The organism is Chelatococcus sp. XZ-Ab1 (assembly GCF_029309855.1).
In the GTDB taxonomy this organism is placed as follows: domain Bacteria; phylum Pseudomonadota; class Alphaproteobacteria; order Rhizobiales; family Beijerinckiaceae; genus Chelatococcus_A; species Chelatococcus_A sambhunathii.
On sequence record NZ_JARKII010000011.1, the window covers coordinates 1 to 55867 of the forward strand.

The following is a 55867-nucleotide window of genomic DNA, read 5'->3' on the forward strand; positions in this document are numbered from 1 at the left end:
CCATCGAGGACGCGCGGTTCCCGTCCCACCTGCAGGCGGCGAATGTCCAGGCCATCATCGCCGGGCTGGCGGGCAAGCTCGACGTCGCCGGCGGCGCGATCGCCGGCAATCTGGCGGTCGGGGGAGAGTTCACCTACGGCAAGGCCAAGGCGATCTCGGGCACCGACCTCGATGCTCTGACGACGCCCGGCTTCTACGACGGCAGCAATCTCGCAAATGGGCCAACCGGCGCAGGCAGCAGCACCTGGTACTACGTACAGGTTCAGCGGCACAGCAATTCGGGCCTCTACGTCGAGCAGATCGCGACCGCCCTCAACCACAGCAACGGAGCGAGCTGGAAGCGCCTTTGCGTCAACGGCGCCTGGCAGCCGTGGCGGCAGATGTGGGACGCCCAGACCTTCGACCCTGCGTCCAAGCTCAATATGTCCGGCGGCAATCTGACCGGGACGCTGCTCGCGATCGACCGGCTGACCGCCCGGGCGGCGGCCAACGGCAACGCGCATGTCTGGCTGCAGGATCCTGCCGGCAACAACCGTGCGCTGTTCTATTGGGACCGTAACACCGGCGATGCGCACCTACGGGTCTATGTCGACGATGGCAACGGGACCGCAGTCCCTGCGGGCACGATTTCGCTTCGCGCCAACGGCACGGTCGACTTCAACGGCAACACCATCTGGCACGCCGGCCACAAGGCGACCGCGGCCCAGTTCCGCGCGGGCACGGCGAACACGATCCTGACCTCGGATAACGTCTGGGCGGCGGCCGGCTACGTCGGCCTGTCCGGTGCCGCGGGCTCGACCCTCGCGGCGGGCACCTACGCGCCGAACTTCGGCGCAGGCCTCAACTTCCACAACGTGCTCGGCGGCAACGTTACGATCGGCAACCCGACGAATGCCAAGGCAGGCCAGACCGGCCTGATCGTCCTTCAGCAGGACGCGACAGGCGGCAGGACGGTGGCGTTCGGATCGGCATGGCGCTTCGCCAACGGGAATGCCCCAAGCATGAACACAGGCGCCAGCCGGACCAACGTCGTCGCCTATCAGGTGCTGCACAGCGGATTCGTGATCGGCTCCAGCATCGCGGGGCTGGTGTAATGATCCCCGGTCTCGCCAATGCCCTTCTCGTCGGCGGCAGCGTCGTGCCGGGCTCGGCGGCTTTCACGTCTCCGGGCACCTCTCAATGGGTGTGCCCGCCCTACAACATCCTGCGCATCCGCGTGTGGGGCGCCGGCGGATCCGGCAGCGCGACCTGGGCGGGCACCAGCTACGACGGCGCCAATGGTGGCCCGTCGTCGTGCGGCACCGTCTCCGCCGGCGGCGGCCAAGGTGGGCGGCGCTATGCCGGCGGCTACGGCGCGGGCGGCACTGGCGGTGCGGGCACGACCGCGAACGGCGGCGCTGGCAGCGCCGGCTATGCCTATACGGGCGGCCATGGCGGCCATGCTCCCAGCGGTGGTGCGGGCACGCCGGGCACCTCCGGCCAGGGCGTGTGGTCGGCCAATGGCGGCTATCCGGGCGGCGGATCAGGTGGCGTCGTGGGCTATGGTGCGCCGGCCGGTGGCGGCGGCGGTGCGGGCGGCTATTCGGATGTCACATTCACGGCCGGAGCGCCGGGGGCGCCGGTGCCCGGAGAAACCCTGACGGTTGTCGTCGGCACAGGCGGCGCACCGATCTCCGATGGCTGGGAACAATCCGGCCAGGGCGGACACGGCCGCGTGCTGACGGATTGGAGCTGATGCAATGGCGCTTGCGATCCAAATGAATGGACAATGGGAACGCTGGGACGGCTGGCTCGGCGAGGCCCGCCACAACACGCTCGACGTTGAGCGCTGCTGGTCGCCGGCCGAGCTGGAAGACGCAGGGCTCGCCGTCATCCAGCCGGCCTTGATACCGCCCGGCAAGGTGCCGGTCGGTCAATCGAGCTTGGTCGATGATGGCGGCGCGCCACGCGAGGTCTATGCGCTTGAGGATGAGCCGCTGCGCCCGTTGACGGCGCGGCAACTCCGTCTTGGCCTCATCACCAACGGCATCGCGCTCTCGGATGTCGAGGCCGCGATTGGCGGCGTCGAGGATGAGACCGAGCGGGCCGCTGCGCAGGTCGAGTGGGAGTATGCCTCTGAGTTCGTGCGCCATCATCCGCTGATCGACCAGATCGGGGCCGCGCTCGGCCTGACGCCGGCGCAAATCGACACGATGTGGCAGGGAGCGCAGTCGCTGTAACTTGGCCGCTCAATAAGCACCGACTGTCACCAAGGCTGCGGCCTCTACGATCACCGGGCGACCCACGGGCCGTCCTCGAATTTCTCTGATCGCGGCCCGCTTCGGCGGGCCGCTTTCGTTTGACGGCAGAACGGCGGGCGCTCCCCGCCCCTTAAAGGAGGCTCAAGATGAGCGACCCAACCTTCGGTATTTCGATCACTCAGATCGACAACGAGCCGAGGCCGGCTATCACGGCCGATATGTCGGTGATCGGGCTCGTCTTCACGGCGCCCGATGCCGACCCGAGCGTCTTCCCGCTCAACACGCCTGTTCCGTTCTATAGCGACGACACGGCCAAGGTCGCCGCGCTCGGATCGATGGGGACCGCGCCTTGGGCGATCGAGCTGATCAACCAGCAGCTCGGCGAATTTCAGGTCGCGGCGAGCATCGTCGGCGTCCGCGTCGAGGAAGGCGCCGATACCACGGCGACGATCGCGAACCTGCGCGGGAGCCTCAACAGCCGGACGGGCATGTATGCCCTTCTCGACGCCGGATCGCTGCTCGGCATCACGCCGCGCCTGATCGGCGTCCCCGGCTATACCGCGCAGCCGGCCGGGCTCATCAGCGCCGTCACGGTCGGATCGGGCGGCGCCGATTACGAAGTCGGCGATGCCGTCACGGGCACGGGCGGGGGCGGCAGCGGCTTTGCCGCGGAAGTCACCGCGGTTGATGGCTCGGGCGCCATCACGGCAGTCACGATCACCGACCCCGGCAACGGCTACACCTCGGCCCCGACCCTTAGCGTCACGTCGAGCGCTGGCACCGGCGCAGCCCTGACGGCGACGGTCGATCTCTACAGCAACGCGATCGTCGCCGGCCTGCCGACGCTCCTCGATCGCCTTCTCGCGGTCGCCGTCGTCGATGGGCCGTCGAGCGACCAGACCGCAGCGATCAACTGGCGCGATAGCATCAGCTCGAAGCGGATCGTTCCGGTCGAGACGGCGGTCAAGGTGCTCGATGCTGATGGCGATGTCATCACGGTCCCGGCCTCGCCGGCGGTCCTCGGCATCGCCGTCCGCCGCGATCACGAGTTCCAGGGCCGCCCCTTCCATAGCTGGGCCAACCAGCCCGTGCGCGGCATCGTCGGCCCCGCGCGGCCGATCGAGTTCTCGATCCTCGACGGGGCGACCGAGGGGCAGACGCTCCTTGCGAACAACCTCGGCATTATCGTCCGGGGCGAGAACACGGACGGGTCGGTTGCCGATGGCGGCTATATCTACGTCGGCACCGATACGTGCTCCGAGGATACGCTGTGGACCTTCTACAATCAGGTCCGCGGTCGCGATTACATCCACCTGATGTTCATCAAGACCCTGCGCTATTTCCTCGGGCGCCGAAATATCGATCGGGGCACGATCGAGGACGTCGTCAGCACCATGACGTTCGCGCTTCGCGACATTCAGGCGACGGGCGATCTCCTCGGCTTCCGCGTCAGCTTCTCGCGCGACGCCAACAGCCCTGAGCAGCTTCGCCTTGGCCGCTTTACCGTGTCCTTCCAGGCGGAAGAGCCTCCGGTGCTGCGCTACCTCGGCATCCAGTCGGCCCGCTATCGGCCGGCGCTCGACACGCTGCTCAACGACCTGCTCGCGCAGCTCGACGTCAACGCCTGATCGGCCGCCATCGGCCTTATCGCGCCGGGATAACCCGGCGCGCCTGTCCATCCCCTATCGGAGGCTCTTCAAATGGCGAGCACGATCTACATCATGGAGGCCGCAAACCTCTACTGCGGCGACCACGATCCGGCGAATTCGAAGCACCTCACGCTCGAAGAGCTGAAGCTGCCGGACCTTCAGGAAGTCCTCGTCGATCATCAGCCCGGCGGCGGCAAGGTCGGCGTCGAGTTCGCGGTCGGCGTCGAGAAGCTTGAGCCCACCTTCAACCTGAAAGGATGGGACCCGGTCCTTCTTCGGCAGTTCGGGCTGGGCTCGCGCGAGCGCCGCGTCTTCACGGCCTATGGCGTCGTCCGCGACAAGCGGTCGGGCCGGGCAATCGAGGCAAAGGCCGTGATGGAGGGGCGCCTGTCCCGCATCGCGCCGGCCGCCTTCCAGCGCGGCGAGGCCATGAGCCACGAATATTCGATCAACGAGGTGCTGCACTACGAGGTGCACTTCGACGGCGCCGAGGAGATGTATTGGGACTTCTTCACCAACACGTTTCGCCTCGGTGGTGTCGACCCCGACCCCGAATTCAATAACATCCTTCGCATCGGGAACGCGGGCTGATCCATGGCGAAGTATGACCTGAAGTATCCGATCGAGGTCGACGGCAAGACGATCTCTACGGTCACAATCCGCCGGCCGAAGGGCAAGGACATGGTCGTCATCGGCGACCATGTCGCCGCCTTGGCCCGCTTCTACACCTCCAATGCGAAGGCGATGAAGGGCTCGCTCGAGAAGGCCGTCGCCGCGGGGCTCAAGGCGGCTGAGGATGGCGCCTCGGCGCCGCCCGTTGATGATCTCGACGAGATCGATGCGGCCGAGCTGACGCCGCCGGATGCCGCGGTGTACCGCGCGATGGTCGCGATCGCCGATCGCATCGCCGACTTGGGCGAAGCGGCCGGCGAACTGGACCTTGTCGATCTTCAGGAGATCGCAACGAGGTCGCTAAATCCGGGGGAAGCATAGGGGCGTGGGGCAGCGCGCAATGGCGGCGAAGCATCGCATTCGCCGCCAAGCAGCTCAACACGCCCGTTTCCTTCTTTCTCGATCTGCCGGTCGGCGAGCTGATCGACTGGCTTGAGACCGCTGTGCGATCCCCGAGGTTGACCTGATGGCGAGCAAAACCAGCACCCTGACGGTGCGCCTGATCGATGCCGTCACCGGGCCGGCGCGGGCCGCCGCCCGCGCGATCCATGGCATCGGGTCGGCGGTCGACCAGACCAATTCGCGGCGCCTCCTGATCGGCGCCGCCGTAACCGATTTCAAGAAGAACGTCGGCCGCGCCGCGCGCGACATCAAGCGCAACGTCGACACGCTGACGTCGAGCATGTCGATCCCTATGACACTCGTCGGCGGCTTCGGCGCAAAGTCGGTCTACGAATTCGAAAAGATGTCGAACGCCGTCAAGGCGGTTACGAACATCACGGACGAGCAGAAGAGGTCCCTTCAGAGCTACGCGCAAGAGCTCAACAAGCTCTTCCCGTTCACGAACCGGGACATTATGTCGGCCGCCTTCGAGCTCGGCCGCGCCGGCTTCAAGTTCGACCAGGTCATGGGCTCGCTGCGCGGGACGCTCAACCTCGCACTTGCCGGCGACATCGAGTTGCAGCGAAGCGCTGACATCGCGACCAACATCCTAACCGCGATGCGCCTCCCGGCTCAGACGGCTGAGGAGGCGGCGTCCTCGCTTCAACGCGTCAACGACGTCATCGCCCACGTTGCAGCGTCGAGTAACACCGACGTGGGGTTGATGGGCGATACGCTCAAGTATGTCGCGCCGATCGCCGCAGTTGCAGGTGTCTCGCTTGAGGAGCTTGGCGCTGCGAGCATGGTGCTCGCCAAAGGTGGCATCCGCGGCGCTGAGGCCGGCGTCGCGATGCGCTCGGCCCTGACGCGCATGGTCAAGCCGTCGCTCGATGCGCGGCAGGCGATGGCCGAGCTGGGGCTTTCCTTCGAGGACTTCGCGACGTCGTTCCGCGCCTTCTCCATCGGCGAGCTTGCGGCCGGCATGAAGAACGTCGGCTTCGATATCAGTCCGGTCATGGGGCAGCTTCGCCAGCGCCTCGAAGGCAAGACGCTCGAAGAGAACCGCGGCGAGATCTACGAGATCATCCTTGAGACGCTGATCGGCGGGCTCAAGATCGACAAGCAGGTCGATCAGCGCAAGGTCGCTAAATCGGTGTCGCGCTTCATTTCCAGCCAGGCCAACGAGCTGGACATGATCGGCCTCTTCGAAGCGCTCGTCGAGAAGGGCGTAACGCCAGGACAAATGGCTCGCATCTTCGATCAGCGGCAGGGTGCGAGGCTGACAAATCTTCTGCGCGACCTATTCGGAACGCCTGAGTTGACTGCCGCGCTTGAGGAGATCGAAAAAAACGCATCGGGCTCGACGGATCGCATGGCGAAGACCCGGATGGAAGGGATCGTCGGCGTCGTCGCGGCGCATGTCGCCGCCTGGGAGAACCTTTTCATCGCCATCGCGAGGTCCGGGGTCCTCGAGGCTGTGACCAACGTCCTGACGACGCTCACTGGCGCGCTCGAGAAGATGGCGCAGTCGAACCCCGAGCTTCTGAAGTGGGGCACCTATGCCCTCATGGCAGTGGCCGCCCTCGGCCCGCTGACGCTTCTTCTCGGCGGTTTTGCCGCGATGCTCGGATTGATCGCCGGGTCGATGAAGATCATTGCAGCCAGTGCTGCCGGCACAGTTGCCGTTTTCCGGGCCGCTGCCGGCCTGGGGGCGGCTACGGGCGGCGCTGCTGGGGCGGCCGGCGCGGCGGGCACAGTAGCCGGCGCCGCAGGCAAGAGGGGCGTTCTCGGCCGTGCCTTGAAGTGGGGCGGAATTCTCGGGACGGCTTGGGGCCTCAACGAGCTGCTGGGCGCCATCGATCCCGAGGGCAACCTGTGGGGCGCGACGAGCGGGATCGACGCATGGTTCCTGCGCAACCTCGGCTTCAATCCCTCGAAGCTTGGCGGGGGCGTATCGACGATGCCGGGTGAATCTCAGGGCGAGGCGCGCGCCGAGCTACACTCGCGGCTCGAAGAGATCGATCGCAAGATCGGCGCGATCGAGGCGCGGACGCATCCTGCGATGCGCGATGCACCGAACCCCGAGCTTGACCGCCTGCGCATGGAACGGGCCGGCCTCGCCAACGAAGCGGCATCGATGGGAGCAGCCGGCCAGCAATCCGGCGCGGCTTTCCGGCAAGGGCTCAACGCCGAAATGCAAGCGGCCCTCAAGGAGGCCGAAGCGACGGCAGCGAGGATAAAGAGCGCGCTCGAGTTCACTGCGCAACCGACAATCCGGCCGCGTGTCGACGGCGCAACGCTGCGCGGCGTCCACGCCGACACGGGAGTTGACTGATGCTGATGATGCTCGGGCCGCTCCTGATGGAGGTATGGCCGTTCAACCCCACCGAGACCAGCCGGGAAAGTGGTGGGGACTTCGTCGAAAAGCCGGTGATGGGTCGGCGACCGCCGCTCGAATTCGTCGGTGAGGCATCGGAGACCTTCTCTATCACGGCCCGCCTTTTCCCAGCGAAGCTCGGCGGCCTCGGAAGCCTCAGCCAGATCAACGCGATGCGGCAGAGCGGTGTCCCGCAATACCTGATGCGAGGGGACGGGGTTCCTCTCGGCTGGATGGTCGTAGAGCGGGTGAACGAGCGCAACTCCTACCTCGACGCGAAAGGAGTGGGGCAGGTCATCGACGTCGACATCACTCTCAAGCGGGCCGATGCGCCGAACGCGGCCAACTTCTTTGCGGCCATCTCGGGAATTCTCCAATGACGACGGACAGCACCAAGATCGAGACAATCGTGGTCGAGACCGAGGACACGCCGCTTGACCTCCTGATCTGGCGGCGATTCCAAACGCGCACGCCCGGCCTAGTCGAGCGCGCGCTTGCGCTCAATGTCGACCTCGCTGACAAGGGCCTTCTCATCCCGGTCGGGACCGCCGTCATGATCCCGATCGACGCGCCCGACAAGGCGCCGGCGCAACGCCCCGTCGTCCGTCTTTGGGGATGAACCGTGGCGCGTCGGACCATCTGCATCGTCCGTATCAACGGGCAGGACGTCTCCTCGTCTGTTCTTCCGCTCCTGACGAGCCTGACGATCACAAACAAGGCCGGCACGGTCAGCGACGCGACGAGCCTCGAATTCGACGACGCGGACGGCGTCATCCTTTTGCCCGAGGATGGCGTCCCGATCGAAATCCAGCTCGGGGATGACCGGCGCGGCGTCGCGACGGTCTTCCGCGGCGTCGTCGACGAGGTTCGCTCATCTGGCTCTCGCAACAGCGGTCGGACGTTATCGATCTCAGGGAAGGGCGTCGACACCAAGGGCAAGGCAAAGCAGCCGCAGTCCCGGCATTGGGACAACAAGAGCCTGGGCGACGTCTTCCGCGACGCCGCCCAGGCGGCTGGGATCGGCAGCGTCCGCATCGATCCTTCCCTTGCCGGCCTTGTCCGCCCCTATTGGGCGATGCAGGGCGAGAGCTTCCTCCATTGGGCCGAGAGGATCGCGCGCGAGGTTGGCGGGACGTTCAAGATCTCGGATGACGTCGCGGTCCTCGCGCTACGCAACGGTGGGCAGGCACCAGGCGGCGGTGCCCTTCCATCAATCCGGGCTGTCTATGGCGACAACCTGCTCGCATGGGATATCGCGCCGATCCTCGGCCGTCCCCGCTACCGCAAGATGCGCGTGCGCCACTACGACCCAAAGACCGCCGAATGGAAGGTCGAAGACGTCGAGGTCGAGGACGAAAAGGCGCAGGCCGAATTCACCGGCCGCTATTCCGCGGCCGATCAGGGCGAGGCCAGGCGTACAGCGGAAAGCCGCAAGACGGACAGCGAGCGCGGCAAGGGCGGCGGATCGATCACTATTGACGGCGATGCGGATGCCGAGCCCGAGGGCACGGTCGTCCTTGTCGGCGCCCGCCCAGGAATCGACGGCACCTATCGCATCGACAGCGTCAATCACGATTTCTCCCGCGGCCCGGGCTGGACGACACGGATCGACGTCAAGCAGCCGCAGGGCGAGGCCGGCACGGACAACCGGGCCGCCGGGACGAATTGACCCCAAACGTGTGCACTTGAACCCGAGGAGTCCTTCCAATGGGTGTGGTCGTCCTAGTTATGATTGCCTGTGCTGGGCTCAATCGCGCGCGCGGCGATGACCGTTGGATGCCCATATGGCTCCCCGGTCGGGCGCTCTACTACGCGGCGCCGCTGATCGGCGCCATCGCCGCCATCTTGGGCGGCATCTCCTTCGGGGCGGCCTTGGGAGCCGCCTTTTTCGTTTGGGCGGTCGGTCCGTGGGGGCACCTCATCGGGCTCGGTCGCTTCGCGCCGGATCGCCCGGCGTCGAGCCTCGAGATGGTGCTCATCGAGATGGCGGCTGGGAATGTGCATGTCGCGCTCGGCCTGCGGCACCTCTTCGCTCTGCCGGGGCTGATGCTCGCGGCTACCATCGCCGGGGAGCTTCTGCTCGGCGTCGCAGCGGCGCTCGCCTTTTCGGCGCTCGCGGCCGGCGCCTATGAGATCGCATGGCGGCTGCGGCCGTCCAATCCGATCATCGTCGCCGAGCTGCTGACGGGCGCCCTGTGGGGCGGCCTCGCCGTCGCGCTGGCGTGATCGATGGCCCGGCTCATTCTCGCCGCCGTGCTCGCGGCGGCACTCGTCGCCTGCGCCCACCGTCCTATCCCCGGGGATGATCCGCTCGGCCCGGCGCACTTCGGGCGCGAGATGATGACCTTCTGAAGGAGACCTTATGCGCACCGTCACCGTCGCCGACCTGCGGGCCATCGCAGGCGGGCCGGCTCCGCTCGCCTCGAAGCTGGTCGGGCCCATCAACACGCATGCCGCATCGCAGGGCATCACGACGCCGCTGCGCATGGCGCACTTCCTGGCGCACATGGCCGAAGAGACCGACGGGTTCCGCGCCCTCGTCGAGAACCTCAACTACACATCGGCCGCGCGGATCCGCCAGGTGTGGCCGTCCCGGTTCAAAACGGACGCCGCCGCCAAGCCGTTCGTGCGCAAGCCGGAGGCGCTGGCCGAGAAAGTCTACGGTCGCCGGCTCGGCAATACGCAACCCGGCGATGCCTGGCGCTATCGCGGCGGCGGAGCGTACATGCTCACCGGCCGCGACAACTACCGGCGCTTCGGTGCCGCGGCCGGCATCGATCTCGAGGGCAACCCCGAGCTGGCGCGAGATCCGGAAACGGCCGTCGAGGTGGCGGCGCGGTACTTCGCCGCCCGGATGGCCGCCGCGGCGGACCGGGACGATATCGAGGGAACGACGCGGGCGCTCAACGGCGCCCTGACGAACCTTGCTGCGCGCCGCACCTATCTGGCGCGCGCCAAGTCGGCGTTCGGCGTGATGGCCGCCCCGGCGAAGGTGTCGGGGGGCAAGGATGCTTCCCGGGCGTCGAAGGCGGATCTCATGCGCCTGCAGGGGATGCTGCGCGATCTCGGCTATGCCGAGGTCGGCATGGTCGACGGCAAGTGGGGCAGCCGCACACGGGGCGCGCTGCTCGCCTTCAAGGCCGACAACGGGCTGCCGGTCTCGACCGATCTCGACGAGGCGACGTGGGCCGCGCTGGCACGTGCCGCGCCGCGGGAGGTCTCGACGGCGCGAGCTGAGGCCAAGACAGCGCCGAGCGCAGCCGCGAAGGCGGCGCAGGCCACGAAGGTGATCGGGGGCACGGCCGCGGTCGCCGGTGCGGCCGACGCCGCGCTTGAGCCGGCCGGCGGTATCTCTGGCGCCCTGGGATGGCTGTCCGGGGCCGGCGAGACGGCGCGGACGGTCTCCGATGCGCTCTCGCCGTTCCGCGATCTGTTCGCGTCGCTCGCCGGCAATTGGCCCCTGCTGCTCCTGATCGGAGGCGCCATCCTCTTCCTCGTCGGCCGTCACATCTTCCGGGACGAGGTCGAGAGCTACCGCGCCGGGGAATGGTCATGATCTCCGCGGTCGTGTCGGCGGCGACGTCCCGTGCCGGCCTGGCGGCGATCGGGCTCGTCGCCGGCTTTCTCTACGGTCACCACGTCGCCGGCCGCGGCGCCACTGTCCGCGATCTCCGGTCGGAGGTCGCCACGCTGCGGATCGACCTCGCCATTGCCAAGGGGGCGGCCGAGATCGTCGCGGCCGAGACGGCCGATCTCGACCGGCTGCATGCCGATCTCAAGGGGAAGAACGATGCCTATGCCGCCGATCTGGCGAAGAGGCCGGATGATCGCTGCCGCCTCACTGGCGCTGATGTCCGCCGCGTGCACGGCAACCGGTAATGCGCCGGCATCGCGAGATATACCGTCGACCGCGACCGCCGGCGCCCTATTCCAGCCGGTGCCGCATCCACCTGTCCGGGAAGGCGACGACGCCCGGCAGAAGCTCGCCGAAACCACAGCGGCGCTGACGATTGCCAACCGCCGGATCGTCGGCGCCCGGGCGTGGGTAGAGGACATCAGGGCGCGCCTGATGCAAGGGGCAAGGGGACAGTGATGTCGGAATTGCAACCGCCTTCGGGCAACATGGTTTTCCTCGGCGTCAACATCGTCCACCTCGCATCGGGCGTTGCCGGCGGCATCGTGCGGGGCCTGATCAATCCCTCCTACACCTGGACGGCCCGGATCTCGTCGGCGGTGGTCGGCGGCCTCACGGCCGGCTACGGCACGCCCGCGACGGCACACTTCGTCCGCCGCTGGCTCGAGCTCTGGGGGTACCCCTTCGGCGATGTCGAGGGCTCGGTGGGCTTCCTGCTCGGGCTGTGCGGCATGACGATCTGCGATGCCGTGATCCGCTGGGCGCGTCGCTGGCGCGACGGTCCGCCGTCCGCTCCCCTTCCGCCCCCACCGCAAAGAACATGTTGAGCTTCCCGCGGGCGACCGCGTGAAGGCGGCGCTTCGGCGCCGCTGCCCTCCGGGCGTTTCCTCCCTGACTTGGCCCCGCCCCGGTTCGCCGGTGGCGGGGCCTTTTTGCGTTTCCGGGCCTGCGCTCCCACAATCGGTCACATGAAGGTGCGCGGCGCCATTGCTCCTTGCCTGCCAACCCCGGCTAGCAGCCCGCCGGCGGGGCCGGGATGGCTGCACGAGATCAAGTTCGACGGCTACCGCATGATGGCTCAGCGGATGCCGGATCGCGTCCTCCTCATCACCAAGAACGGCTACGACTGGGCGGATCGCTACCCTGCGCTGGCGGAGGCAGTGCATCGGCTCCGCTGCACCTCCTGTATCATCGACGGCGAACTCGTCTCGTGCGATGAGCAGGGCGTCCCCGTCTTCGAGAGGCTGCGGAGCCGGCGCCACCCTGTGCAGCTCTACGCCTTCGATCTGCTCGAGCTCGATGGCGTCGATTGCCGCCCCGATCCTGTCGAGGCTCGGAAGCGGCGCCTGCGCAGGCTGCTGCCGCGGGACGATGCGCACCTACTCTACAGCTTCGGTCGACCATGCCGCGGCTGAGGTCGAGGATCGCCTCGCGGTTGCTCCGGACGTTGTAGAGGTTGCACATGGGCGGCTCCTCGTCGGCTCGCCGCCATTTCATCAATCAAGCGGCCAGTTCGGCAACCTCATTCGGCGCGCCGAACCCGCGCCACAATCCGAGGTCAATGATTTCAACGGCTTGCGTTCGGCTATAGCGGCCGAGACGGGCCTCCGCTACCACATCTGCGGTGTCCGTCCCGGGCACCAGGCTAACAGACAGACCATACCGAAGACATGGGCGACAACCTCGTGCCGAACGGGTTGTCGATGAAATATCCGAAGCCGTAGCCCACGAAGCTTGCGAGCCCAGTGCCTTCATAGGCTGCGGCTGTAGCGAATGGCCGCGCAGCATTCGCACTTGCGGGCGCTGAAACCCTCCGCCTGGGTCCTCGGCGCTTTCAACGGTCCGCACCCGCCGCCGTCCGCACGCGCTGACAAGTCGCGTTCAGTACGCTCTTGCGCGATCAAAAAATATCGCTACGAATCCGAACGTGAAAATTTCTGATCACGCGCCGGTTGCGCCGGCAAGGTGAAACGATCCCGGATGGCCACGGCTTTCGACGAACCCTCCATCGCGCAGCGCATTGCCCGCGCCGTTCTGTCGCCGTCGCATCGCCGGATCGCCGACTATGTCCTCGACCACCCGCTGCGGGTCGCGGCCATGCCCATCGATGAACTGGCGTCGATCGTTGGCGTGTCGGTGGCCACCGCCAACCGCTTCGCCCGCGCTCTCGGCTTCGACGGCTATGCGCAGTTCCGCACCGCGCTGGTGCTCGGCTTCGAGACGGCGCTGGCGCCTGTGGAGAAGCTGCGCGGAAAGCCGGAGAAGCCCGCGAGCGCCGCCGATATCCTGGCGGCAACGCTCTCGGAGACGGCCCATAATATCGACAGGACGCGGCAGGGCCTGGATACGGAGGCCTGCAACCGCGCGGTCGCTGCCATTCTTGGCGCCCGGCGCGTCTTCATCCTCGGCCTTGGCAGCAGCGTCTGGCTCGCCGGTCTTCTCCTGCGCAAGCTCGAACTCTTCTGCGATCAGGTACAACTGCTCGCCAGTATGGAGGGCTCTTCGCACGCGGCCCGCATCCTGCACCGGGTCAAGCCGGGTGACCTCGTCATTGCCATCGCCTTCCCGCGCTATCTGTCGGACACCTTGCTGCTGACCCGGCGCGCACGGGAGGCGGGCGCCGACGTGCTGGCCCTGACCGAGAGCCCCGGCTCGCCGCTCGCCTCGCTCGCCACGATCGCGCTTTTCGCCCACGGCGAGAGCCAGTTCTTCGCCAATTGCGAGGCGAGTTCGCTGGCTCTGATCGAGGCCCTGAGCAGCGCCGTCGCCCACGCCTCCGGCCGATCCGTGGAGGCGGCGGCCGAACTGGCGGAGGCCGTGCTGCCCTGGCTGCACGGCAACCATGCGGGGGCGCTGAGGCCATCGAGCGCGTGGGACAGGCAGGCGCCGTCGCCCTCTACGCCCCGGCGGGGCCCGAAACCACGCCAGGGCCGCTGACCGTGCGCGGCGGCCCCCTTGCCACCTTCGCCATTCCTCCGGCCCTTGCCGGCTAATCAACTTCGTGAGCGAACCCGCCCCGCCATGACGTCCCCCGCGATCCTGACCGCTCCCGCGCCGGACCCGACGCTTCACCTTTCGGAGAACCGGGTCCTTGCCGTCGATGGCCTGTCGGTGAGCTTCTCGACCTTCGAGCGGACGGTCTCGGCCGTGCGCGATGTCTCCTTCCACGTCGACCGCGGCGAGACGCTTGCCATCGTCGGCGAGTCCGGATCGGGCAAGTCGGTGACCTCGCTTGCCATGATGCGCCTCGTCGAGCATGGCGGCGGGCGCATCGATGCCGGGTGCATGCTCTTCCGCCGCCGCTCCGGCGCGGTGCTCGACCTCGCGACGGCGGGGCCGAGGACGATGCGCGCCATCCGCGGCGCCGATATCGCCATGATCTTCCAGGAGCCGATGACCTCGCTCAACCCGGTTTTCACCGCCGGGGAACAGATTGCCGAATCGATCCGCGTGCATCAGGGCAAGGGCATGGCGGAAGCCCGCGCCGAGGCGCTGCGCATGCTCGATCTCGTGCGCATACCGGAAGCGCGCAGCGTGCTCGACCGCTACCCGCACCAGCTCTCGGGCGGCATGCGGCAGCGCGTCATGATCGCCATGGCGCTGTCCTGCAAGCCTTCCCTCCTCATTGCCGATGAGCCGACGACGGCTCTCGACGTCACCATCCAAGCGCAGATCCTGCAGCTGATCCGTGCACTGCAGGACGAGATGCACATGGGCGTGGTGTTCATCACCCACGACATGGGCGTGGTCGCCGAGGTCGCCGACCGCGTGCTCGTCATGTGTCGCGGCGAGAAGGTGGAGGAGGGCGCCTCCGCCGGGTTGTTTGCGGCACCGCGGCACCGTTACACGCGCGCGCTCCTCTCCGCCGTGCCGAGGCTTGGCGCCATGGCCGGCACCGACCTGCCGCGCGAGTTCGCGCTTTTGCGCATGGACGACGAGGCGCCCGTCAAGGAGGCTGCCCCGCAGGCGACGGTGAAGCCGGACGCGGCGCCGATCCTGCGTGTCAGGGATCTCGTTACCCGGTTCGACATCCGCGGCGGCCTCTTCAACCGCGTCACGCGTCGTGTGCATGCGGTCGAGAAGGCGAGCTTCGATCTCTATCCCGGCGAAACCCTGTCGCTCGTCGGCGAGTCGGGCTGCGGCAAGTCCACCACCGGTCGCTCGCTGCTGCGCCTCGTCGAGAGCCAGAGCGGCGCCATCGAGTTCGACGGCCGCAACATCCGTGAATTGCCGCCGAGCGCCTTCCGCGACTTGCGGCGCAACATCCAGTTCATCTTCCAGGATCCGTTCGCCTCGCTCGATCCGCGGCTCACCGTTGGCTATTCCATCATGGAGCCGCTCTTGGTGCACGGTGTCGCGAAAGGGGAGGCGGCGCGCCAGCGCGTGCACTGGCTGCTCGAGCGGGTCGGCCTCACGCCGGCCCATGCCCAGCGCTATCCACACGAGTTCTCCGGCGGCCAGCGCCAGCGCATCGCCATCGCCCGCGCGCTCGCTCTCAACCCCAAGGTGGTCATCGCGGACGAGGCGGTCTCGGCCCTCGACGTGTCGATCCAGGCGCAGATCGTCAATCTCCTGCTCGAACTGCAGCGCGATCTCGGTATGGCCTATCTGTTCATCTCGCACGACATGGCCGTCGTCGAGCGCGTCAGCCACCGCGTGGCGGTGATGTATCTCGGCCAGATCGTCGAGATCGGCCCGCGCCGCGCCATCTTCGAGAACCCACAACATCCCTATACGCGCAAGCTGATGGCCGCGGTCCCCGTCGCCGATCCGGCGCGCCGGCACCTGCGCCGCGAGCTGGTGACGGACGAATTGCCGAGCCCGGTGCGCGCGTTGGGCGACGAGCCGACGGTCGAGCCCCTTGTCGAGGTCGGCCCCGGCCATTTCGTCGCCCGTCACCCGATCGGCGCCTTCGGCCGATGACTGCCCCTCTTGATCGCTTCACTGCAACGGGAGCCGTTCCAATGAAAAGTTCACTTCCACGAGGTTTGACAATCGCTTCCGGCCTTCTGGCCCTCGTGCTCGGCACCGCGCCAGCACTCGCCGCCAAGGATGTCGTGCTCGCCATCGGTGGCCAGCCGGAGACACTCGACCCCTACAACACCAACACGACTCTGACCACCGCCGTCACCAAGTCGTTCTACCAAGGCCTGTTCGAGTTCGATAAGGACCTCAAGGTGCGGCCGGTGCTGGCCGAGAGCTACACCGTCTCGGATGACGGCCTCGTCTACACCTTCAAGCTGCGTGAGGGCGTCAAGTTCCACGATGGCACGGATTTCAACGCCGAGGCCGTCAAGGTTTCGCTTGAGCGGGTGCTCAATCCCGAGAACAAGCTCGCCCGCTACAACCAGTTCAACCGCATCGACAAGGTCGAGGTCGTCTCGCCCTACGTCGTCAAGATCACGCTGAAGGACGCTTTCGGGCCGTTCATCAACTCGCTCGCCCACGCTTCGGCGGCCATCATCTCGCCGGCGGCCCTCGCGAAATACGGGAACAAGGATATCGCCTTCCACCCGGTCGGCACTGGCCCCTTCGTCTTCGAGGACTGGAAGCAGACCGATTACGTCAAGGTGAAGAAGTTCGACGGCTACTGGAAGAAGGATTTCCCCAAGGTCGATTCCATCACCTGGAAGCCGGTGCTGGAGAACAACACCCGTGCCGCCATGCTGCAGACGGGCGAGGCCGATTTTGCCTTCCCGCTGCCCTATGAGCAGACAGCCGCCCTGCAGGCGAACGACAAACTGGACGTGATCATCGGCCCGTCGATCATCGAGCGCTACGTCAGTTTCAACACGCTGCAGAAGCCCTTCGACGACATCCGCGTGCGTCAGGCGATCAATTACGCCATCAACAAGGAGGCCCTTGCCAAGGTTGCCTTCAACGGCTTCGCCTCGCCGGCCGAGGGCATCGTGCCGGAGGGCGTGCTCTATGCCCACAAGATGAAGCCCTGGCCCTATGACCCGGCCAAGGCCCGCGAGCTTCTGAAGGAGGCGGGCTATCCCAACGGCTTCGAGTCGATCCTCTGGAGCGCCTACACCACCACGACGGCGCAGAAGGCCATCCAGTTCCTGCAGCAGCAACTGGCCCAGGTCGGCATCAAGGTGCAGATCCAGGCGCTCGAGCCCGGCCAGCGCACCGAGTGGGTGCAGTCATGGCCCGATCCCAAGACGGCGAAGGTGCGCATGTACTACGCCGGCTGGTCGTCCTCGACGGGTGAGGCTGACTGGGCGCTGAGGCCGCTGCTGTCCACCGAGGCCTGGCCGCCGAAGCTCAACAACACCGCCTATTACAGCAACGAGGAAGTGGACGCCTATATCGCCAAGGCCCTGCGCTCGGTGAAGGACGAGGAGAAGGCGGAGCTCTACAGGAAGGCACAAGAGCAGATCTTCAAGGACGCGCCCTGGGCGCCGCTGGTGACGGAAAAAAACCTCTACGCCACCTCCAAGCGTCTCTCCGGCGTCTACGTCATGCCTGACGGCAATATCGAGGCAAGCGAGATCGCCGTTTCGGAGTAAGAGCGGGAACCCTTTTCCCGCACGCAAGTCGGGCATGCCCAACTTGCGCAAGAATATTGCGGATCTCGGGAAAACCCGAGATCCGATGCGGGGGAGAAGGACGCCGCCCGCTTGCAACGCGTCCCGTAGCTTGTCCAGCCAGGTCGATCCGGAGCCATGCTGCACTATTTCCTCAAACGGCTGCTGGGGCTCATCCCCACCCTCCTGATCGTCTCGGTGCTCGTGTTCTTCTTCGTGCACATGCTGCCGGGCGACCCGGCGCGGCTCGTCGCCGGGCAGGATGCGGACGAGCAGACGCTCGCCCTCGTGCGCAGCGAACTCGGCCTCGACAAGCCGCTGCCGCAGCAGTTCGTCAGCTATTTCACCCACCTCTTCGAGGGCGACTTCGGGCGCTCCATCCGCACGCGCCGGCCGGTCTCCACCGAGATCGCCGAGCGCTTCATGCCGACGCTGCTCCTGACGCTCACCAGCATGGTCTGGGCCGTTGTCTTCGGCATGGCGATCGGCATCGCCTCGGCCGTCTTTCGCAACCGCTGGCCGGACCGGCTCGGCATGACATTGGCGGTCTCCGGCATCTCCTTCCCCGCTTTCGCGCTCGGCATGCTGCTCATGCAAATCTTTTCCGTCGGGCTCGGCTGGCTGCCCACCGTCGGCGCCGACAGCTGGAAGCACTACATCCTGCCGTCGCTGACGCTCGGCGCAGCGGTCGCGGCCGTCATGGCGCGCTTCACGCGAGCCTCCTTCGTCGACGTGCTGCACGAGGATTTCGTCCGCACCGCGCGGGCCAAGGGTCTCAACGAGCGTATCGTCATCCTGAAGCACTGCCTGCGCAACGCGCTCATTCCGGTCGTGACCATGATGGGCCTCCAATTCGGCTTCCTGTTGGGCGGTTCCATCGTCGTCGAGGCCGTGTTCAACTGGCCGGGCGTCGGCCGTCTCCTCGTCGATGCCGTGGCGCAGCGCGACTATCCGGTCATTCAGGCGCTGGTGCTGATGTTCTCGCTCGAATTCATCCTCATCAATCTCGTCGTGGATCTGCTCTACGGCGTCATCAACCCCACCATCCGCTACAGCTGAGCCGGCCATGACCGATACCGCGACCGAGCTCGTCTCTCCCGCCTCCGGCACCACGGGCGAGGCCGTACGCACGCCCCTAAGGGAATTCTGGCGCCGTTTTCGCCGCCAACCGGTGGCGCTCGCAGCGCTCACCTTCGTGGTGCTGCTCACGCTACTGGCCGTGCTGGCGCCGTGGATCGTGCCGTTCGACCCGGAGAACTACTTCGATTACGACCAGCTCAATGCTGGCCCGTCGTGGTCGCACTGGCTCGGCGTCGACCCGCTCGGGCGCGACATCTTCAGCCGCATCGTGATGGGGGCCCGCATCTCGCTTGCCACCGGCCTTGCCTCTGTGGCGCTCGGCGGGCTCGTCGGCACGACGCTCGGCCTCCTCGCCGGCTATTACGAGGGCTGGTGGGATCGCATCGTCATGCGCATCTGCGACGTGCTCTTCGCCTTCCCCGGCATTCTTCTCGCCCTCGGCATCGTTGCCATTCTCGGCGGTTCGCTTTTCAACGTGGTCGTCGCCGTCTCCGTCTTCTCCGTGCCGGCCTTTGCCCGCCTCGTGCGCGGCAATACGCTGGTCCTGAAGCGCATGACCTACGTCGAGGCGGTTCGCAGCATCGGCGCTTCCGACTGGACCATCCTCGTGCGCCACATCCTGCCGGGCACCGTCTCCTCCATCGTGGTCTATTTCACGATGCGCCTCGGCACCTCGATCATCACGGCCGCGAGCCTCTCCTTCCTCGGTCTCGGCGCCCAGCCGCCGACGCCGGAATGGGGCGCGATGCTCAATGACGCGCGCGCCGACATGGTCAACGCGCCGCATGTGGCGCTCTTCCCGAGCCTTGCCATCTTCTTCACGGTGCTCGCCTTCAACCTGCTCGGCGACGGGCTGCGCGACGCGCTCGACCCGAAGATTGACCGCAAATGAGCATCATGTCCGTCCGGGATGCCACCCCGCTGCATGTCGGCACGCTCACAGCCGGCCCGCGCAACGCGATCACCGACGTTGCCGGCGTCAGCGTCGGCCATGCGACGCTCGCCGACGGTTCCGTGCAGACCGGCGTCACGGTGGTGCGTCCGCACGCGGGGGACCTCTACCGCGACCGGGTGCCGGCGGCGGCGAGCGTGATCAACGGCTTCGGCAAGAGCATCGGCCTCGTGCAGGTGGAGGAACTCGGCGTCATCGAGACGCCGATCGCGCTCACCAACACCTTCTCGGTCGCCGCCGTGGCCGAGGCGCAGATCCGCCAGACGATCGCGGCCAATCCGCAATGCGGGCGGCGCCTGCCGACGGTCAATCCGCTCGTCTTCGAGTGCAACGACGGCTACCTCAACGACATTCAGGCCATGGCCGTCGGAGATCTGCATTACCGCGGCGCCTGCGCCGCCGCCGGCCCGGATGTCGCGGAAGGGGCGGTCGGCGCCGGGCGCGGCATGGCGAGCTTCGGCGTCAAGGGCGGCATCGGCACGGCCTCGCGCCGCGCCGAGGTGGCGAACGGCCGCGTTTTCACCGTCGGCGCGCTGGTGTTGGCGAATTTCGGCCGGGCGGCGCAGCTCATACTCGCTGGCCGGGCCATCGGACCCGTGCTCGCGGAGCGGCTCGCCGCCGCGAGGGAAGACGCCGCCGGAGGGGAGGGCGAGGCACAGGAGAAAGGCTCGATCATCCTCCTCATCGCCACCGACGCGCCGCTCGACACACGCCAGCTGCGACGACTCTCGCTGCGCAGCGCCGCCGGCCTCGCGCGGACCGGCTCCATCTTCGGCCACGGCAGCGGCGACATCGCGCTCGCCTTCTCCACCGCCTATACGCTGCCGCAGGAGGCGGCTCGCCCCATGCCGGCCATCGCCATGCTGAATGACGCGCTCATCGATCCACTGTTCCAGGCTGTCGCCGACAGCACCGAGCAGGCCATCATCCATGCGCTTTGGCGAGCTGAGACGGTCACCGGCCGTGACGGCCACCGGCGGCAGGCGCTGCTCGAGGTGATGCCCGATCTCCCCTCCCTCCTTTCGGAGCGCACCCCATGAAGGTTCTCATCTCCGTCGACATCGAGGGCGTTGCCGGCGTCTACCACCCCGAGCAGACGCGCGCCGGCAACGGCGAATACGAGCGGGCCCGCCTGCTGATGGCGGAAGAGGCGAATGCGGCCGTGGCCGGGGCCTTCGAGGCCGGTGCGCGCGAGGTCATCGTCAACGATTCCCACGGCGGTTTTCGCAACATGCCGGCCGAGCGGCTCGACGCGCGCGCCCGGGTCGTGCAGGGCAAGCCGCGCTATCTCAGCATGGTTGCGGGCGTCGAGGAGGGGGTGAATGCCGTCTGCCTCATCGGCTATCACTCGCGGGCCCATGGTCGCGGCATCCTCGCCCACACCATCAACAGCTTCGCCTTCGCCCGCATCGCATTCAACGGGCTGGAACTCGGCGAGGCCGGCATCTACGGCGCGCTTGCCGGCGAATATGGCGCGCCCGTCGTCATGGCGAGCGGCGATGACGTCTTCATCGACGAGAACCGCGAGCTGTTCCCGCACACCGTCTTCGTCGAGACAAAGCGCGCCACCGGCTGCAACAGCGGCATCAGCCTCTCGCCGGAGCGGGCGCGTGCGGCGATCCGCGCCGGCGTGAAGGAGGCGCTCGTCTGCCCGCCGGCGCCGCCGTTCCGTTTGCCCGGTCCCATCACGGCGCACATCCGCACGCAGACGCCCGCGCTTGCCGATCTCTTCTGTCAGTGGCCGACGCTGAGCCGCCTGTCCGGCGACGAGATCGGCTTCGAGGCGCCAACCGTCGAGGCAGCGGTGCGTATCGTCAATTCGCTCTCGGCGATGTCGACCATGCTGCGCTGACGCGCCGCATTCCCCTTGCAAGGACGCAGATCTTCCCTTGCCGCTCCACGCCCGCCAACAGATCGGACATTCCAGCCATGGCAGAGACTTCCGCGCCGCGCATTGTCTACGTCAACGGGGCCTTCCTCCCCATCGAGACCGCTTCCATCCCGGTCATGGACCGCGGCTTCCTTTTCGGCGACGGCATCTATGAGGTGACGGCGGTCCTCGATGGGCACCTGATCGACAACGAGCCGCATCTGGCGCGGCTCGAGCGCTCGCTCGGCGAGATCGACATTCCCAATCCGCATTCGCGCGAGGCGTGGACGGAGATCCAGCAGGCGCTCGTCGCCCGCAACAATCTCTCGGAGGGCCTCATCTATCTCGAGGTCACGCGCGGCGTTGCCGAGCGTGACTTCCTCTCTCCCGCCGGCCTCACGCCGACGGTGGTGATGTTCACCCAGGCAAAGTCCGTGCGCACCAGTGCAGCGCTGGCGAAGGGTGCCGCCGTCATCACCGTGCCCGACCTGCGCTGGGCCCGGCGCGACATCAAGTCGACCTCTCTCCTTGCCCAGGTGCTCGCCAAGCGCGCGGCGGCTGCCGCGGGCGTCAACGAGGCCTGGATGGTCGAGGACGGGACGGTCACGGAGGGGGCCTCCTCCACCGCCTTCATCGTCACCAAGGCCGGTGAGATCGTCTCGCGCCCCCTGTCCCACGCCGTGCTACCGGGCGTGACCCGCCGTGCCGTGCTGCGTCTCGTCGCAGAAAAGGGCCTGACCTTCGTCGAACGTCCCTTCACCGTGGAGGAGGCGCTCGCGGCTGAGGAGGCGTTCTTCACCAGCGCTTCCAGCCTCGTCATGCCGGTCACGTCCATCGACGGCCGGCCGATCGGCGGCGGCAGCCCGGGGCCGCTCACCCGCGAACTGCGCCAGCTCTACATCGAGGCCGCGCTCGAGGGCCGGTGACCGGCCCCGCTCTCGCCCGGCCTCAAGGCCGGGCGAATTCTTCCGTCACCTCGAACACCTCTGCATGGGACGCGACATGGAAGCGTCCCTCCGCCGTCACCCAGCCACGGAACATGCCGTCCGTGTTGTAGGGTGCCGTGACGGAGCCATCGGCCGCGACCGCGACGAGGCCGGCGCCGATGCCGTAGGGCGCGAGGTCCTCGTGGATGACCTTGGCCGCCGCAGCCGTGAGGCTTTCGCCGAGATAGGCCATGCGGCTCGCCACCTCGTGGCCGACCGCGTGGCGGATGAAATACTCCCCCTTGCCCGTGCCCGAGACGGCGCAGATGCCGTCGCGCGCATAGGTGCCGGCGCCGATGATGGGTGAATCGCCGACGCGCCCGACGGGCTTGTTGGTATAGCCGCCGGTCGAGGTCGCCGCGGCGAGCCGACCGGCGCCGTCGCATGCCACTGCGCCGACCGTGCCGTGCTTCTCCGCCTCGCTCGCCAGTCGCGTGGTACCGGCCGCGGCGCGGGCCTTCATCCGGGCGAGCGCCTCGAGGCGCCGCTCCGTGGTGAAATACGAGGGGTCGACGACGGCGAGGCCGGACTCGCGCGCAAAGGCGTCGGCGGCTCCGCCGGCTAGCATCACGGCCTCACCGCTCTCCAGGACGGCGCGCGCCGCTTTCACCGGATTACGGATGCGCCTGGCGGCGGCCACCGCCCCGGCGGCGAGCGTGCTGCCGTCCATGATGGCGGCGTCGAGCTCATGCTCGCCCGCCGCGTTGAGCGCCGCCCCGTGACCGGCATTGAAGTGGGGTGAGTCTTCCATCACCACCACCGCGGCCTCGACCGCATCGAGCGCACTGCCGCCGCCCGTCAGGACCGCCCAGCCCGCCTGCAGCGATCGCGCAAGATCGGCGCGCGCGGCCATCCATTCGTCCTCGCTCAGGTCGAGCTTCGCCATGACGCCACAGCCGCCATGGATGGCAAGCGCGATCGGCCTCATCAATGACCTCGCTGATAGATGGTTCAGATAAGGGCCGGCAGCGAGCGCCGGCCGCGATTCGTGATCGCAACCCTATCCTGTCGCGCGCCGATGTTCACGGCCGAGACCTGTTCATCGGCGCTGTACCGGCGTTATTGCGCGCAGCTTACCCGGGTTATGCGTCAGCGGTACGAACCTTCGTCCGACGCCCTCGAACGTTGCCGCTGTCGTCCGCCAGCGCGAGGACGTAGCGACCATAGTCGCTCTTGCCGAGGGCCTCGCCGAGAGCGCGCAGCTGGGCGCGGTCTATATGACCCATGGCAAAGGCGATTTCCTCCGGACAGGCGATGCGGAAGCCTTGGCGCTTCTCGAGCGTCCGCACGAATTCGGCCGCTTCGACGAGGCTATCCGGCGTGCCGGTGTCGAGCCAGGCATAGCCGCGCCCCATGGGCAGGACAGACAGCTTGCCGCGCTCCAGATAGGCGCGGTTGACATCGGTGATCTCGAGTTCGCCCCGTGTCGAGGGCTTGAGATTGCGGGCAATGTCAACCACATCGGCGTCGTAGAAATAAAGGCCGGTCACCGCCCAGCTGGAGCGCGGCGTCACCGGCTTCTCCTCAATGGTGCGGGCCTGCCCGTCCTCGTCGAACTCCACGATGCCGTACCGCTGCGGATCCTTGACGTGGTAGGCGAAGACCGTTGCGCCCCCGGACAGGGCCTGTCGTCGTGCCTGCTGCAGAAGATCCGTCAGGCCATGGCCGAAGTAGAGATTGTCGCCGAGGATGAGGGCGGAGGGGCCGCCCGCCACGAAATCGGCCGCGATGTGATAGGCCTGTGCCAGCCCTTCGGGACGTGGCTGCTCGGCATAGGTCAGGGCAAGGCCCCACTGCTCGCCGGTGCCGAGCAGCTGTCGGAAACGCGGCAGGTCGGCCGGCGTCGAGATGACCATGATCTCGCGGATGCCGGCGAGCATCAGCGTCGTCAGCGGGTAATAGATCATCGGCTTGTCGTAGACCGGCAGCAACTGCTTGGAGACGACATGCGTCATCGGATGCAACCGCGTGCCGCTGCCGCCAGCAAGGATGATGCCCTTCATGCCCTTCTCCATTTCCCTTCTTCGGCGGCAAGGCAGCGCGCCACGACCCCGGCGAGCGAGACGCGCCAGGGCGGCAGCGCAACGCCGTGCACCGCCGCGATCCGGCTACAGTCGAGCCGCGTGTCCGGCGCGCGGGCCGCGGGCGTCGGATAATCGGCCGTGCCGATGCGCTCGATGCGGGCGGCGGGGCCGCCGCGCGTCGCGCTTTCGGCAAAGACGGCCTCGGCAAGATCGGCCCAGGTCGCCTCACCCGCCGCGCTCATGTGGAAGAGGCCGCGCAGCGCCACCTCGCCCGGCCGCGCCACGAGATTGCGCGCCACCGCGATGACGCCGTCGGCGATGGCGAGGGCGGAGGTCGGGGCACCGTGCTGGTCCGCGACGACGTGCAGGACCTCGCGGCTCGCCGCGAGCGCCAGCATGGTGCGGACGAAATTGCGGCCGAAGGGGCTATAGACCCAGGCGACCCGCAAGATCGCATGGTCCGGCGCGGCTGCGGCGACCGCGGCTTCGCCTGCCAGCTTCGAGCGGCCGTAGACGTTCACCGGGGAAGGCGCGTCCTCCTCCCGGTGCGGCCGGCCGATGTGCCCGTCGAAGACGTAGTCCGTCGACAGATGCACCACCGGCACCCCGAGCCGCGCCGCCGCCGCCGCGACCGCGCCGGCGCCCGCTTCGTTGACGGCATGGGCGAGCTCCGGCTCGCTCTCGGCCTTGTCGACGGCCGTATAGGCGGCCGCATTGACGATGACCTGCGGCGCCGCGGCCGCGAGGGCCGGCAGGATCGTTGCGGGCGCCACCAGGTCGAGCGCCGGCCGGCCGAGGGGAACGACCTCGACGCCGAGGGCGCGGCCGCGCTCCACGAGCGCCCGCGCCACCTGGCCCTCGCGGCCCGTGACGGCGATGCGCAGCGGCTGCGCGCTCACGAAAAATACTCCGGCAGCTCGGCGAGGCGCGGATGGGTGTGGTCCTTGCCGGACAGGATGGCCGCCGCGCGTGTCACCGGCCAGTCGATCGCGAGATCGGGGTCGTCGAAGGCGAGGCCGTGGTCGTGCTCGGGCGCGTAATAGGCGGTGACCTTGTAGATCACCTCGGTGTCCGGCTCGAGCGTGCAGAAGCCGTGCGCGAAGCCGACCGGCACGAGGAGCTGGCGCCCGTTTTCGGCCGACAGCTCCACCGCCACGTGGCGGCCGTAGGTGGGCGAAGACCGGCGGATGTCGACCGCGACGTCGAAGATGCGGCCGCGCACGACGCGCACGAGCTTGTCCTGGGCGAAGGGCGGGCTCTGGAAATGCAGCCCGCGCACGGTCCCGGCGGGACCGGAGAGCGAATGGTTGTCCTGCACGAAATCGAGATCGATGCCAGCCTCGGCGAAGCGGCGGCGGTTCCAGGTCTCCGTGAAGAAGCCCCGCTCGTCGCCGAAGCGCCGGGTGGTGATGATCTTCACCGCCGGGATGGCGGTGTCCTCGATGGTCAGCATGGCTCCTCGATCCGTTATTGCTCTCAGGCGCCCGTGCCCAGCCGCTCGCCGCGATAGATCCCGTTGCGCACGCGCTGCCACCAGTCGCGGTTGTCGAGATACCAGCGCACCGTCTTGGCGAGGCCGCTTTCGAAGCTCTCGGCCGGCCGCCAGCCGAGTTCGGCAGCGATGCGCCCGGCATCGATGGCATAGCGCCGGTCGTGGCCCGGCCGGTCGGCCACGAAAGTGATCAGCGTTTCGCGCGGGCCGATGGTCGGATCGGGCGCCATCTCGTCGAGCAGCGCGCAGATGGCGCGCACAACTTCGATGTTGCTGCGCTCGTTGTGGCCGCCGATGCAATAGGTGGCGCCGACAGCTCCCTCTTGCACCGCGATGAGCAAGGCCCGCGCGTGGTCGTCGACATAGAGCCAGTCGCGTACATTGTCGCCCGTGCCGTAGACCGGCAGCGGCCGCCCTTCGAGTCCGTTGAGGATCATCAACGGGATGAGCTTTTCGGGGAAATGGTAGGGCCCGTAGTTGTTGGAACAGTTCGTCACCACGACGGGCAGGCCGTAGGTGTGGTGGAAAGCGCGCACGAAATGGTCGCTCGCCGCCTTCGAGGCAGAATAGGGCGAGCGCGGGTCGTAGGGGCTTGCCTCGGTGAAGTAGCCCTCCGGTCCCAGCGAGCCGAAGACCTCGTCCGTCGAGATGTGATGGAAACGGAAATCCCGGCGACGCCCCTCCGGCAGGGTGCGCCAGTGGGCGAGCGCCGCCTCCAGCAAGGTGGTCGTGCCGACGACGTTGGTCGTCACGAAGGCAGCCGGCCCGTCGATGGAGCGGTCGACATGGCTTTCGGCGGCGAGATGCATGACCACATCGGGCGAGAAATCCGCCATCGCCGTGCCCACGGCCGCGCGGTCGCAGATGTCGGCCTTGAGAAAGTGGAAGCGGTTGCTGCCCGCCACGGGCGCGAGCGAATCGGGATTGCCGGCGTACGTCAGCTTGTCGAGCACAAGGACTTCGTGCTCGGTTTCCGCTATGAGACGCCGCACGACTGCCGAGCCGATGAACCCTGCGCCGCCGGTGACCAGAAAGCGTCGTGCCATGGCTCCTCCCGAACGGCCTGCAGCAGCCCGTGACAACAAGTGGACGGCGCAGAGGCCACGATAAAGTTAGCGGATGGTGCGCAAATCAGGCAGCGCCCCCGCATCGGGGCCGTTTTTTGGCACCTTGGCGGGACACATGCAACCCCGCCACGGGCACCATTGCAGCGCTGCAATGTTCCGATCAGTTTTTCCTGGTAGCTTGAGAGGGACGATCAAGCCGCTTATATGTCCGGTCCCAGCGAGTTGCCGCCTCGGGCCCCGGTGCCGGGCGCGGCCTACAGTGCAGGAGAGCCGGACGTGAACAAGGCCGTTCAATATTCCGCCGCCAACGCGCCCGCTCCCGTCGATGCACTGAATGCATTGCAGCCGGTGCTGCAGCGGTCGATGTTCTGGCGTCCGGCCTATCTGGCGAAGTCGGCCTGGCTCGAGCACCTGCCCTTCGCCTTCTGGCTCACCGAGGCGCACCGGCCGCGCGTCTTTGTCGAACTCGGGACGCATTACGGCGCTTCCTACTTCGCATTCTGCCAGGCGGTGGAGCGCCTTGCGCTCGATACGCGCTGCTACGCGATTGACACCTGGAAGGGGGACGAGCACGCCGGCTTCTACGGCGAGGAGGTCCATGCCGCGGTGCGCACGCATAACGACGCGCATTACTCCGGCTTTTCGCGCCTCGTTCGGTCGACCTTCGATGAGGCGCTCGACCATTTCGCCGACGGCTCCATCGACCTCCTGCATATCGACGGGCTGCACACCTTCGAGGCGGTCAGCCACGATTTCGAAAGCTGGCGTGGCAAGCTTGCCGACGATGCCGTCGTGATCTTCCACGATACCAACGTGCGCGAGCGCGGCTTCGGCGTCGCGCGGCTGTTCGAAGACCTCAAGGCGCAATACCCCACCTTCGAATTCGTGCATGGCCACGGGCTGGGTGTCGTCGGTTTGGGCAAGACGCAGAAGGCGCCGTTGCGCCGCCTGTTCGAGGCGGACGGGCACGCGGCCTCGCGACAGGCCATCCGAGAGGTTTTCGCCCGGCTCGGCCGCGGCTGCGCCGATGCCTTCGCGGCCCAGCGCCGGGACGACAACGAGAAGCAGCTCAGCGCTGATCTGGCAGCGGCCAGGAAGCAGCTTGCCGAGCTCAAAGCCTCCGCCGAGGGGCGCGAAGCCCAGGCGGACGCACAGGTTAAGTCGCTCGAGGCCGCGGTGAAGCGGCTCGAGGCGGAGGCCGACGAGCGCGTGCGGGATCTCGAAGCATTGTCGCGCCGGTTGGCCGACAACGAGGCGGAGGCGGCGGAAAAGTTGCGCGAGGCGCAGGATGCCGCCGCCCGCGCGGCGGATCGGAGCGAGGCGCTGCAGGCGGAAGTAGGACAATTCCAGGCCCGCCTCGCCGAGACGAATCGGGAATTGGCAGCAGCCCGGACTCGGGGCGAGGCGGCAAAGGCACGCGAAAGCGAGGTGGCGCAGCTCAGGGCAAATGTCGCCGAACGCTTCGACGAGATCGCCACGCTCACGCGGCTGCTCGCGGAGAAGGAGGCGCAAGCCGAAACGGCGGGCGCTCGGGCCGCTGCCCTCGCCGAGAAGCTCGCCAGGCTCGAAGCGAGCCGGACATGGCGGGCAACCCTCGCCCTGCGCCGCGCGGCCTCGCCCTTCGGCGGGCGGCGGCGCCGGCACCGCCGGCTGCGCCATCTCGTGCAGTCGTCGGGGTTCTTCGATGCCGAATGGTATCTTGCCCAGAACCCGGACGTGGCCGGCGCCGGCGCCGATCCGCTCGACCATTTCCTCCTCTTCGGCGGCCAGGAGGGACGCGCCCCTTCGCCGGCCTTCAGCAGCAGCGGCTATCTTACCGCCAATCCCGATGTGCGCGACGCCGGCCTCAATCCGCTGGTGCACTATCTCGCCCACGGCCGCATCGAGGGGCGCGCCCCGGCGGCCTGACCGCTCCCTATTGCCGGTGGCGCCCCGGCGGCGCTCCCCATTTCCCCAGCAGGCAGCGGCCGGGGCTTGATGCGCCCCCTGCCTGTGCTTTATGCACCATTCACTGTCTATCGAATGAGGCAACCGGGGACTGTCGTGCGGGGCTTTACAAAAAAGGACATGGAGGCGCTTCGCGCTTCTGGTGCGTTCGACGTCAAGTGGTATCTAGAGACCTATCCCGACGTGAAGGCGTTGGGGATGGACCCTCTGGAGCATTATCTTTGGATTGGACAGAGGCTGGGGCGTCGTCATCAGAAGCAGGGGATTACCAACCCCTCCGGCTCGGAAGCGCGTGAGCTTGGTTTGCCGCAACGGAATTCGAACTTTCCGCCACAGCAATCCTCTTCTCGTCACTCGGATACTAGCTACTGGGCGCTGCGGCAGGAGGTGTTGGAATCGGGCCTGTATGATGAAAAATGGTACTTATCTAGGTACTATGAGTGCTACATCAACAGTAAAATCAATCGGCCGCGTAATGAGCCATTCTTCCCTCTCGACTACTACCTGCAGGAAGGCTGGAGACACGGCCACGAACCATCGCGCTTCCTGCCTATTCAAGTCGATCAGCGGCAGGTCGGATGCAGCAAGATCGAGTATTTTCTCAATCATCTCCGGTTTTCAGGGTATCAGTTCGACGAGAATATCTGGATTCCCAGGGAAGAATTGATTAGATCTTATGTTTCTACTAGGCCAAGTCGATCTTCCGACAAGGTTATTTATACGTGCATCATGGACAATTACGATGAGCTTATGCAGCCGTACCATATCCAACCGGAATGGGATTACGTCTGCTTCACCGATAATTCCGAGCTGATCCGCAAGGGCAGCGTTGGGGTCTGGGAAATCCGTCCGGTGCCAGCTGCCGAGTTGGACTCGGTTAGAAAAAATCGCTGGTGCAAAATGCATCCCCACGTTTTGTTTCCGTCGCATGCTGAAAGTATATATATTGATGGTAACATAAATATCATAAGCGGATACATCTTCAATCAAATTTCGACACGCAATTCTAATATTCTTTTGCCCTGGCATTTTGCAAGGTGCTGTGCATATAGTGAAATTGATATTCTACTTAATCGTCCGCAAACAACAGCGGATGATAGATCTTTGCTGGATTCGCATCGCGACTTTCTCGAGCAAGAAGGGTTTCCGCGTGATTTCGGCTTGAGCGAAAACAACTTGATTTACCGTAGGCATCATGATGCCCTTGTTATTAAGCTAATGAGCGACTGGTGGAATGTCTACAGTAGCGGTCCGTCGCGTGATCAGGCTTCTTTGTCATATGTTTTTTGGAAGAACAAGATTTCGTTGCGCGCGCATATGATTGGCAATTGCCGCGTATATTATCGCGACTTTTGGGTGGTCAAGCATAGCGCTAATAGGAAGGAATTCCACCCGGAAAGGTTGCCGCCGTCCGCCGTTGTGACAAAGTCACCCCCACTTGCGCCGGCATTCAATCGCGATAATGTTGCCGTAGTATTTTCTACGAATTCGGCGTTTATTCCATATCTTGGAGTAGCAATATTTTCTCTTATTGAGCATGCGAGCAGAAGCTTCAACTACGATATTATCATCCTCGCTAAGGGTTTGCCAGAAACCGCCTTTTCTAAAATATGCCGTCTGGCGCATGGTCGTGAGAATGTTTCAATCAGAATATATGACACGACCGAATTGATTCAATCGCTTCCGGAGAATGTATTTTATATCGATGGATACGTTCCGATTGAAACATACAACAAATGCTTTATTACGCATATATTATCATCTGCGTATGATAGATGCCTATATCTTGATTCTGATATTCTTGTCCTGGCCGATGTTCAAGAGCTCCATAATATCGATCTTCGGGGGTGTTCGATTGGAGCAAGCCCGAACATCGCAAATATTAATGCTGCATTTTGTAAAAAGGAAATTAAAGGAAATAGATTTGACGAATACATTCAAAATAAACTTGGAATATATGATTATAACAAGTATTTTCAGGCGGGAGTCCTTGTTCTTGACATGCGTAGACTGCGGGATATGGATCTTCCGAGTCGGGCGATTGAGGCCTTGGAGAGCATTCGGCGCCCAATCTTTTTTGACCAGTGTGTATTTAACAAGATATTTTACGGTGATGTCCACCTTTTCTCAACGTGCTGGAATCACGTCTGGTACATGCAGCAGTACTCGTATTTGAGAGGTTCTGTGCCGGATAGTATATTCTTCGACTATGCGCGCGGGCGCGTCGATCCGAAGATCGTTCACTTCGCTAGTGCGGACAAGCCTCACACGAAATCAGGGTGGGTACTTTCGGATCTTTTCTGGAAGTATGCTTACGCGTCTCCGTTCATTGATGAAATTCGGCGGGATGTCCTCTCGCGAGATAACGATGTTGCCCGGACGATGTCGGCCGCGTCGGATGGCAAGTGGTACGAGTATCTACCACGCGTGCTTGTACATGTTCATTTATATTACAGGGAGCAAATCGACTTTATAATGGAGTCATTGAATAATATCTGTAAATGTAAGTATGATTTATATATTACCATGACTGAACGGCACGAGCTAACAGAGCGCCGCATCCTGTGCAGATGGAAGGAGGCGAAGATACTTATCGTGCAAAACGTCGGCTATGATGTTTTTCCATTCTTGCATGTCCTTAAGCAGGTTCGGTTGTCAAATTATGATTTCGTACTCAAAATCCACACCAAGAACGCTCGAGGGCCTGGGGAGGATTATGTTTATGGTATAAGAGTGCCAGGTTATCGATGGAGAGATGAGTTGATACGGGCTATAATTGGCTCAAAGGCAGTTTTCGAGAGAAATTTGCAGAGCTTTATAAATGATAAGAAGCTAGGCTGCATAGGAGCTGGCAGGTTTATTTTTTCGACAAGAGATAATAACGAGGAGCAAAATTACAATTTACCTGAATGGCGTAGAAGATGCGGAGTGGAAGGGGGTAGTAATTATATAGGCGGATCTATGTTCTTTGCTAGAGCTTATCCGTTCGAGCGCTTGAAGGCGTTGAATATGCAGCCAAAAGACTTTGAATCTCGGCATATGCGCACGAAAGACTCAAAAAATACCGCCCATATTTTTGAGCGACTGTTCGGGATTGTCATAGAGAGCGAAGGATTCGAAATCAGAGGTGACGGTTTTCCGAGTAGGACGGATGCCTGAGTGTGAATAGCATGATCTTGGACAAGTAGCCCATTATCGCTGATCGACCCCCCACTGCCACCGTATATCTCGCGACAGGTTCGGATTGTAGAACGGATCGGCATCGAGCGCTGTCGCCCAGCGGCGGCGCATCTCGGCCACGTCCTTGAGGAACTGGCCCGTGCGCTCGGGCGAATCGTGCGGGCCGAAGGTCAGCGATTCGTGGTGATAGAGCTCGGCCTGGGGCGTCCACAGGATGCGCTGGCCCGCCCGGCGGATGCGCAGGCACAGGTCGACGTCGTTGAAGGCGCAGGGCAGCGCTTCGTCGAAGCCGCCGAGCGCCTCGAAGAGGCGCCGCGGCATCACCATCGCCGCGGCGGTGACGCAGGATAGGTCCTGGTCGAGCGCCGCCCGGCCGAAATAGCCCGGGCTGCCGCGCCGCACGTGCCGGTGGGCATGATCCGCCACGCCACCGATGCCGAGGATGACGCCAGCATGCTGGATGGTGTCGTCGGGGTAATAGAGCATCGCCCCGACCGCCCCTACCCCCGGCAGTCGGGCGCGCAGCACCATCTCCTCCAGCCAGTCGGGCGTGATCGGTGTCACGTCGTCGTTGAGGAAGCAGAGATAATCCCCCCGCGCTTGGCGCGCAGCGTGGTTGTTGACCCAGGAATAGTTGAAGGGTGCCCGCTCGTAGGTGACCACGCGCAGCCGCCTTTGCCCGCCCAGGGCGGCGAGGTAGGCCGCAGCCTCGGGCCGGGCGGCATCACCCGTTCCCACGGCAAGGATCACCTCGAAATGCGGATAGGTGGAGCCGGCGAATAGCGCATCGAGCGAGCGGCGGGCGACCTCGCCGAGGCGGCTCGGCACGATGATGGAGACAAGCGGCCAATCCGCGGGCCGGGCATAGCGCACGCGGTAGAAGCCGCCGACGCCGGGCTCGACTTCAGCCGCGATGCCCTGTCGAGCGAGGTGCTCGAGGATCGCACGGCGCCCGGCCTGCCAGGCATAGGGCTTGACCGCGGGCGACGACGCGGTCGACTGCGGCAGGGCGCGCCAATGATAGAGCACGCGCGGCACGTGGCGGATGCGCGCCGGCTCCGTCAGCTCGGCGCAGCGCAGCGCGAGGTCGTGGTCCTGGGAGCCTTCGAAGCCCTCCCGCAGCCCGCCCGCCGCAGCGACAAGCGAGCGGCGGAAGACGCCGAGATGCGAGAAGGCGTTCTGGCCGAGCATCAAGGACGGGTTCCAGTCGCCCTTGAAGTGGGGATCGAAGTGCCGGCCCTTCGCATTGATCTTGTCCTCGTCGGAGAAGATCATGTCGACGTCCGGATGTGCGACGATTTCGCGCGCGATCCAGTAGAGCGCGTCCGGTGGCAGTTCGTCGTCGGCATCGACGAGCGCGACGAACTCGCCGCTCGCCAGGGCAAGAGCCGAGTTGGTGTTGGCGCTGATGTGGCCTCGTTCGGCGCGCAGATGAAGCTTGATACGCCCGTCCTCCGCGGCCGCCGCCATGAGCATGGCGCGCACGTCGGCGCGCGTCGAGGCATCGTCGGACAGGCACAACTCCCAATGGGGATAGAGCTGGGCACGGATCGATCCGATTGCGGCGCCGAGCCAGCACGGGTCCGTCTCGTACACCGGCATCAGCACGGAAATGAGCGGCGGGTTGGTCATGGCGGCGACGTCCGCCGCGATGCGCGCCCGCTCCTGCGGCCCCGGGTACTGGCGCGCCACCCAGGCGGCATAGCGGGCGTCCGGTCCCCGCCGCCGCGCGACCAGGGCATCGAGCCGGCGCTTGGCCTTGACTGCCAGGGGAAACGATTTGGCCGCCCGGCGCAGCCGGTCGATGAGGCGCCAGCGGCCGGACGGTGGAGGAAATAGCAGCAAGGTTCAACTCCAAGAGTTAACTGCACCGGCGAATTGGATCAGCGCTGATGCTTGGCGAATCGCCTGATCGCAGCATCGCCGTTGGCGAAGAGATGCTGTTCACTGTCGCAGCGCAGATGTCCACCTGGGAAGCCGTTCAGAGGCTATGCGGCTTGATTGCAATACAAATGTCTCAGGCTGTTCGATCATGCATGACAGCTGCGCATGGCTTGTAAGCGATTTTGGACGTGCTGCGCCGAAGTCATTGCCTTATTCTGATCTCTCATGCAAAAGGATTTTCGGATGCTGCCGGGGCATGGTTCACATCGCTTCCGCCCGCGGTGAGCCCTCTTGCAGGCGATTCTATGGTGTGCGAGCTTTTGTAGACGATGGTTGTTTCGGGTGTTGTGACCTATTGGCCGAGCCTGGAGCTCCTGCAGCGTCTCGTCGACGTTCTCGTCACATCGACAGATCGGGTTCTGATCTTTGCCAATTACCCCATGGCCATGGGCGAACGACGGCAACTGACAGCGCTGGGCGATGGTGATTGCATCGAGATTTTTCAATCGGACGAGAATGTCGGTCTAGGCCGCGCCTACAATTACCTGTTGGAGCGCGCCCGGAGCCTCGGGGCGGACGCGGTGTTCATCTGTGATCAGGATTCAGTACCCCACGCTGAGACGGTGTCACAGTTGACCCAGAAATTCGGTGCGCTATCGGCTGCAGGGCACCAGGTGGCCGTCGTGGGGCCGCGACCGATCGGCCCACGCAGACAGAGCACCGAATTTAAAGATGTGCGCCTTTTTCGACGGTCCAGGGAAGACGGTTCGCCCAGGGTAGTGGCGGCGGATTTCGTCATCTCCTCGGGCTCTCTTGTTGCCCTTGACGCCTTTGATGCGGTCGGCCCCTTCCGAGAGGATTTCTTCATCGATGGCCTCGATATTGAATGGTGCTTTCGGGCGTGGCACCGGGGCTATTCGTGCTGGGTTGCTCTCGATGCGCCGATGGAACACCGACTCGGGCGCGGCGTGCTGACCGTCCCGCTCCTCAGGCTTTCGGTGCTGGAACAGCCGCCATCGAGGCTGTACACATATGTTCGCAATCAGGTGCACATGCTGGGTATGATCCATGTACCGCTTCGCTGGAAGCTCAGGATGCTCCCCTATATCGGTCTGCAGACGATGATCTATGCCATGAACGGCAGGTATCGTCGCCATGCCCTTGTCGCGATCGGCCGTGGCTTTCGAGACGGCGTGCGTCTGATGCGCACAGTCGGGCGCGATAGCGCGAAAGTGGATGATACAATCGCCGTCAGTCTGCCGCGGACGCAGAACGATGCCAAACAGCGAGAATAAGACTGAGCTCGCCGTGGTCATCCCACTGTTCAACGGCGCGGCCCATATAGAGGAGGCTCTGGCGGGCGTTTGCGCGCAAAGCGCTCCGCCGCAGGAGGTCGTCGTCGTCGATGACGGCTCGACCGACGACGGCCCGGACCGGGTCCTGCGCTTTGCCGGCCGTCTGCCGCTGCGTCTCCTGCGCAGGCCGAACGGCGGGCAATCCGCGGCCCGCAATATCGGCGTTGCCGAAGCTCGCAGCGACTGGATCGCCTTCCTCGACCAGGATGACGTGTGGTGCCCGCAGCATCTTGCCAATCTCAAGGCAGCTGTGGACGGCGGCACGGACCGGACCGGCTGGGCCTACAGCGACGTTGCCGTCGTCGATGCGGGCGGGCGCCTGCTCGAGCCGTCCCTCCTGCGTGGCCGGCCGGGACGGCATCCCAAACGAAGCCTCGATGAATGCCTTGCGCAGGATATGTTCGTGCTTCCGTCGGCGGCCCTCGTCTCCCGTCACGCCTTCACGGCGGTCGGCGGCTTCGACGAGCGTCTCAGCGGCTATGAGGATGACGACCTCTTCCTGCGTCTGATGTGCGCCGGTTTCCACAACATCCATGTGGACGCGCCCACGGTGCTGCGACGCAGGCACGAAGGGGCGGCCTCGCATGCGGTCAGGATGGAACGGTCGCTGATGATCTACGCGCGCAAGCTCCTTGCCGGCTTCCCGGACCGACCGGAGGAGCAACGGTTTCCGTCACGCGACCTAATCGCCCCGCGCTTCTGCTGGACCCTGCTGGCCCGCTGGGCAATGGCAGATCGGGCCGGCAATCGGGAAGCGGCTGCGCTCGCCCGGGCCGGCCTGCGCGAACTCCTGTCCCATCTGCGGCCCAATCGCCGCCGCATCGGCGCGGCCATTCTCCATATCGCCTCGCTGCCTGTCGTCGGCGGTGCATGCCTGCGCGCAGCCCACGGCCTGCGCCAGCATGCGCGGCGTACGTCACGGCCCATGCTTGGCGCCGCGAAGGCCAGACGCTTGAGCCCTCCGTGGCAAGAGCGCCAAGCCGTCTGCCGTGGCCTCGACGTTGATCCGACCAACCAAGCTCTCCCACCTTCCCATCCTCGTGCGACAGAATGGCCCTGACACCAAGTAGAACGGACTGGCGGCGTGCCGTGGACGACCTTCTGGCGGGGTTCGGTGCCTGGCAGATGTGGCTGCTGCTCGGCCTCAATGACATCAGGCAGCGTTACAAGCGCTCCCGTTTCGGACAGTTCTGGATTACACTAAGCACCGGCATCTTCGTGGCGGGAATCGGCATCGTATACGCGTATCTGTTCAATCATCCGGTCGACGAATACATACCTTATCTGTCTGTGAACATTGTCTTCTGGACGTTGGTTGCAGGTATCCTGACCGACAGCACGACGGTCTTCACGCAAGCCGGACACTATCTCGGACAGCAGGCTCTTCCGAAAACCGCCTTTGTGATGCGTGTCCTCGTGCGCCAGCTTCTCGTGCTGGCGCACAACGTAGTTATCATCGTGCTGGTCTATCTGGCGTTTGGGGTGGCGCTTCCCGCCACCGCCGCCTTCGTCCTGCCGGCGCTGGTTGTCCTGCTGCTTGCGGCCTTCCTCGCTGCGATCACGATCGGTCTCCTGTGCACGCGATTTCGCGATCTGCCACAGATCATCCAGAGTCTTCTGCAGGTTGCTTTCTTTCTGACGCCCATCATGTGGCGCGTCGAGCAGCTTGGCGAAAAGGCCCATTACATTGTCGGCTACAACCCCTTTGCCATTTTCCTGATGCTCGTCGTAGAGCCGCTTCACGGCAAATGGCCGAGCTGGGATCTCTATGGCCGGGCCTTCGTCATTATCGCCATCATGGCGCTGGTCGCGGCCCCGCTTTTTGCACGCTTTCGCGCGCGCATCGTCTACTGGTTGTGAAGGAGGCAGCAATGCCCTCCATCAAGCTGCGCGACGCCTCCGTCGCCTTCCCTATCTACAACTCGCGCAGCAGGTCGCTTCGCAGCAGTCTTCTCGCCCGTGTTGGCGGCACGGTCCAGGCGGACGACGATGGTGCCGTCACCGTGCGCGCGCTGCAGAACATCACTCTCGACCTCGCTCCGGGTGACCGGCTTGCTCTCGTCGGCCACAATGGCGCTGGCAAATCGACACTCTTGCGCGTCTTCTCGGGCGCTTACGAGCCGTCCACCGGCGCTGCCGAGATCAAGGGCCGCGTATCGTCCCTGCTCGACATGACGATGGGCATGGATATGGAACTGACCGGGGCAGACAACGTGGTGCTGCGCGGTGTCTTCCTGGGCATGTCGATCGCCGAGGCGCGCAGTCGGATTCCGGAAGTCGAAGAGTTTTCCGAACTTGGCGGCTTCATGCATCTGCCGATGCGCACCTATTCGAGCGGCATGCGCCTGCGCCTCGCCTTCGCCATCTCCACGGCCCGTGTACCGGACATACTGCTGATGGACGAGTTCATTAGCGTCGGCGATCAGACATTTGCCCGCAAGGCGCGGGAGCGCCTCGAGCACATGATCGACAACGCGCGCATCATGGTTCTCGCCTCGCATTCCGCGCAAATGATACGGCAATACTGCAATCGGGCGATCCTTCTCCAAGGAGGGTGCGTCGCTCGCGAAGGCGCCGTGGACGAAATACTGGCCGCGTATCAGCAAGGGCAGCAGCCGTAACGACAATCAGCTTGCGAGTGCGGCGTCTCGCCGGGCGGATGAGCACTCGGCCTTTCGCGGCGGCGGCAACCACCTCGATGAGCGCTCCGGCGCCGAGGTCGGCGATGCCGATGGTTGCGCGGGCGGGCAGGGCGTTGCGAGATGGCCGCCGCCGATCAGCACCGTGCCGTTGCCGAACTGCTTGAAGGAGAGCTTGCGCCCCGCGCCGATAGCGACCGGTGCGATGAGGGCGGCACGCGCGAGGCGATCATCAGCATCGGCGCCACGGCTTCGACCGGCAAGGGCTCGCCGGGCCTGCGGCGATGTCCCCGCCCGGCCGTCAGAGCTTCATCGCCCGCAGGCGGATGGCGTTGCCGATGACGCTCACGGACGAAAGCGCCATGGCCGCCGCCGCGATGACCGGCGAGAGCAGGATGCCGAGGAAGGGATAAAGGACGCCCGCGGCAACCGGCACGCCAAGGGCATTGTAGATGAAGGCGAAGAACAGATTCTGCCGGATGTTGCCCATGGTGGCGCGCGACAGGCGCCGTGCCTCAACGATCCCGGTCAGGTCGCCCTTGAGCAGGGTCACGCCGGCGCTCTCCATGGCCACGTCGGTGCCGGTTCCCATGGCGATGCCGATGTCGGCCGTCGCAAGCGCCGGGGCATCGTTCACGCCGTCGCCGGCCATGGCGACGGTGCGCCCGGCGCTCTTGTAGCGCTCCACCACGGCACTCTTCCCGTCCGGCAGCACCTCGGCCTCGACCTCCTCGATGCCGAGCCGGCGCGCGACGGCCCGGGCGGTCGTCCAGTTGTCGCCCGTGAGCATCACCACGCGGATGCCCTCGGCGGCGAGGCCGGCGAGCGCCTGCGGCGTCGAGGCCTTGACGGGGTCGGCGATGGCGATGGCGCCGGCGATACGGCCGTCGATGCCGACGAAGATGGCCGTGGCGCCGTCCTGCCGAAGGTCGTCCGCCTGCTGCTCGAGCGGCGCGGCATCGATGCCGTGCTCGGCGAGGAAGGCCTTGTTGCCGAGCACGACATGGTGGCCGTCGGCCGTGCCGAGCGCACCCTTGCCGGTCGGCGAGTCGAAGTCGGCAACCGGAGCCGTCGCGATGCCGCGTCGCTCGGCCGCCTCGACGATGGCCACGGCGAGCGGATGCTCGCTCGCTCGCTCGACGCTGGCCGATAGGCGCAGCACCTCGTCCTCGGTGAAATCCGGTGCCGGCACGACCGCCGTGACGGCGGGCTTGCCTTCGGTCAGCGTGCCCGTCTTGTCGACCACGATCGTGTCGACCTTCTCCATGCGCTCCAGGGCTTCGGCGTTCTTGATCAACACACCTGCCTGGGCGCCCCGCCCGATGCCGACCATGATCGACATGGGGGTGGCGAGGCCGAGCGCGCAGGGGCAGGCGATGATGAGCACCGAAACGGCGGCGACGAGGCCGAAGGCGAGGCGTGGTTCGGGCCCCCAGACGCCCCAGGCCGCGAAGGCGAGGAGCGCCACAACGATCACCGCCGGCACGAAATAGCTCGAGACCTCGTCGGCCAGCCGCTGGATGGGCGCGCGGCTGCGCTGCGCCTCGGCCACGAGTTGGACGATCTGCGACAACATGGTGTCGCGACCAACCTTCCGCGCTTCGATGACGAGCGCGCCGGACCGGTTCATCGTGCCGCCGATGACCTTGGTGCCGACCTCTTTGGTCACGGGCATCGACTCGCCGGTGACCATGGACTCGTCGACGGAACTGCGCCCTTCGACGACCTCGCCGTCGACCGGCACCTTCTCCCCCGGGCGCACCCGGAGACGGTCGCCCGCCACGATGGCATCGAGCTGGACCTCCTCCTCTGTTCCGTCCGGTCCGATCCGGCGGGCCGTCCTTGGCGCGAGATCGAGCAGGGCGCGGATCGCCCCGCTGGTATTCTCGCGCGCCTTGAGCTCGAGCACTTGTCCGAGGAGGACGAGGACGGTGATCACGGCGGCGGCCTCGAAGTAGACGGCGACCGACCCGTCTCCCCCGCGGAAGGCGGTGGGGAAGATGCCGGGGGCGAGCGTCGCGATAAGGCTGTAGAGCCAGGCGATGCCGGTGCCCATGGCGATGAGCGTGAACATGTTGAGGCTGCGGTTCACGAGCGAGTGCCAGCCGCGCACGAAGAACGGCCAGCCGGACCACAGCACGACCGGCGTCGCGAGGAGCAACTGGACCCAGTTGGACTGCTGCTGCCTGAGATAGTGGCCGAGGCCGGTCAGGTGGCCGCCCATCTCCAGAGCAACGATCGGCAGGGACAGGGCGAGGCCGATCCAGAACCGGCGGCTCATGTCGACGAGTTCGTGGCTGTGGCCACCGTCCCCTTCGGCCACGACCGGCTCCAGGGCCATGCCGCAGATCGGGCACGATCCCGGCCCCACCTGGCGGATCTGCGGATGCATCGGGCAGGTGTAGATCGTCTGTCCCTCGGGGACGCCCCGGGCCTTTTGCCCCGCCCCCGGCCCGGCGTATCGCGCCGGCTCCGCCTCGAATTTCGAGCGGCACCCGGATGAGCAGAAATAATAGGTGCGGCCGGCATGCTGCGCCCGGTGCGGCGTGGTGTGCGGGTTCACCATCATTCCGCAGACCGGATCCTTCACCGTCCCGGCCTCGCCCGCAGGTCCGTCACGATGGTGGTGCCCCGCGTGGGCACCAGGTGCGCGATCGTCGGCGTGGCCGTCAGGACCACCGTGCGAATGTCTCATGCCGGTCCTCTGCCTTGGCGTTGTGGCCAAAGCATCGCCCCTTCCACGGTGGGAAGGTCAAGCGACCATTCGGTGGCGGTTCACGATCGTTAACGCCTCATTTCCCGAGGTCGGTCGACGAGTGATGCAAACTGACCTATCAGAATAACAACTGAGATCGTCGAGTTGCCGTTGCTTCCCCGGATGGAACTGCTGAGCCCCGCGCCGCTCACCGGCGGCGGCAGCGGCGGCAGCGGCGGCATGGCGGGGAGGTCTATCGATTGCATCCGAGGAAATGTGATCCATTGCGCCAACAGGCTCGGGCTGCGGCTGATCATGAATTTCTCCAGGCTCCCCTGCGAAGAGACGGGTGAGGAACATCGGCAGTTCCTGCTCACTTCGCCCGTGCAGCTCTTCCTCGCGGGGCGGCGTGCCGAAACGGTGTGTTGCCTGCGGTGACGATGATCCAACCAGCTACCCATGATGCGGGACCACCTGACCGTTGGCCGATCGGGCCCGGCGTGCCGCCCTGGCCCGCGGACGGCGAAGTGCACGTCTGGAGTGCAGCTCTCGACGAGGGCGACTGGGCGCAGGCGGAGGGAATCCTTGGCTCCGACGAGGTGGCGAAGGCGGCGCGTTACCGCTTCGCGCACGATGGCGCGCGCTTCAGCCGTGCGCGGATCCTGCGCCGCCTCGTGCTTGCTCGCTATCTGGGCTGTGCGGCCGGCGACATCGCCTTCGGTGAGACCGGGATCAGGCGGCCGTGCCTTGCCGATCGGGAAGGGGCGCGTGTCCAGGGCCTCGATTTCAATACCTCGCGCAGTGCGGACATGGCGCTGATCGCCGTTGCGTCCGGCATGCGTGTGGGCATCGACATCGAGGTGGCGCGCGTCATGGACGATATCGACGAGATCGCGCGTCAGCATTTCCATGTGAATGAATGGCTGGCCATCGCCGGCGAACGTGCCCCTGCCGCGAAGCAAAACGTCTTCCTGCGCTGCTGGACGCGCAAGGAGGCGCTGACCAAGGCCATGGGTGTGGGGCTGCACTTGCCGCTGCATGCGTTCTTCGTCGGCACTGAGCCCGAGGCGGCGCCGTTCCGGGCGTTCTTTGACGTCGATCCGTCCGGTCAGCCGGGGTGGTGGCTCACCGACCTGTCGGTGCCGCCGGTCTATGCGGCCCTTGCCTCCGACGGCGTTCCGAAGCGGCTGCATCTCTGGCGCATGCGCCTCTGACACGCTGTGCGGCTCGCCGCCGCGCCTCGTCCAAGGTCATGTGCGGCGGGTGTTCCGCAAGTCGGCGGGCGGTCGCCAGTGCCGACGACTGAGACGGACCGTGCCATCACGGATTGCAGGTGGTCAGGAGGACGGTGCCGCAATAGGTGAACATACTTGCGGCCAGGGCGGCGATGGCCGCGAGACGGGCAGCCGAATGAAGAAAACGGTCCGTCGCGGTGTCAGAGCGCTGCTGTCGCGCGCTTAGCCCGACGACGAGAGCGACGTGCAGCGCGAGGAAGATCCCGAGCAGCAGAAGGAGCTGCAGGCGCTGCAGCGACAGGCCGAGCACGAGGCTTCCCCTGTCCCAACCGAAGGCGCAGCCGATGGAGAGCATCGCATAGAGCGCCACGAAGGCGACCGCCCAGAGGCCGAAGCCCGCGGCGAGCGACAGGAGCAGGATCTTGCGGCCGGACGTTGCATCGATCATGGCCGCGTCTCCGGGACGACGGCCAGAAGCGGCAGCGCGACGACAAGGGCCAGCGCGACGATGGTGGAGACGGCCGTGTAGTCGTGCCACAGCGCCGCGATCCGCAGGTCGAGGCTGCGCCGGCGCGAGAGATAGCCGCCGCCCTGGCGCCAGAGGCAATAGCCCGCATAGACGAGGCCGATGCCGGCATGCAGCCCGGCATGAAAGAGAAGGGTGAAGGTCACGGCATGGAGGCTGTGCGTCGTCGGGCCGGGCACGGCGGCGGCCAGCGCGGCGAGAAGCGCGACGGTGGCCGCATGCATCAATGCGCCGAGCCCGAGCCAGAGGGCGGGCGAACCACCCGCTCTCAGGACGGTGACGGCCTTCCTGCCCGCGATGGCGGCCAGCACAGAGACGGCGACGCAGCCCGCCACGGGCACCGGTGCGGGCAGGACGACCTCCCCGGGCGGCCAGCCCGGCGCCACGAGCCAGAGGAAGAGCGCGCCGAAGACGAGGGAGAGGAAGAGCGTCCCGTCGCCGGCGAGCGTGAAGATCATCGCCCACCATGACGGCGGTCGTTCGGCCTCCCAGTGTGGCGGCAGCTCCCTTCCGCGGCCCACCGGCAGGGGGCCGAGGTCCGCCTTCGCGGCGGTGGCCGCCGTCCAGCCGAGAAAGAGCCACACCACCGCGATGAGTGGCAGGAGCGACAGGAGGTAGAGCTTGAACAGCAGGCAGAGCACGAAGGCGCAGGTGGCGAGACCGCTCCAGAGGGGCAGGCGTGTCGGTCCCGGCAGTACGATCAGCTGCTCGGGCCTGCCGGACACCATGTCGACGCCAAGCGTCTCGAGCCAGCGGTTGCGGGCGAAGCCGAGATAGCCCTCGCCCCGCGCCAGCCGGTTGCCGAGGCCCCCCGGCTCCAGCCTGTCTGCCCGGTCGGTGATGTCCGGCAGGGAGGCGAAGGCGTAGGGCGTGGGCGGCGTGGGCATCGCCCATTCGAGGGTGCGGGCCTGGTGGGGATTGCGGCGAAAGCCCTTGCCGAAGCGGATCTGCACGAGAACGTCGGCCGCGAAGAGGGCGAAGCCGGTCGTCATCACGAAGCCGCCGACGGAGGACAGGAGGTTCAGCCAGTCCCAGCCGGCCTCGGCGGCATAGGTCGCGACGCGCCGCGGCATGCCGAGGAGGCCCGTCAGATGCATCAGGAAGAAGGTGAGGTTGAAACCGCTGAAGATCAGCCAGAAAGCCGGGACGGACAGGCGGTGGTCGGCGAGGCGGCCCGTGAAGTGCGGGAGCCAGTAATAGGTGGCCGCCATCATCGGGAAGACGAAGCCGCCGATCAGCACATAGTGCAGGTGCGCGACGATGAAGTGCGTGTCGTGGGCCTGGTGATTGAATGGCACCATGGCGACCATGACGCCGGTCAGCCCGCCGATGACGAAGATGACGAAGAAGCCGGCGAGATAGAGCATCGGCACGTCCCAGCGCAGGCGTCCCTGCGCCAGGGTGGCGATCCAGGCGAAGATCTGCACGGCGGTGGGGATCGCCACCAGCCCGCTGGCGGCCGAGAAGAAGGCGAGCGCCAGATGCGGGATGCCAACGGTGAACATGTGGTGCACCCACAGCCCGAAGGAAAGGAAGGCCACCGCGATCACGGCCACGACGATGATGCGGTAGCCGACGAGCTCATGGCGGGCGAAGGTCGGGAGGATGGTCGATATCGCCCCGGCCGCCGGCAGGAAGATGATGTAGACCTCGGGATGAGCGAAGAGCCAGAACAGGTGCTGCCAGAGCAGGGGATCGCCGCCCCGCGTCGGGTCGAAGAAGGGCAGGTCCGCGGCGCGCTCGAGCTCGAGGAGGATCGAGCCGAGGATCAGCGGCGGGAAGCCGAAGAGCATCATGAAGGCGACGATCAGCAGGTACCACGCCATGATCGGCATGCGGTCGAGGGACATGCCGGGCGCGCGCAGCTTCAGCACCGTGACGATGATCTCGACCGCCGCCGCGAGCGCCGAGATCTCGACGAAGGTGATGCCGAGCAGCCAGACGTCGGCGCTGATGCCGGGCGTATAGGCGGAGGAGGAGAGCGGCGTGTACATGAACCAGCCGCTCGCAGGCGCGACGCCGGCGAGCATGGCGCCGACGAGGATCGAGCCGCCGAGCACGTAGCACCAGAAGCCGTAGGCGGTGAGGCGCGGGAAGGCCATGTCGCGCGCACCGAGCAGCTTGGGCAGCAGGTAGATCGCGAAGCCCTCGAACATCGGGATCGCGAACAGGAACATCATGACCGTGCCATGCATGGTGAAGATCTGGCCGTAGATCTCCGGTCCGACGAAGGCGCTGCCCGAGGTGGCGAGCTGCACGCGGATCAGCATGGCGAGCAGGCCGCCGATGACGAAGAAGACGAAGGCGGCGATGATGAAGCGCTTGCCGAGAATGGTGTGGTTGACCGCCGAGAGCCGTCCCCAGCCGGGCGGCGTGCCCCAGATCGCCGACAGTTCCCGGTGCAGGCGGAGGGCGGAGGGAGGCGCGGCCGGCGGGGCCTCGCGCGATTCGTGCGGAGCCGTCGTCATCGCGCGGCCTCCGAGGTCAGCGCCGCCTCGTAGTCCTCCGGCGCGTGGGCGATGACGGTGAAGCGCATCGGCGCATGGCCCTTGCCGCAATATTCGGCGCAGATGCCGCCATAGTTGCCTGGGGCGTCGGCCCTCAGCCGCACGATGTTTTTATGGCCCGGGATGGCGTCGATCTTGCCCCCGAGCCGCGGGATCCAGAAGGAATGGATGACGTCCTCGCTGGTCACGGCGAAATCGATGTCACGCCCAACCGGGATGTGCAGCACGTCCCGCGTCGCCACTGGCGTGCCGGGATAGCGGAACTCCCACGCGAACTGGCGCGCGACGACCTCGATGCGCAGGGTCTCGGCGCCCTGGCGCGGCAGCAGGCGCTCGCCGAGCGTGAAGGCGCCCGCGACCAGCGCGGTGAGCCCGAGCGAGGGAACGACGAGCCCGCCCCACAGGATGAGCCGCTTCGGCGTCAGGAGAGGGCGGATGGAAGGGATGAAGGCGCCCGCGAGCGCCACCAATGTCGCGAGGAAAATGATGGTCGCGCCGGCGAGCATGATCCACCAGATGAGCGCGATGGCCTCGGCCGCGGGGCCCGCGGGGGCGAGCGTCGAGTAGTCGCCGCTGCAGCCGGCGGCGGGAAGGGCCGCGGCACCGGCGGCGGCGCGGTGGAACCATGGATGTGGGCCGACGTTGTTCGAGATCGGTCGAGGACTGCGATGAACGACAAGAGCGAGGCGCCCAATCCGGTCATGGAGGAGGTCGCGGGGAAGGACACGAGTTCCACCGTCGCGGTGGCCGGCCATCCCATCCATGCCATGACCGTGCATTTCCCCATCGCGCTCGTCGTCGTGACCCTGGGCTGCGATGTCTTCTACTGGTGGAGCGGGGATCCGTTCTGGGTGCGGGCGGGCCTGTGGTCCTCGGGCGGCGCCTTCGCCGCCGGCATCGGCGCGGGCCTTGTCGGCACCGCCGAGCTGCTGCTCGTGCCGGGCATCCGGGTGCGCGTGGCGAGCTGGAGCCACGCGGTGGCCGCGATGAGCCTCATCGCCGTCATGGGCTTGAACTGGGGCCTGCGCCTTTCCGGCGACATCGAGGTACTGCCACACGGGCTGCTCGTTTCGGTCCTGGCCATGGTCCTGACAGGGATGGCGGGCTGGCACGGCGGCAAGCTCGTTTTCGATCACGGTATAGGCCTCATGATTTCGGACAGGGACTGAGGCCGCAGAATCAGGCGGCGCAGCGCTCCCGGCTCGCCAAAGGCATCGGGTAGCAGGGCCGGCAGGTCGGGCTTGCCCAGCACGACGGTCAGGATCGACGTGACCACGGCGAGTGTCAGCACTGTTGTGGCCGTGAAGCGCCACAGGGGGTAGATCTCATCCGCGTCAAAGAGCCGGATGATGACCTGACCCGTCATGATGTGGATGGCGGTCATTGCCCCGGCGAGGGCGAGCTTCAGCGAAAACCAGGGCTCGAAGGTCTCGCGCAGGAAGATGAGGGCGGTTCCGGAGGCGATGGCGAGGAAGGCGGCGGGCGACAGCACGTTGACGTAGAGAAACCGCACGAGCGCCTGCAGGCGGTGGAGGGAAGCCGTGCTGTCTACATGCGCGCGCTGGACGTAGAGGGCCGGCAGGCTGATGAGGGCGCCGCTCCACAGCGCGATGGCGGCGATATGCACGAGCTTGAGCCAGATCATCCCGCCCGCGGCTCCGCCGTGCCGGCACCGAGCCGCACGAATGCCAGGTAGAGCGCGGCGGCGAGATAGGGCAGCGCCGCCGGCACCCACATGACGAGACCCGCGAGCTGCTGGTCCTGCCGCGGGTCGAGGCCGAAGGCCGCCGTCGTCAGGAAATGAGCCTGGTACAGCGGTTCCCGGGCGAAGGTGAGCAGCGCGCCGAGGAAGCCCATCTGCACCACCGTCGCGAGCAGCACGAGGAGCGCCGCGCCGGTGCGGGTATCGCGCAGCACCGCCCGCCACAGGAGGACGCCCGTGCCGAGCAGGCTCAGCTGCATCAGCCAGTAGAGCCCCGGCGAGCGGATGGCGGCGTCATAGAGTGCCGGCGCGTGCCAGGCCCAGAACACGAGGCCGTGAAGGGCGACGAGGAGCGCGAGGCCCCTTGGCCGGCCGCCGCTGCGGCGGGTGGGGAAGCTCGCGGCGAGCAGGGGCGCCGCCACGGCCACGAGCAGCACGTGGTGGACAGCGCGGGCCGAAAACAGCGCCGCCGTCAGGGCGCAGAGCGGCGACATGAACAGCGCGGCGACGAGCAGCACCGCCAGCGCGAAGGCGGCGCGCCGGTCGCGCTCGCCCCGCACGGCGTAGAGCGCGATGAGGAGAAGGCACAGGACGGCCGCGGGCGCGTCGATATTCCAGCTCGCCGGCAGGGTCGCTGGCGTCGGCGCGGGACCGCAGTAGATCTCGTCCATCATGGGCCTCGGCGTTCGAGCGGCCGTGTCACGGCCGGCTATTCGATGACGGCGCAGGCGATCCTGTTGCCGGCATTGCCGGAGGGCTGGCTCTCGTAGTCGTCGGGCTCGGCGTGGATCATGAGCGCGCGCCCGACGATGCCGGCCTCGCCCTTGTCCAGAGTGACGGCGGGATTGAAGACATCGGCCCGCAGCGTTTCGTCGCTGCCGACGTACTGGTTCGGCATGTCGCCGGCATGGGGCCCGCCCGCCACCTTGTAGCCGTGTTCCTTCGAGGTCGGGTTGAAATGGCCGCCGGCGGAATCATGGCCGGTGGTGTGGTCGCAGCTGCCCGTCTCGTGCACGTGGAAGGCGACCCGCTGGCCGGCAGGCAGGCCCGTGATCTCGATGGCGATCAGGACGCCGCCGCTGGGAACGGCGGTCAAGCGGGCGTTGCCGTTCGCCTCGCCCTTGGCATCGACGAAATTCGCCGTCGCGGTCGCCGCTTCCTGAGCGAGGGCCCCGCCGGCCGTGAAGGCCAATGCTGCGGCGATAGCTCCGATCATTCTCATGGCAATCTCCCTCCTCCACAGGTTGCCGGCAGCCGCGACGCCAGGCATGGCGCGGGCGTCCAACAGCAGGGTCCGGTGGTGAGGCGGCGTGCGCCCGCGTGAACCGCGGCTCGACGCGCGGAGGGCGGATGGCCCTGCGCGCAACCGCCACTTCCGGCGGGTCGGACCTGCCGTCGCCAGTCGAGGATATCAGGAGGTATCGCTCAGGGACGCGCCCGCTGGACACTCGCAGCCTCCGTTACGTCCGTGGGGTAACGTCACGAAGGCCGAATGGTTCCCGGGGTGTGGCGCCGGGCGCGGGACGCCGATCCGTGCCGCTATTTCGCGAAATAGAGCGACAGGCGCTCGGCGGCATTGCGCAGGTGGGTTTCCGCCGCGCGCCGCGCGCCGACCGGGTCGGCCTTGGCGATCATGTCGAAGATCGCCTGGTGCTCGGCCTGGACTGCCTGGGTCAGGCCGCCCATGCGCGCCGTGTTGGCGCGGGCGGTGCGGATGAAGTGGCGCACGCGCCTGTCGAGGAAGTCGGACAGGTCGCGGAAGAAGGGATTGCCGGTCGCGTCGACGATGGCGCGATGGAAGGCCATGTCCTCGTCGACGCCGGGCTCGCCGCGGTCGATCGCCGCCTGCATGGCGTCGAGCTGGGCCTGGATGGCGGCGAGGTCCTCCTCGCCGCGGCGCTGGGCGGCCAGCTCCGTCGCGGTCGCCTCGACGGCCATGAGCAATTCGACGATGTTGCGGATCTCGTCGCGGTTGGTGAAATCCTCGACGTCGAGGCGGAAAACAGCAAGTGCGCCCGGCTCGGCGATGAAGGCGCCGGCGCCCTGGCGCGTGACGACGAGGCCGTCGTGCTTCAGCCGGCCGATGGCCTCGCGGACCGTCGGCCTGCTGACGCCGTAGCGTTCGGAGATCTGCTGCTCGGTCGGCAGGCGTTCGCCCGGCCGCATGCACCCGGCGGCGATCTCCTGGCGCAGCCTGTGCGCCAGCGTATCGGCGAGCGAGGGGGCTCGGTCGAGGAAATCGTGGGACTGGGTCATCGCATCATTCCAGGCATCGACTGGCCTTCTCCGCCCCTGTGGCGCCTTCAGCTCGCAATGTACAGCCCACCGTTGACATGCACAGTCTCGCCGGTGACGAAGGAGGCCCAGTCGGATGAGAGGAAGGCGACGACGCGGGCGACCTCGTCCGGCGTGCCGAGGCGCTTGAGGGGCGTCTCAGCAAGGAGCGCCGGCCCCCGCACCTCCATGAGATGCTGCACCATCGGCCCTTCGATGAGCCCTGGCGAGACGGCGTTGACCCTGACGCGCGGCGCAAGCTCCCGCGCGAGCGAGCGGGAGAAGGTGAGCACGCCGCCCTTGGCGGCGGCATAGTCTGCATGCGCGAGGCTGCCGCGGTGACCGGCCATGGAGGCGATATTGACGACGGCGCCGCCCTCGGCGAGATGCGGCACGGCGGCCCGGCAGGTGTAGAAAACGCCGTCGAGATTGACGGCGAGCGAGCGGCGCCAGTGCTCCTCGTCCATGTCCTTCACAAGCCGCTCCCGGTAGAGGCCGGCGGCAGTGACGACATGATCGATGCGGCCGAAGCGTTCGGCCGTGCGCTGCGCCGCCGCCTCGGCATCCGCCTGCGACGCTGCGTCCTGGCGCAGCACGAGGATGCGGGCACCAGAGGGGTCGAGCTCGCCTGCGAAGGCAGCGAGGCCTTCGACGTCGAGGTCAGTCAGGGCGCAGTTGGCGCCGAGGGCATGGAAGAGACGGGCGATGGCGCGGCCGATGGCGCCATTGGCGCCGGTTAGCAGCAGGGTCCGTCCGGTGAAGTCGATGATCGGCGCGCTCATGTCATCAGCCAACCGCCGGCGACGTCGCAGACCTGGCCGGTCACGAAGGCGGCCTTGTCGGAGGTCAGGAAGAGGCACATCCCGGCGACCTCGTCGGGCGTGCCGAGCCTTTGCAGCGGCGTTGCCAGCCGCACGGCTTCGTTGGCCTCCGCGGCCGTGCCGCGCATGAGGGGCGTGTCGATGCGGCCGGGGGCGACGGCATTGACCGTGATGCCGGAGGGGCCGAGTTCGCCGGCCAGATGCTTGGTGAAGCCGATGAGCGCCGCCTTGGTCGCCGCATAATGCACGCCGACGATGTCGCAATAGGTGCGGCCGGCGACGGAGGAGATGCTGACGATGCGCCCGTATCCGGCTTCGCGCATCTGCGGCACGACCGCGCGCGTCACCAGGAAGGCGCCCGTCAGGTTCACGTCGAGCACGCGGCGCCACTCCGCCGCCTGCATCTCCCAGACGATGGCCTTGCCGCCGGCGCTGCCCGATTTTGGCGAGATGCCGGCGTTGTTGACGAGCAGCGTGACGGGACCGAGCGTCTCGGTGCCGTGCCTGACGGCCGCCGCGACCGACGCCTCGTCCGCGACGTCTGCCGCCACGGCGACGGCGCGCCAGCCCCGGGCCATCGCGACCCTGGCCGCTTCTTCTGCGAGCGCCCTGTCGTGGTCGAGATAGATAACGCCGGCGCCTGCGGCCGCATGGGCATCGGCAATGGCGCGGCCGATGCCCCGCCCGGCGCCCGTCACCAGCGCCACTCGACCGGCATGGGAGCCCGCGTCAGTCACGGCGCATCTCCAGAATGATCTTGCCCTGATGGGCGCTCGATTCCATCAGCTCGTGCGCGGCGCGCGTCTCCGCGAGGGGAAAGGTGGCGTGCACGATGGGGCGCACCTTGCCCGCGTCGAGGAGCGGCCACACCTTCGCGCGCAATTCGTCGGCGATCGCCTTCTTGAGCGCGACGGAGCGGGCGCGCAGCGTCGATCCGGTGATGGTTTGGCGTTTCAGCATCAGCGGCATCAGGTCGATCTCGACCTTGCTCGTCTGCAGGAACGCGATCTGCACCAGACGGCCCTCGACGGCGAGGACGCTGAGGTTGCGCGCGATATAGGGGCCACCGACCATGTCGAGCACGACGTCGACGCCGCGCCCGCCGGTGAGCGCCTTGACCTCGGCGACGAAATCCTTTTCGCGGTAGTTGATGGCGGCATCGGCGCCGAGACCGAGGCAGAAGTCGCATTTCTCCTGCGATCCGGCGGTGGCGTAGACAGCGGCGCCGAAGGCCTTGGCGAGCTGGATCGCGGTGGAGCCGATGCCGCTCGAGCCGCCGTGGACGAGCAGGGTCTCGCCCTCCCGGAGCCGCCCGCGGGTGAAGAGATTATCGTAGACCGTGAAATAGGTCTCCGGCAGGCCGGCCGCCTCGGTCAGGGAGAGCGGCGCGGGCACGGGCAGGCACAGCGGCGCGTCGGCCACGCAATATTCCGCATAGCCGCCGCTGATGACGAGGGCGCAGACCTTCTCTCCAAGCTGCGGGCTCGTCACGCCTTCGCCGACGGCAACGACGGTGCCGGCGACCTCGAGCCCCGGGATGTTGCTCGCGCCGGGAGGTGGGGGGTAGTTGCCGGCCCGCTGCAGGCAGTCCGGCCGGTTGACGCCGGCCGCCGCCACTTCGATGAGCACCTGTCCGGGGCCGGGTGTCGGGACGGGCGCGGTTTCGACGCGGATCACCTCGGGGCCGCCGGCGCCGTCGAAACGGGCCTGCCGCATGGAAGCGGGAACGGTCATGGACTTTCCTCCGGCTGTGCAACTTGGCCGGCCCGGGAGCGGGCTACCGTCGCATCTAATCATCGTCGTCGTTCGTAGCAATTTGCTACTTGTCAGGCAACTTGGTTATCTCCATTATCCGCGCCGGACCGGGAACAATAAGACCGGCCGCCGGCCCAGGGACTGCCAAGAGGCCGCCTGCCATGGGGCTGCCCGCGCGGCGCCGCCGCGGGGTAGAAGGAGGAAACGATGAAGGTTCTTATCAAGGCGGCGCTGGCCGCCGGCCTGGCGCTTTCCGCAGCGCCGTCTTTCGCTCAGGATGCCGTCAGGATCGGCGCGCTCTATCCTTTCTCCGGCGGCCTTGCCCTGCTCGGCGACGAGAGCTTCCGCGGCCTGGAGCTCGCCATCGAGGAGCGCAACGCCGCCGGCGGCCTCAACGGCCGCAAGATCGAGATGGTGCGGGGCGACGCCGTCGATCCCAACCAGGCGGTGGGCGAGGCGCGGCGCCTCACCTCCGTCGACAAGGTGTCGGTGATCTTCGGCACCTATTCCTCGTCGTTGTCGCTTGCCGCGACCCAGGTCGCCGAACTTGCCGGCGTGCCTTACTTCGAGCTCGGCGCCATTTCCGATCCGATCACCGAGCGCGGCTTCAAGAACGTCTACCGCACCAATCCGACGGCGCGCATCTTCGCCAACCGCATGGTCGATGCGGTGGCCGAGGCGGTGGCGCCGGCGCTCGGCACCGACGCCAAGAGCCTCAAGGTGGCGATCATCCACGAGGATTCGCTCTATGGCCAGACGGTCGCCGGCTACCAGCAGGCGCGCGCCAAGGAGGTGGGGCTCAACCTCGTCGAGACGCTGCCCTATTCGGCGAAGTCGGTCGACCTGACGCCGGTCATCCTGCGCCTCAAGTCGGCCGGGGCCGACGTCGTGCTGCAGACCTCCTACCAGAACGACACGGTGCTCTTCTTCCGCCAGATGAAGGAGCAGGGCTTCAAGCCCAAGGCCGTGATGGGTGCGGGCGGCGGCTATTCCCTCCGTGACACCATGCAGGCGGTGGGCCCCGAGAATATGGAGGGCGCGCTCAATGTCGACTTCACCCAATATCGTACCAATCCCAAGGCCGCTCCCGGCATCGAGGAATTCGTGAAGAAGTACGAGGCAAAATACGGCACGGCGCCGCGCTCCGGCCACAGCCTCGCCAACTACATGGGCGCCAAGGTGCTGCTCGACGCCATGGCCGCCGCCAAGGATCTGACGGCCCCGGCCATCCGCGAGGCGGTGATGGCGGTCGATGTCACCGAGGGCACGACGGCGACCGGCTGGGGCGCCAAGTTCAACGAGGCTGGCCAGAACGAGCGCGCCACACCCTTCCTGATGCAGTGGCAGGGCGGCGAACTCGTCACGGTCTTCCCGGCCGATGCCGCGGTCGCCGAGATAAAGACCGGCATCGGCGCCGAGTAGCGTGCCCGCCCGAACCGGGGCGTGCCTGCCGCGCCCCGGTCAGCAACGAAGAACAATTTTTCGCGGTCGGGAGGCCTCGCGATGGACGTGCTTGTCCAGCTCATCCTCAACGGCATCATGCTCGGCAGCATGTACGCCATCATCAGCGTCGGGCTGACGCTGATCTTCGGCATCGTCAGGGTCGTCAACTTCGCCCATGGCGAATTCCTGATGGTCGGGATGTATGCGGTCTATCTTCTGTCGCTGCATCTTGGCCTGCACCCCTACGTCTCGGCGGTGCCGATGGTGCTCATGCTGTTTGCCGTGGGGGCGCTGGTGCAGCGCTTCATCATCCAGCCGCTTCTCGGGGCCGACGAGCACATCCAGATCTTCGCCACGGTCGGCCTCTCCACCGCGCTCATCAATCTCGCGCTCCTCGTCTTCGGCGCCGATCTCTATTCGGTGCAGGCGCCCGGCGTGCGCCAGCCGCTGTCGATCGGCGGCTACACCGTGCTCCATGCCCAGGTCGTGATGCTCGCGAGCGCGCTCGTGCTCGTCGCCGGTCTGCACCTCTTCATGCAGAGGACGCCGCTCGGCCGCGCCATCCGCGCCACGGCTCAGAACCGCAACGCGGCCCAGCTCATGGGCGTCCGCGTCGACCGCATCTACGTCATCGCCTTCGGCCTCGGGGCCGCCTGCGTCGGCCTTGCGAGCGCGCTCATCTCGCCGCTGTTCCCGGTGACGCCGACCATCGGCACCTATTTCGTGCTGACCGCCTTCGTCGTCGTTGTGCTCGGCGGCATGCGCAGCATGTACGGCGCCTTTCTCGGCGCCATGATCATCGGCATCGTCGACAGCCTGTCCGGCTACTACATCGCGCCCGACCTCAAGGAGGTCGTCTATTTCGCGATCTTCATCCTCATCCTCATCTTCAAGCCGACCGGCCTGTTCGGCTTCGGCCGCGGCACGGAGTGAGCCCATGACCGTAAGAGTCTCGTTGAGCGAAGCTCCCCCTGCCGGCCGTCTCGCCGCGCTCATGGCCTGGCTCGGCAACCCGCGCGTCTACACGTCGCTCGCGGCCCTGTCGCTCATCCTCGTCATTCCGATCGTCGTCGATTCGCCCTTCATCGTGCACGTCTTCGTCACGATCTGCGTCTTCGCCGGCCTGTCGACGGCCTGGAACATCGTCGGCGGGTATGCGGGGCAGTTGTCGCTCGGCCACATGGTGTTCTACGGCATCGGCGCCTATACGACGGCGCTGCTCATCCAGCACTTCGGGCTGACGCCGTGGCTCGGCATGTGGGTCGGCGCCGCCGTCTCCGTCGCGGTCTCGGTTTTCATCGGCTATCCGTGCTTTCGCTTGCGCGGCCCGTTCTTCGCGCTCGCGACCATCGCCTTCCTTGAAGTGGTGCGCCTGCTCGCGATCCATTTCCACGGCTTCACCGGCGGCTCGGCCGGGCTCATCGTGCCGCTCAAGCTCGGCTGGGCGTGGATGATCTTCCAGGACAAGATCAACTATCTCTACATCGCCTTCGGCCTGCTATTGGCAACGCTCGCCGTCTCCTACGCCATCCGCACCTCGCGCCTCGGCTACTATCTCACCGCCGTGCGCGAGCGCGAGGACGCCGCCTCGGCGGCCGGCATCTCCAATACGGACGTCAAGCTCAAGGCCGTGATGATCTCGGCGGGGCTGACGAGCCTCTTCGGCTCCTTCCACGCCATGTATCTCACCTTTCTCGAGCCGGAGACGATGTTCTCGCTGGCGAACTCCGTGTCGATCGCCATGTTCGCGCTCATCGGCGGGCTTGGCACGGTGGCGGGGCCGCTCCTCGGCACCGTTCTCGTCGTGCCGATCGCCGAGCTCGCGCGCGGCTGGCTCGGCGCTTCCGCCAACGGCCTGCACGGCTTCGTCTACGGTGTCGTGCTCGTGCTCATCACCCTGACGCTGCCGGGGGGCCTCGCCGGCACCTTCGGGCCGCGTGTCACGGCCCTCATCGACAGGCTGCCGGGCCGGCGCGTGGCGCCCGACAGGGAGGCGCCGGCCCTGCGCCACATCGAAGGTACGCCCGGCGAGCCGGTGCTGGAGACGCGCGACCTCGTCATGAAGTTCGGCGGCCTCACGGCGACCGACCATGTGTTGATCACGCTCAGGCGCGGCGAGATCCTCGGCGTCATCGGGCCGAACGGCGCCGGCAAGACGACGGTATTCAACCAGATCTCCGGCTTCCTGAAGCCGACGTCCGGCACGGTGGTCATCTATGATGCCGAAGGCCGGCCGGTGACGCCGGCGCGGGCGGACGAATATGCCCGCCTCGGCGTCGGCCGCACGTTCCAGATCGTGCAGCCCTTCGGCAAGCTGACGGTGATCGAGAACATCATGATCGGCGCCTTCATGCGCCACACGTCGGTGGACGACGCACGCGCCGCGGCCCTGCGCATCGCGCGGCTCGTCGGCCTCCTCCACGTGAAGGACGTCGAGGCGCGCAACCTGCCCATCGGTGATCTGAAGCGCCTCGAGGTTGCCCGCACCCTCGCCACCGAGCCGTCGATCCTGCTGCTCGACGAGGTCATGGCGGGCCAGAACCAGACCGACACCCAGAAGATGGTGGAGCTCATCCGCACCATCCGGGACACGGGCGTCACGGTCATCGCCATCGAGCACAACATGCAAGCCATCATGAGCCTGTCGGACCGCATCGTCGTCATCGATTCCGGCAAGGTCATCGCGCAGGGCGATCCCCGGGAGGTGGTGCGCAACCGCCGCGTTATCGAGGCCTATCTCGGAGAGGACTTCGTCGATGCTCAAGGTCTCTAATGTCACCGCCGGCTACGGGCGCACCGTCATCCTTCAGGACGTGTCCATCGAAGTCGGGCGCGGCGAGGTGGTCACCATCATCGGCGCCAACGGCGCGGGCAAGACGACGCTGCTGCGCGCCATTTCGGGGCTCGTGAAGCCGAGCGCCGGCCGCATCACGTTCGACGGCACCGA

General features: G+C 66.4%; 55 protein-coding genes and 1 pseudogene (1 of these 56 cut by a window edge). 37 read left to right on the forward strand and 19 right to left on the reverse strand.

Annotated elements, in window-relative coordinates; all coding sequences use genetic code 11:
• From P2T65_RS15980 to P2T65_RS16005, 6 genes are all read left to right on the forward strand, one after another.
• Positions 1-1094: pyocin knob domain-containing protein (locus tag P2T65_RS15980; protein ID WP_276200170.1), on the forward strand; the 1094-nt coding region annotated here is incomplete at its 5' end.
• On the forward strand, positions 1094-1735 hold the full coding sequence (locus P2T65_RS15985) for a hypothetical protein (RefSeq protein WP_276200171.1): 642 nt from the start codon (positions 1094-1096) through the stop codon (positions 1733-1735). The genes P2T65_RS15980 and P2T65_RS15985, both read left to right, overlap by 1 nt.
• 4 nt (positions 1736-1739) lie before the next feature.
• Positions 1740-2219, forward strand: coding sequence for a hypothetical protein (locus P2T65_RS15990; protein WP_276200172.1), 480 nt, complete (start codon positions 1740-1742; stop codon positions 2217-2219).
• A gap of 167 nt (positions 2220-2386) precedes the next feature.
• Positions 2387-3868, forward strand: coding sequence for a phage tail protein (locus P2T65_RS15995; protein WP_276200173.1), 1482 nt, complete (start codon positions 2387-2389; stop codon positions 3866-3868).
• Between the two features lie 72 nt (positions 3869-3940).
• On the forward strand, positions 3941-4480 hold the full coding sequence (locus P2T65_RS16000; protein WP_276200174.1) for a phage major tail tube protein: 540 nt from the start codon (positions 3941-3943) through the stop codon (positions 4478-4480).
• Between the two features lie 3 nt (positions 4481-4483).
• On the forward strand, positions 4484-4882 hold the full coding sequence (locus tag P2T65_RS16005; RefSeq protein WP_276200175.1) for a phage tail assembly protein: 399 nt from the start codon (positions 4484-4486) through the stop codon (positions 4880-4882).
• A 54-nt stretch (positions 4883-4936) separates the two neighbouring features.
• On the opposite strand, the gene P2T65_RS16010 is transcribed toward P2T65_RS16005, so the two are convergent.
• Positions 4937-5245: a hypothetical protein gene (locus tag P2T65_RS16010; RefSeq protein WP_276200241.1), complete on the reverse strand. Its 309-nt coding sequence runs from the start codon at positions 5243-5245 to the stop codon at positions 4937-4939.
• Between the two features lie 10 nt (positions 5246-5255).
• Between P2T65_RS16010 and P2T65_RS16015 the strand changes: the two genes are divergently transcribed.
• From P2T65_RS16015 to P2T65_RS16100, 18 genes are all read left to right on the forward strand, one after another.
• Positions 5256-7277, forward strand: coding sequence for a phage tail tape measure protein (locus tag P2T65_RS16015; RefSeq protein ID WP_276200235.1), 2022 nt, complete (start codon positions 5256-5258; stop codon positions 7275-7277).
• A complete protein-coding gene (locus P2T65_RS16020) occupies positions 7277-7699 on the forward strand; it encodes a phage tail protein (RefSeq protein WP_276200176.1) in 423 nt (140 codons plus the stop codon). Before P2T65_RS16015 ends, P2T65_RS16020 begins: the two co-directional genes overlap by 1 nt.
• The gene (locus P2T65_RS16025) at positions 7696-7938 is read left to right on the forward strand and encodes a tail protein X (RefSeq protein ID WP_276200177.1); all 243 of its coding nucleotides are present in this window, start codon (positions 7696-7698) and stop codon (positions 7936-7938) included. Before P2T65_RS16020 ends, P2T65_RS16025 begins: the two co-directional genes overlap by 4 nt.
• Before the next feature lie 3 nt (positions 7939-7941).
• Positions 7942-8988, forward strand: coding sequence for a contractile injection system protein, VgrG/Pvc8 family (locus P2T65_RS16030; RefSeq protein ID WP_276200178.1), 1047 nt, complete (start codon positions 7942-7944; stop codon positions 8986-8988).
• Between the two features lie 107 nt (positions 8989-9095).
• Positions 9096-9545, forward strand: coding sequence for a hypothetical protein (locus tag P2T65_RS16035; RefSeq protein ID WP_276200179.1), 450 nt, complete (start codon positions 9096-9098; stop codon positions 9543-9545).
• A gap of 3 nt (positions 9546-9548) precedes the next feature.
• Positions 9549-9671 carry a hypothetical protein gene (locus P2T65_RS16040; protein ID WP_276200180.1) on the forward strand — a complete coding sequence of 41 codons (123 nt, stop codon included), beginning with the start codon at positions 9549-9551 and terminating at the stop codon, positions 9669-9671.
• Positions 9672-9681: 10 nt separating this feature from the next.
• Positions 9682-10875 (forward strand): peptidoglycan-binding protein, encoded by a 1194-nt coding sequence (locus tag P2T65_RS16045; protein ID WP_276200181.1) that lies wholly within the window; start codon positions 9682-9684, stop codon positions 10873-10875.
• Positions 10872-11198 (forward strand): hypothetical protein, encoded by a 327-nt coding sequence (locus P2T65_RS16050; protein WP_157672622.1) that lies wholly within the window; start codon positions 10872-10874, stop codon positions 11196-11198. The genes P2T65_RS16045 and P2T65_RS16050 overlap by 4 nt, the downstream gene beginning before the upstream one ends.
• Positions 11199-11411: 213 nt before the next feature.
• Positions 11412-11780, forward strand: coding sequence for a hypothetical protein (locus P2T65_RS16055; RefSeq protein ID WP_157672620.1), 369 nt, complete (start codon positions 11412-11414; stop codon positions 11778-11780).
• Positions 11781-11921: 141 nt separating this feature from the next.
• Positions 11922-12368 (forward strand): hypothetical protein, encoded by a 447-nt coding sequence (locus P2T65_RS16060; protein WP_276200182.1) that lies wholly within the window; start codon positions 11922-11924, stop codon positions 12366-12368.
• Positions 12369-12933: 565 nt separating this feature from the next.
• A complete protein-coding gene (locus P2T65_RS16065; RefSeq protein ID WP_055460422.1) occupies positions 12934-13890 on the forward strand; it encodes a MurR/RpiR family transcriptional regulator in 957 nt (318 codons plus the stop codon).
• An 84-nt stretch (positions 13891-13974) separates the two neighbouring features.
• Positions 13975-15876, forward strand: a complete 1902-nt coding sequence (locus P2T65_RS16070) for a dipeptide ABC transporter ATP-binding protein (protein ID WP_276200183.1) — start codon at positions 13975-13977, stop codon at positions 15874-15876.
• Between the two features lie 41 nt (positions 15877-15917).
• Positions 15918-17468 (forward strand): glutathione ABC transporter substrate-binding protein GsiB, encoded by a 1551-nt coding sequence (gsiB, locus tag P2T65_RS16075; protein ID WP_276200184.1) that lies wholly within the window; start codon positions 15918-15920, stop codon positions 17466-17468.
• Between the two features lie 156 nt (positions 17469-17624).
• Entirely contained in the window at positions 17625-18545 is a 921-nt protein-coding gene (gene gsiC, locus P2T65_RS16080; protein WP_055460425.1) for a glutathione ABC transporter permease GsiC, read from the forward strand.
• A 7-nt stretch (positions 18546-18552) separates the two neighbouring features.
• Positions 18553-19458 (forward strand): glutathione ABC transporter permease GsiD, encoded by a 906-nt coding sequence (gene gsiD, locus P2T65_RS16085; RefSeq protein WP_071924253.1) that lies wholly within the window; start codon positions 18553-18555, stop codon positions 19456-19458.
• Between the two features lie 5 nt (positions 19459-19463).
• Entirely contained in the window at positions 19464-20558 is a 1095-nt protein-coding gene (locus tag P2T65_RS16090; RefSeq protein ID WP_276200236.1) for a P1 family peptidase, read from the forward strand.
• Entirely contained in the window at positions 20555-21370 is an 816-nt protein-coding gene (locus P2T65_RS16095) for a M55 family metallopeptidase (RefSeq protein ID WP_055460427.1), read from the forward strand. The genes P2T65_RS16090 and P2T65_RS16095 overlap by 4 nt, the downstream gene beginning before the upstream one ends.
• A gap of 77 nt (positions 21371-21447) precedes the next feature.
• Positions 21448-22314, forward strand: a complete 867-nt coding sequence (locus P2T65_RS16100; protein WP_055460428.1) for a D-amino-acid transaminase — start codon at positions 21448-21450, stop codon at positions 22312-22314.
• A gap of 22 nt (positions 22315-22336) precedes the next feature.
• Here P2T65_RS16100 and P2T65_RS16105 read toward each other — a convergent pair whose 3' ends face one another.
• The 5 genes from P2T65_RS16105 to rfbB form a co-directional block, all read right to left on the reverse strand.
• Complete coding sequence (locus P2T65_RS16105) at positions 22337-23302, reverse strand: isoaspartyl peptidase/L-asparaginase (RefSeq protein ID WP_055460429.1); 966 nt, start codon at positions 23300-23302, stop codon at positions 22337-22339.
• Positions 23303-23456: 154 nt separating this feature from the next.
• Positions 23457-24377 (reverse strand): glucose-1-phosphate thymidylyltransferase RfbA, encoded by a 921-nt coding sequence (rfbA, locus tag P2T65_RS16110; protein ID WP_055460510.1) that lies wholly within the window; start codon positions 24375-24377, stop codon positions 23457-23459.
• On the reverse strand, positions 24374-25282 hold the full coding sequence (gene rfbD, locus P2T65_RS16115; RefSeq protein WP_276200237.1) for a dTDP-4-dehydrorhamnose reductase: 909 nt from the start codon (positions 25280-25282) through the stop codon (positions 24374-24376). The genes rfbA and rfbD overlap by 4 nt, the downstream gene beginning before the upstream one ends.
• Before the next feature lie 11 nt (positions 25283-25293).
• Positions 25294-25851 (reverse strand): dTDP-4-dehydrorhamnose 3,5-epimerase, encoded by a 558-nt coding sequence (rfbC, locus tag P2T65_RS16120; protein WP_276200185.1) that lies wholly within the window; start codon positions 25849-25851, stop codon positions 25294-25296.
• Positions 25852-25874: 23 nt separating this feature from the next.
• Positions 25875-26936, reverse strand: a complete 1062-nt coding sequence (gene rfbB / locus P2T65_RS16125) for a dTDP-glucose 4,6-dehydratase (protein ID WP_276200186.1) — start codon at positions 26934-26936, stop codon at positions 25875-25877.
• 297 nt (positions 26937-27233) lie between these two features.
• On the opposite strand from rfbB, the gene P2T65_RS16130 reads away from it, so the two are divergent.
• Together P2T65_RS16130 and P2T65_RS16135 are read left to right on the forward strand one after the other, a co-directional pair.
• Positions 27234-28865: a class I SAM-dependent methyltransferase gene (locus tag P2T65_RS16130; protein WP_276200187.1), complete on the forward strand. Its 1632-nt coding sequence runs from the start codon at positions 27234-27236 to the stop codon at positions 28863-28865.
• Between the two features lie 159 nt (positions 28866-29024).
• Complete coding sequence (locus tag P2T65_RS16135) at positions 29025-32063, forward strand: glycosyltransferase (RefSeq protein WP_276200188.1); 3039 nt, start codon at positions 29025-29027, stop codon at positions 32061-32063.
• Between the two features lie 33 nt (positions 32064-32096).
• On the opposite strand, the gene P2T65_RS16140 is transcribed toward P2T65_RS16135, so the two are convergent.
• Complete coding sequence (locus P2T65_RS16140) at positions 32097-33929, reverse strand: glycosyltransferase (RefSeq protein ID WP_276200189.1); 1833 nt, start codon at positions 33927-33929, stop codon at positions 32097-32099.
• Positions 33930-34297: 368 nt separating this feature from the next.
• Here P2T65_RS16140 and P2T65_RS16145 point away from each other — a divergent pair, with 368 nt between their 5' ends.
• From P2T65_RS16145 to P2T65_RS16160, 4 genes are read left to right on the forward strand one after another with little or no spacing between them, the layout of a single operon-like run.
• A complete protein-coding gene (locus P2T65_RS16145) occupies positions 34298-35263 on the forward strand; it encodes a glycosyltransferase family 2 protein (RefSeq protein WP_276200190.1) in 966 nt (321 codons plus the stop codon).
• The gene (locus P2T65_RS16150) at positions 35244-36383 is read left to right on the forward strand and encodes a glycosyltransferase family A protein (RefSeq protein ID WP_276200191.1); all 1140 of its coding nucleotides are present in this window, start codon (positions 35244-35246) and stop codon (positions 36381-36383) included. The genes P2T65_RS16145 and P2T65_RS16150 overlap by 20 nt, the downstream gene beginning before the upstream one ends.
• Before the next feature lie 29 nt (positions 36384-36412).
• On the forward strand, positions 36413-37183 hold the full coding sequence (locus tag P2T65_RS16155; RefSeq protein WP_276200192.1) for an ABC transporter permease: 771 nt from the start codon (positions 36413-36415) through the stop codon (positions 37181-37183).
• Between the two features lie 11 nt (positions 37184-37194).
• A complete protein-coding gene (locus P2T65_RS16160) occupies positions 37195-37944 on the forward strand; it encodes an ABC transporter ATP-binding protein (protein ID WP_055460435.1) in 750 nt (249 codons plus the stop codon).
• A gap of 129 nt (positions 37945-38073) precedes the next feature.
• On the opposite strand, the pseudogene P2T65_RS16165 reads toward P2T65_RS16160, so the two are convergent.
• Positions 38074-38234: pseudogene (locus tag P2T65_RS16165) on the reverse strand (FAD-dependent oxidoreductase); the annotation flags it as partial.
• Positions 38235-38263: 29 nt separating this feature from the next.
• Positions 38264-40657, reverse strand: coding sequence for a heavy metal translocating P-type ATPase (locus P2T65_RS16170; protein ID WP_276200193.1), 2394 nt, complete (start codon positions 40655-40657; stop codon positions 38264-38266).
• 183 nt (positions 40658-40840) lie between these two features.
• Between P2T65_RS16170 and P2T65_RS16175 the strand changes: the two genes are divergently transcribed.
• Positions 40841-41095, forward strand: coding sequence for a hypothetical protein (locus P2T65_RS16175; protein WP_276200194.1), 255 nt, complete (start codon positions 40841-40843; stop codon positions 41093-41095).
• Positions 41092-41871, forward strand: coding sequence for a 4'-phosphopantetheinyl transferase superfamily protein (locus tag P2T65_RS16180; RefSeq protein ID WP_245280605.1), 780 nt, complete (start codon positions 41092-41094; stop codon positions 41869-41871). The genes P2T65_RS16175 and P2T65_RS16180 overlap by 4 nt, the downstream gene beginning before the upstream one ends.
• 106 nt (positions 41872-41977) lie before the next feature.
• On the opposite strand, the gene P2T65_RS16185 is transcribed toward P2T65_RS16180, so the two are convergent.
• Genes P2T65_RS16185 through coxB form a run of 3 tightly spaced genes read right to left on the reverse strand, consistent with a single transcriptional unit; the run spans position 41978 to position 45578 of the window.
• Positions 41978-42340, reverse strand: a complete 363-nt coding sequence (locus tag P2T65_RS16185) for a hypothetical protein (protein ID WP_055460439.1) — start codon at positions 42338-42340, stop codon at positions 41978-41980.
• On the reverse strand, positions 42337-44886 hold the full coding sequence (gene ctaD / locus P2T65_RS16190) for a cytochrome c oxidase subunit I (protein ID WP_276200195.1): 2550 nt from the start codon (positions 44884-44886) through the stop codon (positions 42337-42339). The genes P2T65_RS16185 and ctaD overlap by 4 nt, the downstream gene beginning before the upstream one ends.
• Positions 44883-45578 (reverse strand): cytochrome c oxidase subunit II, encoded by a 696-nt coding sequence (gene coxB, locus P2T65_RS16195; RefSeq protein WP_276200238.1) that lies wholly within the window; start codon positions 45576-45578, stop codon positions 44883-44885. Before coxB ends, ctaD begins: the two co-directional genes overlap by 4 nt.
• 15 nt (positions 45579-45593) lie before the next feature.
• Between coxB and P2T65_RS16200 the strand changes: the two genes are divergently transcribed.
• The gene (locus P2T65_RS16200) at positions 45594-46094 is read left to right on the forward strand and encodes a DUF2231 domain-containing protein (RefSeq protein ID WP_055460513.1); all 501 of its coding nucleotides are present in this window, start codon (positions 45594-45596) and stop codon (positions 46092-46094) included.
• Here P2T65_RS16200 and P2T65_RS16205 read toward each other — a convergent pair.
• The 7 genes from P2T65_RS16205 to P2T65_RS16235 form a co-directional block, all read right to left on the reverse strand.
• Positions 46058-46570 carry a CopD family protein gene (locus P2T65_RS16205; RefSeq protein WP_055460441.1) on the reverse strand — a complete coding sequence of 171 codons (513 nt, stop codon included), beginning with the start codon at positions 46568-46570 and terminating at the stop codon, positions 46058-46060. The two genes, P2T65_RS16200 and P2T65_RS16205, sit on opposite strands and share 37 nt — an antisense overlap.
• Positions 46567-47298, reverse strand: a complete 732-nt coding sequence (locus tag P2T65_RS16210; RefSeq protein ID WP_072249537.1) for a cytochrome c oxidase assembly protein — start codon at positions 47296-47298, stop codon at positions 46567-46569. Before P2T65_RS16210 ends, P2T65_RS16205 begins: the two co-directional genes overlap by 4 nt.
• Positions 47299-47336: 38 nt before the next feature.
• Positions 47337-47849: a superoxide dismutase family protein gene (locus tag P2T65_RS16215; protein ID WP_276200196.1), complete on the reverse strand. Its 513-nt coding sequence runs from the start codon at positions 47847-47849 to the stop codon at positions 47337-47339.
• Between the two features lie 317 nt (positions 47850-48166).
• Positions 48167-48883 carry a FadR/GntR family transcriptional regulator gene (locus tag P2T65_RS16220; RefSeq protein ID WP_276200197.1) on the reverse strand — a complete coding sequence of 239 codons (717 nt, stop codon included), beginning with the start codon at positions 48881-48883 and terminating at the stop codon, positions 48167-48169.
• Between the two features lie 47 nt (positions 48884-48930).
• Entirely contained in the window at positions 48931-49683 is a 753-nt protein-coding gene (locus P2T65_RS16225; protein ID WP_198300589.1) for an SDR family NAD(P)-dependent oxidoreductase, read from the reverse strand.
• Positions 49680-50459 (reverse strand): SDR family NAD(P)-dependent oxidoreductase, encoded by a 780-nt coding sequence (locus P2T65_RS16230; protein ID WP_276200198.1) that lies wholly within the window; start codon positions 50457-50459, stop codon positions 49680-49682. Before P2T65_RS16230 ends, P2T65_RS16225 begins: the two co-directional genes overlap by 4 nt.
• Entirely contained in the window at positions 50452-51456 is a 1005-nt protein-coding gene (locus P2T65_RS16235) for an NAD(P)H-quinone oxidoreductase (protein ID WP_276200199.1), read from the reverse strand. The genes P2T65_RS16230 and P2T65_RS16235 overlap by 8 nt, the downstream gene beginning before the upstream one ends.
• Positions 51457-51684: 228 nt before the next feature.
• On the opposite strand from P2T65_RS16235, the gene P2T65_RS16240 reads away from it, so the two are divergent.
• From P2T65_RS16240 to P2T65_RS16255, 4 genes are all read left to right on the forward strand, one after another.
• Complete coding sequence (locus P2T65_RS16240; protein WP_055460447.1) at positions 51685-52899, forward strand: ABC transporter substrate-binding protein; 1215 nt, start codon at positions 51685-51687, stop codon at positions 52897-52899.
• A gap of 81 nt (positions 52900-52980) precedes the next feature.
• The gene (locus P2T65_RS16245) at positions 52981-53853 is read left to right on the forward strand and encodes a branched-chain amino acid ABC transporter permease (protein WP_055460448.1); all 873 of its coding nucleotides are present in this window, start codon (positions 52981-52983) and stop codon (positions 53851-53853) included.
• A 4-nt stretch (positions 53854-53857) separates the two neighbouring features.
• Complete coding sequence (locus tag P2T65_RS16250; RefSeq protein WP_276200200.1) at positions 53858-55693, forward strand: branched-chain amino acid ABC transporter ATP-binding protein/permease; 1836 nt, start codon at positions 53858-53860, stop codon at positions 55691-55693.
• A protein-coding gene (locus P2T65_RS16255; protein WP_055460450.1) for an ABC transporter ATP-binding protein crosses the window boundary here: on the forward strand, positions 55677-55867 show its beginning. It continues 514 nt past the right edge of the window; only the first 191 of its 705 coding nucleotides appear in the window; its start codon is at positions 55677-55679; its stop codon lies off the right edge, out of view. The genes P2T65_RS16250 and P2T65_RS16255 overlap by 17 nt, the downstream gene beginning before the upstream one ends.

Excerpts from the sequence above, each read along its gene's own strand:
- P2T65_RS15985 (WP_276200171.1), top strand. The coding sequence starts at position 1,094 with ATGATCCCCGGTCTCGCCAATGCCCTTCTCGTCGGCGGCAGCGTCGTG.
- P2T65_RS16185 (WP_055460439.1), bottom strand. The coding sequence starts at position 42,340 with ATGATCGATGCAACGTCCGGCCGCAAGATCCTGCTCCTGTCGCTCGCC.
- P2T65_RS16000 (WP_276200174.1), top strand. The coding sequence starts at position 3,941 with ATGGCGAGCACGATCTACATCATGGAGGCCGCAAACCTCTACTGCGGC.
- rfbB (WP_276200186.1), bottom strand. The coding sequence starts at position 26,936 with ATGGCACGACGCTTTCTGGTCACCGGCGGCGCAGGGTTCATCGGCTCG.
- P2T65_RS16160 (WP_055460435.1), top strand. The coding sequence starts at position 37,195 with ATGCCCTCCATCAAGCTGCGCGACGCCTCCGTCGCCTTCCCTATCTAC.
- P2T65_RS16220 (WP_276200197.1), bottom strand. The coding sequence starts at position 48,883 with ATGACCCAGTCCCACGATTTCCTCGACCGAGCCCCCTCGCTCGCCGAT.
- P2T65_RS16055 (WP_157672620.1), top strand. The coding sequence starts at position 11,412 with ATGTCGGAATTGCAACCGCCTTCGGGCAACATGGTTTTCCTCGGCGTC.
- rfbA (WP_055460510.1), bottom strand. The coding sequence starts at position 24,377 with ATGAAGGGCATCATCCTTGCTGGCGGCAGCGGCACGCGGTTGCATCCG.
- gsiD (WP_071924253.1), top strand. The coding sequence starts at position 18,553 with ATGACCGATACCGCGACCGAGCTCGTCTCTCCCGCCTCCGGCACCACG.
- P2T65_RS16235 (WP_276200199.1), bottom strand. The coding sequence starts at position 51,456 with ATGACCGTTCCCGCTTCCATGCGGCAGGCCCGTTTCGACGGCGCCGGC.
- P2T65_RS15995 (WP_276200173.1), top strand. The coding sequence starts at position 2,387 with ATGAGCGACCCAACCTTCGGTATTTCGATCACTCAGATCGACAACGAG.
- P2T65_RS16105 (WP_055460429.1), bottom strand. The coding sequence starts at position 23,302 with ATGAGGCCGATCGCGCTTGCCATCCATGGCGGCTGTGGCGTCATGGCG.
- P2T65_RS16005 (WP_276200175.1), top strand. The coding sequence starts at position 4,484 with ATGGCGAAGTATGACCTGAAGTATCCGATCGAGGTCGACGGCAAGACG.
- P2T65_RS16250 (WP_276200200.1), top strand. The coding sequence starts at position 53,858 with ATGACCGTAAGAGTCTCGTTGAGCGAAGCTCCCCCTGCCGGCCGTCTC.
- P2T65_RS16015 (WP_276200235.1), top strand. The coding sequence starts at position 5,256 with ATGACACTCGTCGGCGGCTTCGGCGCAAAGTCGGTCTACGAATTCGAA.
- P2T65_RS15990 (WP_276200172.1), top strand. The coding sequence starts at position 1,740 with ATGGCGCTTGCGATCCAAATGAATGGACAATGGGAACGCTGGGACGGC.
- P2T65_RS16035 (WP_276200179.1), top strand. The coding sequence starts at position 9,096 with ATGCCCATATGGCTCCCCGGTCGGGCGCTCTACTACGCGGCGCCGCTG.
- P2T65_RS16150 (WP_276200191.1), top strand. The coding sequence starts at position 35,244 with ATGCCAAACAGCGAGAATAAGACTGAGCTCGCCGTGGTCATCCCACTG.
- P2T65_RS16225 (WP_198300589.1), bottom strand. The coding sequence starts at position 49,683 with ATGAGCGCGCCGATCATCGACTTCACCGGACGGACCCTGCTGCTAACC.
- P2T65_RS16070 (WP_276200183.1), top strand. The coding sequence starts at position 13,975 with ATGACGTCCCCCGCGATCCTGACCGCTCCCGCGCCGGACCCGACGCTT.
- P2T65_RS16210 (WP_072249537.1), bottom strand. The coding sequence starts at position 47,298 with ATGGACGAGATCTACTGCGGTCCCGCGCCGACGCCAGCGACCCTGCCG.
- P2T65_RS16025 (WP_276200177.1), top strand. The coding sequence starts at position 7,696 with ATGACGACGGACAGCACCAAGATCGAGACAATCGTGGTCGAGACCGAG.
- P2T65_RS16100 (WP_055460428.1), top strand. The coding sequence starts at position 21,448 with ATGGCAGAGACTTCCGCGCCGCGCATTGTCTACGTCAACGGGGCCTTC.
- P2T65_RS16205 (WP_055460441.1), bottom strand. The coding sequence starts at position 46,570 with ATGATCTGGCTCAAGCTCGTGCATATCGCCGCCATCGCGCTGTGGAGC.
- P2T65_RS16065 (WP_055460422.1), top strand. The coding sequence starts at position 12,934 with ATGGCCACGGCTTTCGACGAACCCTCCATCGCGCAGCGCATTGCCCGC.
- P2T65_RS16135 (WP_276200188.1), top strand. The coding sequence starts at position 29,025 with ATGGAGGCGCTTCGCGCTTCTGGTGCGTTCGACGTCAAGTGGTATCTA.
- P2T65_RS16245 (WP_055460448.1), top strand. The coding sequence starts at position 52,981 with ATGGACGTGCTTGTCCAGCTCATCCTCAACGGCATCATGCTCGGCAGC.
- P2T65_RS16215 (WP_276200196.1), bottom strand. The coding sequence starts at position 47,849 with ATGAGAATGATCGGAGCTATCGCCGCAGCATTGGCCTTCACGGCCGGC.
- ctaD (WP_276200195.1), bottom strand. The coding sequence starts at position 44,886 with ATGACGACGGCTCCGCACGAATCGCGCGAGGCCCCGCCGGCCGCGCCT.
- P2T65_RS16020 (WP_276200176.1), top strand. The coding sequence starts at position 7,277 with ATGCTGATGATGCTCGGGCCGCTCCTGATGGAGGTATGGCCGTTCAAC.
- P2T65_RS16060 (WP_276200182.1), top strand. The coding sequence starts at position 11,922 with ATGAAGGTGCGCGGCGCCATTGCTCCTTGCCTGCCAACCCCGGCTAGC.
- P2T65_RS16010 (WP_276200241.1), bottom strand. The coding sequence starts at position 5,245 with ATGCTCGACGTCAGCGTGTCGACGTTGCGCTTGATGTCGCGCGCGGCG.
- gsiC (WP_055460425.1), top strand. The coding sequence starts at position 17,625 with ATGCTGCACTATTTCCTCAAACGGCTGCTGGGGCTCATCCCCACCCTC.
- P2T65_RS16170 (WP_276200193.1), bottom strand. The coding sequence starts at position 40,657 with ATGAGACATTCGCACGGTGGTCCTGACGGCCACGCCGACGATCGCGCA.
- P2T65_RS16240 (WP_055460447.1), top strand. The coding sequence starts at position 51,685 with ATGAAGGTTCTTATCAAGGCGGCGCTGGCCGCCGGCCTGGCGCTTTCC.
- rfbC (WP_276200185.1), bottom strand. The coding sequence starts at position 25,851 with ATGCTGACCATCGAGGACACCGCCATCCCGGCGGTGAAGATCATCACC.
- P2T65_RS16175 (WP_276200194.1), top strand. The coding sequence starts at position 40,841 with ATGGAACTGCTGAGCCCCGCGCCGCTCACCGGCGGCGGCAGCGGCGGC.
- P2T65_RS16050 (WP_157672622.1), top strand. The coding sequence starts at position 10,872 with ATGATCTCCGCGGTCGTGTCGGCGGCGACGTCCCGTGCCGGCCTGGCG.
- P2T65_RS16145 (WP_276200190.1), top strand. The coding sequence starts at position 34,298 with ATGGTTGTTTCGGGTGTTGTGACCTATTGGCCGAGCCTGGAGCTCCTG.
- P2T65_RS16090 (WP_276200236.1), top strand. The coding sequence starts at position 19,464 with ATGTCCGTCCGGGATGCCACCCCGCTGCATGTCGGCACGCTCACAGCC.
- P2T65_RS16045 (WP_276200181.1), top strand. The coding sequence starts at position 9,682 with ATGCGCACCGTCACCGTCGCCGACCTGCGGGCCATCGCAGGCGGGCCG.
- P2T65_RS16095 (WP_055460427.1), top strand. The coding sequence starts at position 20,555 with ATGAAGGTTCTCATCTCCGTCGACATCGAGGGCGTTGCCGGCGTCTAC.
- gsiB (WP_276200184.1), top strand. The coding sequence starts at position 15,918 with ATGAAAAGTTCACTTCCACGAGGTTTGACAATCGCTTCCGGCCTTCTG.
- P2T65_RS16040 (WP_276200180.1), top strand. The coding sequence starts at position 9,549 with ATGGCCCGGCTCATTCTCGCCGCCGTGCTCGCGGCGGCACTCGTCGCC.
- P2T65_RS16200 (WP_055460513.1), top strand. The coding sequence starts at position 45,594 with ATGAACGACAAGAGCGAGGCGCCCAATCCGGTCATGGAGGAGGTCGCG.